General features: G+C 55.7%; 68 protein-coding genes and 3 tRNA genes (2 of these 71 only partly in view). 14 read left to right on the top strand and 57 right to left on the bottom strand.

All coding sequences use genetic code 11. The features are described 5' to 3' along the window. The 3 genes in view from ACLD9W_RS00320 to ACLD9W_RS00330 are tightly spaced (at most 15 nt apart) and all read right to left on the bottom strand, a layout consistent with a single transcriptional unit that may run on beyond the window. Positions 1–1,642, bottom strand: partial view of a hypothetical protein gene (locus ACLD9W_RS00320; RefSeq protein ID WP_410840152.1) — the beginning only. Its footprint begins 1,913 nt before the window's first position; 1,642 of the gene's 3,555 nt are visible here — the first part of the coding sequence; it begins with the start codon at positions 1,640–1,642; its stop codon lies off the left edge, out of view. 3 nt (positions 1,643–1,645) lie between these two features. Continuing rightward, the gene (locus tag ACLD9W_RS00325; RefSeq protein WP_410840153.1) at positions 1,646–2,047 is read right to left on the bottom strand and encodes a hypothetical protein; all 402 of its coding nucleotides are present in this window, start codon (positions 2,045–2,047) and stop codon (positions 1,646–1,648) included. Between the two features lie 15 nt (positions 2,048–2,062). Further along, a complete protein-coding gene (locus ACLD9W_RS00330) occupies positions 2,063–5,776 on the bottom strand; it encodes a tape measure protein (protein WP_410840154.1) in 3,714 nt (1,237 codons plus the stop codon). A gap of 91 nt (positions 5,777–5,867) precedes the next feature. Between ACLD9W_RS00330 and ACLD9W_RS00335 the strand changes: the two genes are divergently transcribed. Both ACLD9W_RS00335 and ACLD9W_RS00340 read left to right on the top strand, forming a co-directional pair. Then, positions 5,868–6,044, top strand: coding sequence for a hypothetical protein (locus tag ACLD9W_RS00335; protein WP_410840155.1), 177 nt, complete (start codon positions 5,868–5,870; stop codon positions 6,042–6,044). Positions 6,045–6,386: 342 nt separating this feature from the next. Further along, the gene (locus tag ACLD9W_RS00340) at positions 6,387–6,611 is read left to right on the top strand and encodes a hypothetical protein (protein ID WP_410840156.1); all 225 of its coding nucleotides are present in this window, start codon (positions 6,387–6,389) and stop codon (positions 6,609–6,611) included. Positions 6,612–6,640: 29 nt separating this feature from the next. Here the strand turns inward: ACLD9W_RS00340 and ACLD9W_RS00345 are convergent, their stop codons facing one another. The 44 genes from ACLD9W_RS00345 to ACLD9W_RS00560 all read right to left on the bottom strand — a co-directional run bounded on the left by ACLD9W_RS00345 (position 6,641) and on the right by ACLD9W_RS00560 (position 31,501). Further along, positions 6,641–7,393: a hypothetical protein gene (locus ACLD9W_RS00345; protein ID WP_410840157.1), complete on the bottom strand. Its 753-nt coding sequence runs from the start codon at positions 7,391–7,393 to the stop codon at positions 6,641–6,643. 3 nt (positions 7,394–7,396) lie between these two features. After that, positions 7,397–7,870, bottom strand: a complete 474-nt coding sequence (locus ACLD9W_RS00350; protein WP_410840158.1) for a hypothetical protein — start codon at positions 7,868–7,870, stop codon at positions 7,397–7,399. Beyond that, a complete protein-coding gene (locus ACLD9W_RS00355) occupies positions 7,867–8,316 on the bottom strand; it encodes a phage virion morphogenesis protein (protein WP_410840159.1) in 450 nt (149 codons plus the stop codon). Before ACLD9W_RS00355 ends, ACLD9W_RS00350 begins: the two co-directional genes overlap by 4 nt. After that, on the bottom strand, positions 8,294–8,695 hold the full coding sequence (locus ACLD9W_RS00360) for a phage protein Gp36 family protein (RefSeq protein ID WP_410840160.1): 402 nt from the start codon (positions 8,693–8,695) through the stop codon (positions 8,294–8,296). Before ACLD9W_RS00360 ends, ACLD9W_RS00355 begins: the two co-directional genes overlap by 23 nt. Positions 8,696–8,752: 57 nt before the next feature. Next, entirely contained in the window at positions 8,753–9,742 is a 990-nt protein-coding gene (locus tag ACLD9W_RS00365; protein WP_410840161.1) for a major capsid protein, read from the bottom strand. Between the two features lie 56 nt (positions 9,743–9,798). Next, on the bottom strand, positions 9,799–10,131 hold the full coding sequence (locus ACLD9W_RS00370) for an oxaloacetate decarboxylase alpha chain (RefSeq protein WP_410840162.1): 333 nt from the start codon (positions 10,129–10,131) through the stop codon (positions 9,799–9,801). After that, positions 10,124–11,053: a hypothetical protein gene (locus ACLD9W_RS00375; protein WP_410840163.1), complete on the bottom strand. Its 930-nt coding sequence runs from the start codon at positions 11,051–11,053 to the stop codon at positions 10,124–10,126. Before ACLD9W_RS00375 ends, ACLD9W_RS00370 begins: the two co-directional genes overlap by 8 nt. Positions 11,054–11,371: 318 nt before the next feature. After that, a complete protein-coding gene (locus ACLD9W_RS00380) occupies positions 11,372–11,632 on the bottom strand; it encodes a hypothetical protein (protein ID WP_410840164.1) in 261 nt (86 codons plus the stop codon). 3 nt (positions 11,633–11,635) lie between these two features. Further along, positions 11,636–13,381 (bottom strand): phage minor head protein, encoded by a 1,746-nt coding sequence (locus tag ACLD9W_RS00385; protein ID WP_410840165.1) that lies wholly within the window; start codon positions 13,379–13,381, stop codon positions 11,636–11,638. Continuing rightward, on the bottom strand, positions 13,371–14,813 hold the full coding sequence (locus tag ACLD9W_RS00390) for a DUF935 family protein (RefSeq protein ID WP_410840166.1): 1,443 nt from the start codon (positions 14,811–14,813) through the stop codon (positions 13,371–13,373). Before ACLD9W_RS00390 ends, ACLD9W_RS00385 begins: the two co-directional genes overlap by 11 nt. A gap of 9 nt (positions 14,814–14,822) precedes the next feature. Continuing rightward, positions 14,823–16,475 (bottom strand): phage terminase large subunit, encoded by a 1,653-nt coding sequence (gene terL, locus ACLD9W_RS00395; RefSeq protein WP_410840167.1) that lies wholly within the window; start codon positions 16,473–16,475, stop codon positions 14,823–14,825. Positions 16,476–16,477: 2 nt separating this feature from the next. Next, positions 16,478–16,981 carry a DUF1804 family protein gene (locus tag ACLD9W_RS00400; RefSeq protein WP_410840168.1) on the bottom strand — a complete coding sequence of 168 codons (504 nt, stop codon included), beginning with the start codon at positions 16,979–16,981 and terminating at the stop codon, positions 16,478–16,480. Between the two features lies 1 nt (position 16,982). Beyond that, positions 16,983–17,186 carry a hypothetical protein gene (locus tag ACLD9W_RS00405; protein WP_410840169.1) on the bottom strand — a complete coding sequence of 68 codons (204 nt, stop codon included), beginning with the start codon at positions 17,184–17,186 and terminating at the stop codon, positions 16,983–16,985. Between the two features lie 5 nt (positions 17,187–17,191). Next, positions 17,192–17,458, bottom strand: a complete 267-nt coding sequence (locus ACLD9W_RS00410; protein ID WP_410840170.1) for a hypothetical protein — start codon at positions 17,456–17,458, stop codon at positions 17,192–17,194. A gap of 1 nt (position 17,459) precedes the next feature. Further along, entirely contained in the window at positions 17,460–17,804 is a 345-nt protein-coding gene (locus ACLD9W_RS00415; RefSeq protein WP_410840171.1) for a hypothetical protein, read from the bottom strand. After that, a complete protein-coding gene (locus ACLD9W_RS00420) occupies positions 17,801–17,986 on the bottom strand; it encodes a hypothetical protein (RefSeq protein ID WP_410840172.1) in 186 nt (61 codons plus the stop codon). Before ACLD9W_RS00420 ends, ACLD9W_RS00415 begins: the two co-directional genes overlap by 4 nt. A 19-nt stretch (positions 17,987–18,005) precedes the next feature. Next, positions 18,006–18,386, bottom strand: coding sequence for a hypothetical protein (locus ACLD9W_RS00425; protein WP_410840173.1), 381 nt, complete (start codon positions 18,384–18,386; stop codon positions 18,006–18,008). Further along, positions 18,379–18,630, bottom strand: a complete 252-nt coding sequence (locus ACLD9W_RS00430) for a hypothetical protein (RefSeq protein WP_410840174.1) — start codon at positions 18,628–18,630, stop codon at positions 18,379–18,381. Before ACLD9W_RS00430 ends, ACLD9W_RS00425 begins: the two co-directional genes overlap by 8 nt. Then, positions 18,627–18,809, bottom strand: a complete 183-nt coding sequence (locus ACLD9W_RS00435; RefSeq protein WP_410840175.1) for a hypothetical protein — start codon at positions 18,807–18,809, stop codon at positions 18,627–18,629. The genes ACLD9W_RS00430 and ACLD9W_RS00435 overlap by 4 nt, the downstream gene beginning before the upstream one ends. Before the next feature lie 9 nt (positions 18,810–18,818). Then, entirely contained in the window at positions 18,819–19,322 is a 504-nt protein-coding gene (locus ACLD9W_RS00440; RefSeq protein WP_410840176.1) for a glycoside hydrolase family 108 protein, read from the bottom strand. 149 nt (positions 19,323–19,471) lie between these two features. Continuing rightward, positions 19,472–19,987: a Mor transcription activator family protein gene (locus ACLD9W_RS00445; RefSeq protein WP_410840177.1), complete on the bottom strand. Its 516-nt coding sequence runs from the start codon at positions 19,985–19,987 to the stop codon at positions 19,472–19,474. 1 nt (position 19,988) lies between these two features. Beyond that, on the bottom strand, positions 19,989–20,405 hold the full coding sequence (locus tag ACLD9W_RS00450) for a gp16 family protein (protein ID WP_410840178.1): 417 nt from the start codon (positions 20,403–20,405) through the stop codon (positions 19,989–19,991). A gap of 174 nt (positions 20,406–20,579) precedes the next feature. Continuing rightward, positions 20,580–20,762 (bottom strand): hypothetical protein, encoded by a 183-nt coding sequence (locus ACLD9W_RS00455; protein ID WP_410840179.1) that lies wholly within the window; start codon positions 20,760–20,762, stop codon positions 20,580–20,582. Between the two features lie 86 nt (positions 20,763–20,848). Further along, a complete protein-coding gene (locus ACLD9W_RS00460; RefSeq protein WP_410840180.1) occupies positions 20,849–21,061 on the bottom strand; it encodes a helix-turn-helix domain-containing protein in 213 nt (70 codons plus the stop codon). Further along, a complete protein-coding gene (locus ACLD9W_RS00465) occupies positions 21,058–21,396 on the bottom strand; it encodes a DUF1870 family protein (RefSeq protein ID WP_410840181.1) in 339 nt (112 codons plus the stop codon). Before ACLD9W_RS00465 ends, ACLD9W_RS00460 begins: the two co-directional genes overlap by 4 nt. A 29-nt stretch (positions 21,397–21,425) precedes the next feature. After that, on the bottom strand, positions 21,426–22,367 hold the full coding sequence (locus ACLD9W_RS00470) for a tyrosine-type recombinase/integrase (protein ID WP_410840182.1): 942 nt from the start codon (positions 22,365–22,367) through the stop codon (positions 21,426–21,428). A 55-nt stretch (positions 22,368–22,422) separates the two neighbouring features. Further along, complete coding sequence (locus ACLD9W_RS00475; protein WP_410840183.1) at positions 22,423–22,791, bottom strand: hypothetical protein; 369 nt, start codon at positions 22,789–22,791, stop codon at positions 22,423–22,425. 200 nt (positions 22,792–22,991) lie between these two features. After that, entirely contained in the window at positions 22,992–23,180 is a 189-nt protein-coding gene (locus ACLD9W_RS00480) for a hypothetical protein (protein WP_410840184.1), read from the bottom strand. A gap of 3 nt (positions 23,181–23,183) precedes the next feature. After that, a complete protein-coding gene (locus ACLD9W_RS00485; RefSeq protein WP_410840185.1) occupies positions 23,184–23,813 on the bottom strand; it encodes a Rha family transcriptional regulator in 630 nt (209 codons plus the stop codon). A gap of 277 nt (positions 23,814–24,090) precedes the next feature. Beyond that, on the bottom strand, positions 24,091–25,104 hold the full coding sequence (locus tag ACLD9W_RS00490) for a hypothetical protein (protein WP_410840186.1): 1,014 nt from the start codon (positions 25,102–25,104) through the stop codon (positions 24,091–24,093). Between the two features lie 104 nt (positions 25,105–25,208). Beyond that, positions 25,209–25,484: an HU family DNA-binding protein gene (locus ACLD9W_RS00495; protein WP_410840187.1), complete on the bottom strand. Its 276-nt coding sequence runs from the start codon at positions 25,482–25,484 to the stop codon at positions 25,209–25,211. A gap of 43 nt (positions 25,485–25,527) precedes the next feature. Beyond that, positions 25,528–25,737, bottom strand: coding sequence for a hypothetical protein (locus ACLD9W_RS00500; RefSeq protein WP_410840188.1), 210 nt, complete (start codon positions 25,735–25,737; stop codon positions 25,528–25,530). Further along, entirely contained in the window at positions 25,734–26,624 is an 891-nt protein-coding gene (locus ACLD9W_RS00505; RefSeq protein WP_410840189.1) for a recombination-associated protein RdgC, read from the bottom strand. The genes ACLD9W_RS00500 and ACLD9W_RS00505 overlap by 4 nt, the downstream gene beginning before the upstream one ends. Before the next feature lie 2 nt (positions 26,625–26,626). Further along, positions 26,627–26,929, bottom strand: a complete 303-nt coding sequence (locus ACLD9W_RS00510; protein ID WP_410840190.1) for a hypothetical protein — start codon at positions 26,927–26,929, stop codon at positions 26,627–26,629. An 81-nt stretch (positions 26,930–27,010) separates the two neighbouring features. Further along, a complete protein-coding gene (locus ACLD9W_RS00515) occupies positions 27,011–27,550 on the bottom strand; it encodes a host-nuclease inhibitor Gam family protein (RefSeq protein WP_410840191.1) in 540 nt (179 codons plus the stop codon). Between the two features lie 3 nt (positions 27,551–27,553). Then, on the bottom strand, positions 27,554–27,754 hold the full coding sequence (locus tag ACLD9W_RS00520; RefSeq protein ID WP_410840192.1) for a hypothetical protein: 201 nt from the start codon (positions 27,752–27,754) through the stop codon (positions 27,554–27,556). Beyond that, positions 27,744–28,586: a hypothetical protein gene (locus ACLD9W_RS00525; protein ID WP_410840193.1), complete on the bottom strand. Its 843-nt coding sequence runs from the start codon at positions 28,584–28,586 to the stop codon at positions 27,744–27,746. The genes ACLD9W_RS00520 and ACLD9W_RS00525 overlap by 11 nt, the downstream gene beginning before the upstream one ends. Next, positions 28,583–29,263 carry a DUF2786 domain-containing protein gene (locus tag ACLD9W_RS00530; protein ID WP_410840194.1) on the bottom strand — a complete coding sequence of 227 codons (681 nt, stop codon included), beginning with the start codon at positions 29,261–29,263 and terminating at the stop codon, positions 28,583–28,585. Before ACLD9W_RS00530 ends, ACLD9W_RS00525 begins: the two co-directional genes overlap by 4 nt. Continuing rightward, positions 29,256–29,381: a hypothetical protein gene (locus ACLD9W_RS00535; RefSeq protein ID WP_410840195.1), complete on the bottom strand. Its 126-nt coding sequence runs from the start codon at positions 29,379–29,381 to the stop codon at positions 29,256–29,258. Before ACLD9W_RS00535 ends, ACLD9W_RS00530 begins: the two co-directional genes overlap by 8 nt. Continuing rightward, entirely contained in the window at positions 29,374–29,571 is a 198-nt protein-coding gene (locus tag ACLD9W_RS00540; protein WP_410840196.1) for a hypothetical protein, read from the bottom strand. The genes ACLD9W_RS00535 and ACLD9W_RS00540 overlap by 8 nt, the downstream gene beginning before the upstream one ends. 38 nt (positions 29,572–29,609) lie before the next feature. After that, positions 29,610–29,858 (bottom strand): hypothetical protein, encoded by a 249-nt coding sequence (locus tag ACLD9W_RS00545; RefSeq protein WP_410840197.1) that lies wholly within the window; start codon positions 29,856–29,858, stop codon positions 29,610–29,612. Positions 29,859–29,919: 61 nt separating this feature from the next. Then, entirely contained in the window at positions 29,920–30,276 is a 357-nt protein-coding gene (locus ACLD9W_RS00550; protein ID WP_410840198.1) for an XRE family transcriptional regulator, read from the bottom strand. Next, positions 30,273–30,779 carry a hypothetical protein gene (locus ACLD9W_RS00555; RefSeq protein WP_410840199.1) on the bottom strand — a complete coding sequence of 169 codons (507 nt, stop codon included), beginning with the start codon at positions 30,777–30,779 and terminating at the stop codon, positions 30,273–30,275. Before ACLD9W_RS00555 ends, ACLD9W_RS00550 begins: the two co-directional genes overlap by 4 nt. Further along, positions 30,776–31,501, bottom strand: a complete 726-nt coding sequence (locus tag ACLD9W_RS00560; RefSeq protein ID WP_410840200.1) for an AAA family ATPase — start codon at positions 31,499–31,501, stop codon at positions 30,776–30,778. Before ACLD9W_RS00560 ends, ACLD9W_RS00555 begins: the two co-directional genes overlap by 4 nt. Positions 31,502–31,546: 45 nt before the next feature. On the opposite strand from ACLD9W_RS00560, the gene ACLD9W_RS00565 reads away from it, so the two are divergent. Next, positions 31,547–31,873: a hypothetical protein gene (locus ACLD9W_RS00565; protein WP_410840201.1), complete on the top strand. Its 327-nt coding sequence runs from the start codon at positions 31,547–31,549 to the stop codon at positions 31,871–31,873. A 166-nt stretch (positions 31,874–32,039) separates the two neighbouring features. Here ACLD9W_RS00565 and ACLD9W_RS00570 read toward each other — a convergent pair whose 3' ends face one another. Further along, positions 32,040–34,226, bottom strand: a complete 2,187-nt coding sequence (locus tag ACLD9W_RS00570) for a Mu transposase C-terminal domain-containing protein (protein WP_410840202.1) — start codon at positions 34,224–34,226, stop codon at positions 32,040–32,042. After that, positions 34,223–34,510, bottom strand: coding sequence for a helix-turn-helix domain-containing protein (locus tag ACLD9W_RS00575; RefSeq protein ID WP_410840203.1), 288 nt, complete (start codon positions 34,508–34,510; stop codon positions 34,223–34,225). The genes ACLD9W_RS00570 and ACLD9W_RS00575 overlap by 4 nt, the downstream gene beginning before the upstream one ends. Positions 34,511–34,942: 432 nt before the next feature. Here ACLD9W_RS00575 and ACLD9W_RS00580 point away from each other — a divergent pair, with 432 nt between their 5' ends. Beyond that, complete coding sequence (locus ACLD9W_RS00580; RefSeq protein ID WP_410840204.1) at positions 34,943–35,602, top strand: helix-turn-helix transcriptional regulator; 660 nt, start codon at positions 34,943–34,945, stop codon at positions 35,600–35,602. Between the two features lie 231 nt (positions 35,603–35,833). Here the strand turns inward: ACLD9W_RS00580 and ACLD9W_RS00585 are convergent, their stop codons facing one another. Further along, a complete protein-coding gene (locus ACLD9W_RS00585; RefSeq protein WP_410840205.1) occupies positions 35,834–36,130 on the bottom strand; it encodes a hypothetical protein in 297 nt (98 codons plus the stop codon). Between the two features lie 99 nt (positions 36,131–36,229). After that, a complete protein-coding gene (gene folD, locus ACLD9W_RS00590; protein WP_410840206.1) occupies positions 36,230–37,099 on the bottom strand; it encodes a bifunctional methylenetetrahydrofolate dehydrogenase/methenyltetrahydrofolate cyclohydrolase FolD in 870 nt (289 codons plus the stop codon). Between the two features lie 196 nt (positions 37,100–37,295). Here folD and ACLD9W_RS00595 point away from each other — a divergent pair. From ACLD9W_RS00595 to ACLD9W_RS00640, 10 genes are all read left to right on the top strand, one after another. Further along, positions 37,296–37,373: transfer RNA gene (locus ACLD9W_RS00595), tRNA-Pro, on the top strand. A 36-nt stretch (positions 37,374–37,409) separates the two neighbouring features. After that, a tRNA-Arg gene (locus tag ACLD9W_RS00600) sits at positions 37,410–37,486 on the top strand. 33 nt (positions 37,487–37,519) lie between these two features. Then, positions 37,520–37,595, top strand: a tRNA-His gene (locus ACLD9W_RS00605). A gap of 181 nt (positions 37,596–37,776) precedes the next feature. After that, positions 37,777–38,277, top strand: a complete 501-nt coding sequence (locus tag ACLD9W_RS00610) for an adenylyltransferase/cytidyltransferase family protein (RefSeq protein ID WP_410840207.1) — start codon at positions 37,777–37,779, stop codon at positions 38,275–38,277. Position 38,278: 1 nt separating this feature from the next. Next, the gene (locus ACLD9W_RS00615; protein WP_410840208.1) at positions 38,279–39,997 is read left to right on the top strand and encodes a bifunctional biotin--[acetyl-CoA-carboxylase] ligase/type III pantothenate kinase; all 1,719 of its coding nucleotides are present in this window, start codon (positions 38,279–38,281) and stop codon (positions 39,995–39,997) included. Then, on the top strand, positions 39,994–40,896 hold the full coding sequence (locus ACLD9W_RS00620; protein ID WP_410840209.1) for a hypothetical protein: 903 nt from the start codon (positions 39,994–39,996) through the stop codon (positions 40,894–40,896). Before ACLD9W_RS00615 ends, ACLD9W_RS00620 begins: the two co-directional genes overlap by 4 nt. 394 nt (positions 40,897–41,290) lie before the next feature. After that, positions 41,291–42,409 (top strand): trimeric porin PorB, encoded by a 1,119-nt coding sequence (gene porB, locus ACLD9W_RS00625; protein ID WP_410840210.1) that lies wholly within the window; start codon positions 41,291–41,293, stop codon positions 42,407–42,409. A 280-nt stretch (positions 42,410–42,689) separates the two neighbouring features. Further along, positions 42,690–45,476 (top strand): isoleucine--tRNA ligase, encoded by a 2,787-nt coding sequence (ileS, locus tag ACLD9W_RS00630; RefSeq protein ID WP_410840211.1) that lies wholly within the window; start codon positions 42,690–42,692, stop codon positions 45,474–45,476. Between the two features lie 243 nt (positions 45,477–45,719). Next, entirely contained in the window at positions 45,720–46,304 is a 585-nt protein-coding gene (locus ACLD9W_RS00635; RefSeq protein WP_410840212.1) for a DUF924 family protein, read from the top strand. 108 nt (positions 46,305–46,412) lie between these two features. Beyond that, positions 46,413–47,606, top strand: coding sequence for an aromatic amino acid transaminase (locus ACLD9W_RS00640; protein ID WP_410840213.1), 1,194 nt, complete (start codon positions 46,413–46,415; stop codon positions 47,604–47,606). Positions 47,607–47,680: 74 nt separating this feature from the next. Here ACLD9W_RS00640 and ACLD9W_RS00645 read toward each other — a convergent pair whose 3' ends face one another. The 6 genes from ACLD9W_RS00645 to ACLD9W_RS00670 all read right to left on the bottom strand — a co-directional run. Then, positions 47,681–48,331 (bottom strand): ABC transporter ATP-binding protein, encoded by a 651-nt coding sequence (locus tag ACLD9W_RS00645; RefSeq protein WP_410840214.1) that lies wholly within the window; start codon positions 48,329–48,331, stop codon positions 47,681–47,683. Further along, on the bottom strand, positions 48,328–49,125 hold the full coding sequence (locus tag ACLD9W_RS00650; RefSeq protein WP_410840215.1) for an ABC transporter permease: 798 nt from the start codon (positions 49,123–49,125) through the stop codon (positions 48,328–48,330). Before ACLD9W_RS00650 ends, ACLD9W_RS00645 begins: the two co-directional genes overlap by 4 nt. After that, positions 49,125–50,309, bottom strand: a complete 1,185-nt coding sequence (locus tag ACLD9W_RS00655) for a capsule biosynthesis protein (RefSeq protein WP_410840216.1) — start codon at positions 50,307–50,309, stop codon at positions 49,125–49,127. Before ACLD9W_RS00655 ends, ACLD9W_RS00650 begins: the two co-directional genes overlap by 1 nt. A 20-nt stretch (positions 50,310–50,329) precedes the next feature. Then, complete coding sequence (locus tag ACLD9W_RS00660) at positions 50,330–51,484, bottom strand: polysaccharide biosynthesis/export family protein (RefSeq protein ID WP_410840217.1); 1,155 nt, start codon at positions 51,482–51,484, stop codon at positions 50,330–50,332. Between the two features lie 156 nt (positions 51,485–51,640). Beyond that, positions 51,641–52,885 (bottom strand): accessory Sec system protein Asp2, encoded by a 1,245-nt coding sequence (locus ACLD9W_RS00665; RefSeq protein ID WP_410840218.1) that lies wholly within the window; start codon positions 52,883–52,885, stop codon positions 51,641–51,643. A gap of 12 nt (positions 52,886–52,897) precedes the next feature. Continuing rightward, positions 52,898–53,710, bottom strand: partial view of a CDP-glycerol:glycerophosphate glycerophosphotransferase gene (locus ACLD9W_RS00670; RefSeq protein WP_410840219.1) — the end only. The gene runs 1,881 nt beyond the window's last position; only the last 813 of its 2,694 coding nucleotides appear in the window; its start codon lies off the right edge, out of view; its stop codon occupies positions 52,898–52,900.

Raw genomic sequence — 53,710 nt, forward strand, 5'->3', positions numbered from 1 at the left:
CCGCGCCTTCTTTCGCTTTGCCGGTATAAGCCTGATAGGCAATCTGCACGGCGGCGGCGGTGAGGCCGTCTGAAACGGCGCAGCGGCCGCCGTAGTAGTCGACATAGCCCGTTGCCCCGCCTTTCAGACGGCCTGCTTCGTCGGTGGCGGTTTGGCCGTTCCATGTCAGGCGCAGCGTGCCGGGCTTGATGGTGTCCACACCTGCGGCAGGGATGACGGCACGGCCGCCGAGGGTTTTGACGACCGGCTCTTCGCCCGCGTCTTTGGCGTCGTAGGTCTGAAACGCGCTTTTGTCGCCCCATAAAAAGACGATGCGGCTGCCGACATCCGGCAGGGCGCTTAAAGACAGGACGGCCGAGCCGGTCGGCGATACCGTGCCGCAGGCTTCGCCTGCCGCGTCGCGCAGGATGTAGTCGCCCGCGTCTTTGAGGACGTACCACACGCCTTGCGCCATAAACGACACCGACAGGCTGCCGGGGGCGGGCGCGGGCTGCAGCAGCGGCGCCCACTGCGTGCCCTGGTTGCTGTCTTTGACTTCGACAAAGGCGGCGAAACGGGCGGCGTTTTGCAGCGAGCCGGGAACGGCGGATACGGTGAGGCCGAAGCTGTCGGGCAAGCCCTGAATCAGGCCGCGCCGGTAGTCGATTTGCACCGCTTCGCCGTTTTTGACGAGCTGGCCGCGCGCGTTGTCCGTCCAGCCGTCGATGTCGACCGTGCCGGGCAGTACGGGGCTGTCCAGCCAAATGTCGCCCGACACGGCCAAGGCCGTCTGAAACACGGTGCGGCGCGGCGCGGAGGGTATCCACGCCTCGGCGGAGACGGGATGCACGTCGGCTTCGGCGGTTTCGACGGTGGCGGTGGGGACGAGTTTTTCAAAAATGCCGTCCACTTTCGCCTCGGCGCTGCCTTTGGCCAGTTTTTCGGCAAGGGGGCGCACGCCGTAATAATTGGCCGAGTCGGCGACATGGGTTTCCAAAATCAGCGTGTCGGCATTGCCGTAGCCTTCGACGGGATAGTCGACGCCCTTGTAGTCGTCCGCCAGTGGGTTGGCCGTTTCCATTTTCAGCACGCGCCGCTGGATTTCTTTGGTTTGGCCGTTGGGCAAAACGATTTCAAAGGTGCGCACTTCGTCGGACAGGGCGGCGATGCGGAAATACTGCTGCCGCGTGCGTTTGCGGTCTTCCAGGCAATAGCGCTCGCCAACCTTCGGCAGCGGCGCTTCCGTGCGCTGGTAGGCCTGCACCAGGCGCGAACCGGCCAGATGCCGCCCCAAGAGGGTCATGCGGCTTTCGATGGTCGGCACACTGTAAGCCTCGATGCGCGGCAGGATGTCGGCGCGGGATTCGCCGTAGTGCTTGGCGCGGAAGGCAAGAAAGGAGACGTTGGCCGCCTCGGGCGGCTCGGAAATGATGACGTGTGCGCCGTACAGCGGCTCGGCGTCGCCGCGCAGCACGCCCGGATAGACCAGCCGCGCGCCGAAGTCGCCCAGCGTGCGGTCGGCGTCGGAGACGGGCGGGAACAGCTCGTTGTCGGCGCCGGTGAGCGGCCTGCCGACCATCAGGCCGCCGCCGTCGGGCGTGTCGGTGAGGCGTTGCGAGGGGTAGATTTGCAGGTCTTGCTGCGTCAGTTTGGTTTTGGCCATGTTTTACACCGTCATGAGGTTAATGGTTGCCAGATAGGGGGTGTCGTCGGTTTCGGGGGAGCAGAAGGCCACGGCTTCGGCCTTGGCAAACTGCTTTTCGTGCAGGCGGAATATCACGTCGAAGCTGCGGCCGTCGGGATGCGCCAGCGTCATCACCAGCTCCGGCACGTCGCCCCACTCGCGCAGGCGCAGCAAATCCGAGCGTCTGTGCCACGCCCAATCGCCCGCAAGGGTGACGGGGCGGCCGTTGAGCTTTGTCCCCTGCTGTATCACCAGCGCACCCGACAAAGTGCGCTGCGGCGCGGCCTGCGCCACCGCACTCCAGTCCATTTCGTCCTGCCATTGCAAGTCGGCAGGCAGGGCGAGGGTTTCGCCAGTGTCTTTTCGTTTCAGTTGCCAGGTCATGTTCAGACGGCCTCCTTATGTCATCCGCCGCAGTCCGGCGGCGAGCTGTTCCATCAGTCCCCGCACCGCCGCTTCGGCCACGTTCGCGTCGCGTTTTTCCAGCACGCGGTGCAAATCGGCCATCAATCCGTCGGTCACACCGGCGGGGATATCCACTTTCGGTTCGGATAAGGCTTCCCAATCGGGCTTTTGCACCGCGCGTTGTTTTTCCTGCTGCTCGGCTTCGCGCTTTTCGCGTTGGCGGCGGTAAATCTGCTCCTGCAATTCGGCCGATTTTTGGTATTCCGCCGCCGCGCCTGCGTCCGAGGCTTCGGCGGCTTTCTTTTTCCACGCGTCGATTTTGCGGCGGGCTTCCAACTCGTGCGCCGCCTCTTCGTTGCCGTTGAGCCCCGCCAGTTCGGCCTCCAAGGTCTCCCGCGCTTCCCGCGCTTCGTCCTGCATCTGCCGCAGCTTCTGCCGCGCTTCGTCGATTTGCGCGTGCAGTTTGGCCAGCGAAGTTTTGTCCAGTTTGCCCGTTGCCTCGGCGGCGGCCTGCGTGGCGCGGGTCAGAGCCTGTTGGCTGACCGTACCGTCGCGTGCCATCTGCGCCACGGTGTCGCCCGCCTCTTTGGCTTTGACGACGACGGCGGCAAATTGGTCTTTCACCGCCTGCAACTGTTTGCGGTATTCGACAAACTGCGCCACACCCATGCTTTCGGGCTTGTCGGCATTGAAACGGTCGATTTCGGCGTTCAGCGCAGCGTATTCTTCGCGCGTCAGCTTCACTGTGCCGTGCTGCGTGGAGAACACTTCGTGCAGGCGGGTGACGCGGCGCACTGCGCCGGAGGCGGCCTGTCCGACGCCCTGCATGGCTGCCGCCTGCTGCTGCGCCCCTTTTTGTGCCGCCTGCGCCGCACCTGCCGCCGCTTCGGCATGGCTGCGGGCGGCTGCGGCGGCTTCGTTGTGGGCGGTTTTCGCCGCTTCGCCCATTGTCGCGCTCTGCCTTGCCACTTCGGCGCTGCGCCGCTTCACTTCGGCAAGGGTTTGGTCGTATTGCGCGGCGGTGATCAGGCCGTCTGAAAACGCCTGTTTGGCCTGTGACGACAGGTTTTGCAGGGCGGCGGGGTCGGATGCGTCTTTGACGGCCTGCGCCAGCCGGTCGTAGGCGGTACGGGCGGCGGATGCGCCGTTTTCGGCGGCGTCGTTGAGGCGTTTGATTTGTTCGCGGGTCAGATCGGCGGTGCGGCCGCTTTTGGCCAACTGCTCGCGGAAGGCGGCAAACTCGGCTTTGCTTTGCAGTTTGCCCATCATCTGCTCGAAGCCGTTGCGTATCAGGCGGGCATCGTTGATACCCTGTTCGCGCGCGGTCTCGGAGGCCGTCTGAAAGTCGGCAAAAGCCTTCTTCGCCTTGGCACTGATGCCCTCGCTGACGGCATCGGTGTCGACGCCGATTTTTTCAAAGGCGGCGCGTACTTTCTGCGCCGCCGCTTCGGCCGCGCCGCCGATGCCGGCCACTTTGCCCGCCGTGTCGGTGGCGGCAATGCCTGCGTCGGCCAACGGTTGGCGGATTTTCGCCATTTCCTCGGTGGCCAAGCCCGCCGCCACGGCAGCTTTCTGCCATTCGCCCTCGGCTTTCAGGGCGGATTTGGCGGCGGCAGAGGCGGTTTTCTGCGCCGCGTCGGCTGCTTCCTGCGCCGCTTTCTGCTGCGCTTCGCCGACGGCCTGTGCGGCGGCTTCCTGCGCGCTTTTCGCCTGCTCTGCCGCTTTGACGGCTGCGTCGGCGGCGGTCTGATAGGCGGTGCGGGCTTCGGCCTCCAAACGCGCGAAACGCTGCTCCTCCGTTTCCATCGAGTGCTTGGCGGCGCGCACGGCGGCCGATTCGAACGAGAGGGCGCGTTGTTCCGCTTCGCCGAAGTGTTTTTCCGCCGAAGCCTTCATATCCGCCGCCGCCTGCTCGAAGTTGGCCGCCGTTTCGCCGAAGCTGATTTTGGCCAAGCCTTCCAACACAAGGGCAATGGCCGACTGCGCCGCACCGGCGAAGGCCTCGACGGCAATGCCGATGGCGGCGAAGCCGTCTTTGATGGCGCCCAACAGGATGTTGACGCCGTCCAGCCCCGCTTTGAGCACGTCGAAATCCTGCCCGCTGCCGCCGAGCAGGGTGTTGAGGGCGTTGCCTGCCTCGTTGATGTAGCCGATAACGGTTTCAATCAGGTGCGCCACTTCCGCCGCGCCGGTTTTGGCGGTATCGTAGGCGGCAACAAAGGCATCCGACAGGCTGCCCGTCAGTGCGCCGTCGAGGCCGTCTATTGCCGCTTCCAGCTTGTCCAAACCCGCACCGACGTCGGAAAGCACGGCGTTGTAGGCGTCGGAAATGCCGCCCGCCTCGCCGAATTTCAGCATCAGTTCGTCGAGGCGGTTTTTCAGGCGGTTGACCGACGCGGAGGCCGATTCCGTGCCGCCGAAGGCTTCTTCCATCGCCGCGCCGAACTTGGGCAGGAAGTCTTCGGCGGCAATGCCGTTTTCCACCATCTTTTCCAATTCGGCGGTGGTAACACCCATCGATTTGGCGGCAATGGCCATTGCGGGCGTGAGCCTCTCGCCCAACTGGCCGCGCAGCTCCTCCATACTGACCTTGCCCTTACCGGCAATCTGCGACAGTGCCAGCAGCACACCGTTGGTCTCTTCGGTCGACAGGTTCATCGATGCGGCGGCAGAGGCCACGCCCTTAAACACCTGCTGCGTGTCCGCCGTGGACATATTGATGTTCTTGGTGGCGGCGGCCAGTTGCGCGTAGCCGTTGGCGGCGGATTTGAGTTCCAAGCCCAGCTCGGCGGCCACGCCCTTCACCCATTCCATCTGCTGCGACGCCCCCTCCGCCCCGCCGAAGGCGTATTCCATGCGGCTGCGGATGGCGGCAAACTCCGTCGTCGTTTCCAAAATCCGCTGCAAACCCTCCTTGACCGCCCAAATGCCGCCGCCCACGCCCGCAGCGGCCAGCATGGTGCGCCCCATGCCGGAAATGGAGGATGAAATGGCGGTTTGTTTGGAAGGAATACCGTCCATCGTCTGACTGAGGCGGCGCAGTTCTCGCTCGTAGGCGGCGGTGGCGGCCTTTAATTCTTTTTTGGTCAAATTGCCGTTTTGTTTCAATTCGGCGTAGGCGCGGTTGATGCGCTGCAATTCGTTCCGTGCCTGCGCATCAACGTGCAGACCGAGCGTGATACGCGCGTCGGCCAACCGTTTGAGCCGCTGCGCCTCCTCGTTGAGTTCAGCCAGGTCTTTTCTCGCCTTTTCACTTTCCGCCGCCAGTCTGCGCTCTTCCTGTGCGAGGTTTTTGGCGGAAACGCCCGCCTCGGCCAAAGCCTTGCGGGTTTGGTGCGTCTGTTCGGCCAGCTCCGCCTTCTGCCGTTTCAGACGGCCTACTTCGGCGACGGCAGCCTTGAACTGTTTTTCCAAGTTTTTTGAGGGATTGGCCGCCATCGCCCGCGCCAAAGACGCGGTTTTTTCCTGCGCCTGCGCCAGCGCGTCGGCCACGTTTTTCGTTTCCGTTTTCAGGGTTTTGAACTGCCCGGCCAGCGCGGTTGCCTTATCCAGTTTGGCGAAGGTTTGCGACAATTCCTTGCCGCGCTCCGTCAGTTCCGACGTGTCGACGCCCGCTTCTTCGATGGTTTTGGCCAGCTTGGCAATCGTTTCCTCGCCCCTGACCTCCGCCGATATTTCAATCCCCGCCTTGATATTTGCCGCACTCATGCGAACCTCTGCAAAATCTGTTAAATTGGCGCGGATATTAAAAGCCCGTCGGCAGCCGAAGGCGCAGACGGGGTTCACTACGGAGGGTAAGATGGGATATGTTTTGTTTTTTCTGTTTGCCGCGTCTCTGCTGGCCAACCGGCGGACCATGCCGGCTGTGCCGCGCCGCAAACGGGAGTGGAGCGTCATGCAGCTGCTCCTGACCTCCGCCGCGGTGCTGTCGGCCGCACTCTTGGCGGCGGCGGTGCTGGCACATTGGCCGCGTTAAACACGTTTGAAAAAATACAAAAAGGCCGTCTGAATCATCGGTTTCAGACGGCCTTTGGCTTTGTTTTTTTTGCAAAATGCTTGACTTTTATTTTAGTTATAACTAAAATACACCCATTGAGATTAAGAACTTCCAAATAGAAATCCCGCTGCGGACACAGCGGGAAATCCGAAAAAGAAAGGAGGTGATGAAAATGGATAAGTTCTTAATCTTGTTGATTTTGTTACTGGTATCGTCAAATGCTTGGTAATAAAATCAGTTGATTAACCTAAACTGGGGCGGGGCTAAGGAGACCGCCCCTACTCCTAACTTTCAAACCATCTTAACCGAAAGGACAAAACCGTGTCAAACCCCTCCCCCGAAGCCAAAAAACGCTACGCCCAAACCGCCACCGCCATCAACAAAGCCAAGTTGAAAAGCGGCGAATACCGCCGTTTGAGCATTCAGGCCAAAGCTGCCGAAATGGACGTTATCGACGCGGCCATTGCCGAAGCGGGCGGCAGCCGCACCCAAGCCCTTTTGAAAATCTGCCGCGAGTGGATGGAGGGGCAAGGAAAGGCCGTCTGAAACATACAGACGGCCTTTCCGTTTATGCCTTACTTGTACACCTCAAAAGTATACGGCGCAGTGTTGCCGTCGGCCAGTACCGCCGTACCTTTGAAGGAGGCGGTGTTGAAGTCGTCTTTGAACCAGTCGAAGTCGCCGTCGGCGGCCAGTTTGGCGCAGGGGATGCGCAGGATGCCGTTTTCGCCGGTGACGGTGTTGGTGCCGTCGACGATGATTTCCCACTCCAGCTCGCTGACGGCGGCGGCGTCGATTTTGTAGCCGCCCGATGCGCGGGTTTTGTAGGACACTTTGAGCTTCACGCCGTCGGGCAGCGGGGCGTTGGCGGCGAGGGCAATCAGGCCGGGGGCGGCGGTGACGGTGTACTGTGCGGCGTCGACTGCGCTGTCGTTGTCGGCTTTTTTAACGGTGACGGTGGCGGGGTCGATGTTGCCGTGGGCCAGTTTGTAGCCCTGGCCGCGTTTGCCGATAACGATGATTTCGTCGGTCACGGTGACGGCGGCGGCGGGGATGATGGCGGCCGCACCCATCATGGCGGCGGCAAGGTTGTCTTTGTCGAAGGTGTCCAGTTCCAGCGAGATTTCTACCGGTTTGGGTGTTTTGATGATGTCGAGCGCCTGACCGTGCGTGTCTTTGCGGCGGCTGACGCGCTCTTTGGTGTCGGCGCTGTGCGAGGTTTTGAGGGCGGTGGTGTTGCCGAGGTCGTAAAAGCCGCTGTCTTTTTCGCGGCGGTTGCGCACTTGTACCGTACCGGCAAACTTGAAGCCGTGGTCTTCGGTTCTCATGGTTTATCTCCTGTTGAGGGTGGTAATGACGCTTGTTTCAAAGCGCAGGGGAAAAAAGGCGTAGCCTTCGTCGTAGGTAATCGGCAGGGCGGCACGGGCGGAAAAGGGGGTGGCGGTGAGGCTTTTGCCGTCGCCGTTTTTCGGCACGAAACCCTGTAAGGCGCGGATGATGGCGGTGAGGGTTTCGCCGACGCCGTCTTGTCCGTACTGCATTTTGTTGGGGGTGTACTGCCGCTTGGCGAGGATGACGCTGAAACTCAGCTTTAAGGCGAGGTTGGCGGCGTTGCCTGCGGTTTCGCCGGGGGTGAAGCCGTCAAAAACGAGGTATACCGCGCCGTCGTCGGGGCGGATTTTGCGGTCGGCGGCGAGGGCTTCGAGGTCGGGGGCTTCCAGCACCCGTTTCACGCCGGGGACGCCCGCAAGCCGTTCCAGCAGGGCGGGATAACAGGCAAGGATGTTGTCGGTATAAGGAGTCATGTTTTGCTCCATGTTTTTTCCAGCCAGTCGGTGAGCGATTGACGGATGTCTTGGCGGTCTTGCCTGGACAGGCCGAAGATGGGGCGGGCGGCCATATGGCGGGTGCCGGTTTGGTGGTACTGCGCGTAAAGCTGCGGCGTGCCGGCCACGGCCATGCGTTCGTTGGCAAAGCTGGTGAGGCTGGCTTTTAAGTCGCCACGGTCAACCAGTATGCTGCCGCGCGTTTTGCCGTTCCTGCCGGTTTTGGCGCGAACAGTGGCGGGTTTCAAACCTGCCCACAAGCTGCCGTCGGGGGCGGTTTTGGTGTTAAAACGCTTGCGGGTGCTGTTTTCCAGCAGGTCGGCAATGCGCGTCATCGGGCGGGTGAGGTCGCCGTTTAAGGCGCGGTAGAGCGCGTTGAGGTGTTCCTGCACTTCGGGCAGTTCAGAATCGACGGTTAAGCGCATCAAAGTCCTCCGCTTGGTTGGGGATGACGCCATAAGGTGATGCGGCGGCGCGGGCGGCCGCTTCGGGTTCGTCGCCGCCGAGCATCTTCGGGTTGCGGACTAAGGTTTGAAACCACGCCACGGCGGCTTTGTAGCGCTTGTCGACAATATCGATATCTCTGTCCTGATGCAGGTAGTAGCGGGCGATGTCGCAGATTTTGAGGACGAGGACGCGCGGCACGGGGGAAAAAGGCCGTCTGAAACCGGCAGCGGCCAGATAGCCTGCGGCTTCGGCCTGTGCGTCTTCGATGGCGCGGGAAAGGGTGTCTTCGCTGCCGTCGGTGAGCGAATCGATTTCCTCCGCGCCGAAGCGTTGTTCCATGTCTTGGCGGGTAATCACAGGTTTTCTCCATAAGGCCGTCTGAAAGCCGTTGTGCGCTTTCAGACGGCCTTTGCCTTACTTCATCGCCAGTGTGCAGACCAGTTCGGGACGCATCACCAGCGGCAGGGGGTTGGACTGCATATGCAGGCTCCAGCCTTTGTCGTGGAGCAGCTTCTCGCGGCTGGCGTAGTACGGTAGGGCGATGGTGTTCACAGTCTGATTCATGTCGGCGGGGGCGAAGAACTCCATGTACAGGCGCGGCGAGAGAGGCAGCAGAACGGCTTTGCCCGCTTCGATGCCGGCGCGGTTTTTGCCGAAGTCGCCGTCGTACTGGATGAATTTGATGCCGTTGTGCTCGAACTCCACGCGGTTGATGTCGGCTTCGCGGTACAGCGCGCCGTCGCGGTAGCGTTCGTACCAGTGCTGCACTTTCGGATGGTATTTCAAGGCCATCATAAATTCGGGCGAGCACAGGGCAACGTAGCCGGACACCGCCGCGCCTTTGAGCAGTTTGCGTTGGGCGGTGACGGTTTCGTCGATGACGCGGCCGACTTCAGTGGCGGCGTTGGCAAGGTCAAACTCGTAGGTTTTGCGGCTCAGGCCGAAGGCTTTGTAGATGTCGACGATTTCCGTGCCGTCGGCATCCAGCACTTTGCCCAAGAGGGCGCCCAGCTGCATATGCTCGCGCGTCATTTCCAACGACAGTTTGCCGTCGGCCAGTTTTTCTTCCACCTTCTGCGCCACGGTTTCGGCCTGTGTGCCGCCGAAGGCGCGGACGTTCTGCACATCGTCGGCGCGGACGACGTCGTTGACCGACAGGTGCGGGATTTTGAAGTTGTAGGCGCTGCGGGTTTTGTCGGCAATGCCGCCGCCTTCCGTGCCGCGCGGGGTGGTGTTGATGAGTTTCAGCGTGCCGTCCTGCACTTCGACGTCGACATGGGTGGTGGTCAGACAGCGTTGTTGGAAGATGGAAAGGTCACGAACTTGCGTGGGCGTGACGGGTAGGTGGTTTATCTCTTCGGTGAGGGCGCGGACGCCGAATCTGCTTTCAGAGGATAAGGGCATGGTTTTTCCTTTGTGTGTTTTGGGGTGAGGCCGCCTGAAAGCAGACGGCCTGCCGTTTAGGCTGTCGGCGTGCCCTGATAGACGATGCCGTAGGGGTCGCCGTCTTTTTTCAGGCCTTCAAGGTTGCCGCCGGTGGAGGCTGCGGCGTTGACGTCGGACTCTTTGACAAGAGACAGGTCAATCACGCAGTTGTGCGGCTGCACCAGCACTTTGCCGTCGGCCTCGTCGGTGAGTGCCAAGAGCTTCTTGCCGTCGCGCAGCGGGGCGTCGACAAAGGTGCCTGCCTTCGTGCCTTTGGGTGCGGTAACGGCAACGCGGGTCAACGGCGTGGCCTCGTACTTCAAAAACGCGCCGGTCACGGGGCGCAGGGTTTCGACCAGATTAGACATAGTGTGCTCCTTTGTTTAAAGAACTTGTGCCGGTGGCGGCCGACAGCTTCGCGCCGCCTTCTTCGGCTGCTTTGCCGCCTTCGCTGTCGGACAGCAGCGCGGCGGGGACGGGGGCTTTTTCCTGCGGTTTGGGTGCGATATCGGCAATCACGGCGTCCAGTGAGGCGGGGTCGGCGGCCAAGAGCACGGCATAGGTGGCGTCGGAGAGGCCGGAGAATTTGCCATCTTCGCCCTTTTTAAAGCCTGCGGCGGCCAGTTTCGCGTCCGTCTCGGCCTTCTGTTTGGACTGTTGCAGCTCGGCCTTTTCGGCTTCGAGGGCGGAAAGTTTCTTTTCCATCTCATCGAACTTGGCCTGGTCTTCGGGGGATAAAGACATGGTGTTTTCCTTTTCGGGTTGGGTTGGGGTGGCAAAGCCGCTCAATGCGGCGGCATGGGTCTGCGCGTCGACACCGACGGCGGTAAACGACACTTCGCGGATGGTGCAGCCGCGCATAATCATCATCGGGCCGGTAACGGTTTGGCCGTTTACCTGCACCGACGCACCGGCAGACAGCTCCTCGATGCGCTCTGCTTGGACGTAAGCCGACATTTCCCACGGAAAGCCCGCGTCCGATTCCTGCGCCACGGCCTGCCCGTGGGCGTTGTCCAGCAGCACGCCGTCGGCTTTGAGGCCGTCCGGAACAACGGACAGCGTGCACACGCCCGCCCGCTGCCCGCCGTCGTGTTCGATGAGGACGGCGGTTTTGTCTTTCAGGCGGATGCCGTCAAAGTCGACAACCATCTGATAGCTGCCGTAGCCGAAGGGGCGGCCGCTGTTGGCGATGCCGGAGAAGCGGCGCGGCGCGTCTCCGGCAAGCGGGGCAATCTGCCACTGCGCGCCTTCGGAGAGGCGCAAATCGAGGGTGGGGGTTTTCTTGTTCATGCCGCCATTATCGCGGCGGCCTTGTGCGCGGGCAGTGCGTCCCGCTTCACTACAAAGTGGGGCACGCCAACCGTGGTCATTATCTCCACGGTTGCGCAAACGCCGCCGCGCAAACGAAAAAAACGCCGTTTCGGCAAAATGCGCGAAAACGGCGTTTTAAAGGGGTTTGCTGCTTCGGGTATGGTAAGTTATAGGCGCGGGGGCGTTCGGCAATCCTGCGCGATTTTAAACGGGGTTTAAACGGGGTTTTGCAATGCGGGCGTCGGCAGGGATGTGAAAAACCCGCCGCAGGGGCGGGTTTGGGCGCTTGCGGAGGGATCAGTCCCGTCTGTACATAGCGGCCACTTTGTCCCACAGGGTGTTGTAAGTGCCGATATTGTATTTTTTGTACACCTCAATCTGCGCCGACGAGAAGCGGCTGGCTTTGTCTAGGCTGTCGGCAGTCCAGCTTTTGCCTGCGGCAGCCTCTGCATCCCTTGCCAGCATATCCTCTTCCGATACTCCGGCGATATCGAGTATTTCCTGCCAGTGTTTGCCCGCCTCTTCTTTGGTTAGGGCGTAATATCCTTTGTCTTCCATAATTCAGCCTATCGCGCTTAATTGCACTACGGCGGCATTTTGCGGCAATTCCGTTACCTCTTCAAGGGTTATTTCGGTTATTTCCCCCTTCTTCTCTTTTCTGATAACCCGATAAACCGTGTTGCGCGGCATCAGGATTTCCGACTCGTGGCCGTAGCGGGACAGGTTCTGGACATCTACGCCTGATTTCCCTGTAATGAAAATTCTAATGTCCATATCCTTGCCAAACGCCCCATTTTTCTTGGCGGCGCTGACAAAGTTGCTGTAACGCACGTAGCTTCCCGCCTCATGCGCCGCCATAAAGGCCTCGGCATTATGCAACTTGGCCGAATCTATCATGCGTATGGTATCACCGGCACGCTTGGGCGCTTTCTCCAAAAACCGATCCAAAGCGCGGACAAGTTGCAGCATGTAGGGGTTACGGATGGCGGACAGGTCGCCCTTGTTGAGAAACAGCTCCTTGTTGACATCGCTGCCGCCGACGGTGGTATAGGCGAAAGCGGCCAGCCGGTCGCCGAAGTCCGTATCGCCGTATTTCTTCATCAGCGTCGGCATCAATTCGTTCATTACGTCGAAGTCGGAGGGTGAGAAAACCTCGCCGCCCAATTCCGTCATGGCTTCGATTTTTCGTTTTTCATACTGCGCCGCCGTCATCTCCGACAGGGAAACGCCGCCTTTGCCGTATTCCAGCAGATAGTATCGCCCGTTCTGTTCCACCGCTTCCGCCGCACCGGCTTTGCCCGGCGGAATTTTGCCGATTTGCTCCCCGCGCCCTGCGTTGGCATAAACAAAACCCTGCGGGTCGGACAGGCCGCCTTTATTGGCGGCAAGCGTCAGGTTTGGCGACACGCCGATAAAGTTCGGGCGGATTATTTTGCTTTGCACATATGCATCCGTTTGTTTCGCTACGCGGTTGGCAAACGCCATGCCATGTTTGGCGGCGGCTAGTTCGCGCAATGCGCCTATCCGGTCGCCGTGGCTGTGGGCGAAGCTCGGGGTGATGTCGGCGGGGATGCGGACGACCTGCCCCGTGCGCGGGTTGGTCACTTCCACCGTTTTGATGTCGGGCGTGTCGTTCAGACGGCCTTTTTTGCTGTTTTCGATTTGCTCGGGCGTGAAGGCGTCGGGGTCGGCTTCGATGTCTTCGGCACGCTCGCGCAGGGCTTGTTTTTCGGTAAGCTGGACGACGCCGCACAGGCAGCCGTAGCCGTTGGGCGGGAATATCTGTTTCCACAATTCGTGCTCCACCGGCAGGATAAGGTTGTAATAGCGCTTGTGCGCCTCGCGCCGCTCGCCTGCCACGCTGGGCAGGTATTTGAGATAGGGCAGCTCTTCCTTGGCCGCCTGCACGCGCATCCACTGTCCGGCCGCATGGGCGGTTTGAAAATTGGTGTGAAAAATGGTGCGCAGGCGGCGGGTGCTGCCCAGCTGCACGGTTTTGGCCACGCCGTCCACGGGGTCGACCATGACCGATTCGCCCCACCAGCCGCGCGCCATCAGATAGGGTTTGAGCTGCTTTTGAAAGGTGTGCCAGCCTGTGCCGTTGGCAACCGCCGCTTCCACGGCCGCCTTGGTTTCGGCCAGTATATCGGCGTCCATCATCTTGGCCACGGTAAAGGCGACGGCGTGTTCGTACAGCCAGACGTCGTAGTGCGAGAAACCGGGCAGCAGCTTTTTGCTTTTGAGAAAATCGAGGGCGGCGCGGTCGATGAGGGTGTTGAAGCGGATTTGCACCCCTTTATTTTCCATGTTCCATCCCCTCGGCAAACGCGCGTACCGATTCGCCGACCAGTCTGTCGACCAGCAGCAAATCGCCCTCGGACAAGTCCATGCCGTTTAAGGCCGTCTGAAAGGCTTCGTAGCCGTCGGCTTCGGCCAGGGCGGCGAGGATGGCGGCGATTTTCGGCTGCATAACGGCGCGGTCGGCGGCTTCGGTGGGGGAGAGGCCGTCTGAATGCGTATCGGACAGGCGCACGGATAAAGCGGACAAAGCGCGGCTTTCAGACGGCCTTGCGGGCGTTTCGGCCAGTTCGTAATGCTCCGGCTCGAAGCCCAGCACTTTTTCGTAATAATCCCCGGTGAATCTGATATAGCCCATGTCGGCGTAGATTTTGTCGCGCTCCGCCCGTGCTTTGTCGACCTTGATTTCTTCGTCGAACTCAAACCACAGCCCGCCTTTGTGTTTTACCGGCACGCCCCACTGCTCGTTGACCATGACCAGCGCGTCCACGGCGTGCTGCACGGCCAGCGACAGCAGGGTCAGATAGGCTTCGATGCGGTCTTGCCGCGCGTTTTCTTCGGTTTGCTGCGCCGCCCTGCTGCCGCTGTTCAAATCGGCGGTTTTGACCTTGCCCAACAGCAGCTTTTGGATGCGGGCGTTGGCCAGCCGCTCGATTTCGGCAAAGGCGGTGCCGGTGGCGGGGTTGGTGAGCATCTCGATGCTGTCTTCGGTGTCGATGGTGGCCGCGCCGCCGTTGAGCAGGCTGTATACCGTGCCGACGTTGTCGCTGCCGCCGCCGTTGGTGTATTTGCCGATCAGATAGGGCTGGCCGTAGCGTTTGATAAATTGGTAGGCATACTGGATGCCCTGTTTGCGCAGGGCGACGGCGGGATACAGCCGCGCCACGGTCATCTCGCCTGCGGGATTCTTGGCCGTAGGGCGGTTGGCGAGAAACAGGTGCAATACGGTGGTATCAATGGTTTCTTCGCCGTTTTCGCCGTTGTATTTGAGCGTGCCGTCGCGCTGCGGCCGGTATTTTTCCAACTCGTCGCGCCGGTCGCGCAGCATGTCCAGCGTGATAAAGCCGTCTTCTTCGACCTTCCACACATAGCGGCCGACGGCATAGCCGTTGAGCCGCGCGGTCAGCACTATCTCGACAAACGCGCCCAAATGGCGGCGGATACAGCGGTAGATGCGGTCGGTCTGCGCGTCGTCCGTGCCGTCGCCATACAGCCGCCAGCCGCTGGCCATCATCGCCGTGCGCAGGTCTTCCTTGCAGCTTTCCACCTCGTCGTCGGAGGAAACGGCGGCAAACACCTGTTCGCGGCTCAAGCCCAAACGGTCGAGCAGTTCGTCACTGCTTTCCGATGAGCCGAAACTGTTCAGCGCGGCTGCGGTATCCGCTACCAGCGTTTTCAACTCTTGTTTTACGGCTTTGTCTTTCTTGTTTTTTTTCGACATGGGATGTCCTTAGAAACTGTCCGAAAAAGACGGATCGGGCAAATCGATTGCCCGCCGCACCTCCTGCGCGCGGCTGCCGCTGGTTGCCAGCATCCACAGCATATGCAGCGCGTCGGGGCCGTCGTCGTGGGTGGCATCGGGGAACTCCCGCAACTGTTCAATCAATACACGCTGTTCCGGCAACAGTTTGATAAATCCGTTGGCAAAATGCGGTTGGATACTTTCAATTCTCATCACTTTTTCTGCGCTCGGTTTGACTCCACGCGCAGGAACATGCGCCCCTTGTTTTGCCGCCTCTTTAATCAGTTCGTCTTTGAAAAATTCTTGAAACTGGACGGTCTCGATGACCCACAGCAAGCAGCCGTATTGCTTTTGCAGTCTGATGACGTCCTGAATAATCAGGCTCGGCACACGTTTCTTGATGGATGCCTCCACAACAAACAGCGTGCCGGTGGCGCGTTGGTAGCCGCCAACAAGAATGGCGGACGGATCAGTGCCTTTGCCCTGTTTGCCCAGTGAAGGATCAACCGCACCAAAATACACGACATCATGCGGCAGAGTGCGGTAATAACAGTTGTCCAAATAATCAGCAAAAATCGCATTTTCGGGATTGCCCGGCTGATTTTGATATTCACAGTTAAAAACATGGATACCGTCGCGGGCGCGGATTTTCATCAGGGCGAGCAGCGGTCGTTTGCTCCAGCTCACTTCGCTGCCTTCCAACATTGCCGCTTCGTTTGCTTCGTAAAACGCCTGAGCCGCCTTTTCGTTGGCGCGGTTTTCTTTCGGCGTGTTACGGTAGATGTTTTCCCATTCCGCCCACAAATCCATATTGACAGGCCACTTCATGATGGCGGAAAAGCGCACACTGCGCCAAAACGGATTTTTCAACACCCGAGCCAATACGCTGTCCAAACATAAAATCGTACCGACATACAAAATGTCGCACTTCGCACCCGCGCCGCCCAAAGGATTGATGACACTGCCTATCCACTTGGTCAGTTTGTCGCGCAGGCGGATGTTTTCGGTGTGTTTTTCATTTTCCAAATCGTCGAGATAGACCGCATCGGGGCGCACCTCGCCTTTTTTCGCGCCGCGGATGCCCTGTCCCGCGCCATAGGCTTTAAATTGGTTGTTTTGGCGGGTTCGGATTTCACCGATACGCCATACTTGCCCCTGCCCGCAGACTTCGGGAAAGTCCAACTGCAACGCGGGATTGTCGGTCAGTTCGGTTTTGATGGCTTCGACGATGGCGTCAGCTTGGTCTTCGGTGTCGGACACGATGACGGTATTGTGTTTGGCATTGCGCACTTCGCGCCAAAGGGAAAACGCCTGTACGGTCAGCGATGTTTTCGCTTCGCCGCGCGATGCCGCACAACCCTGCAAGACCGATTCCGGTTCTTTTTCGATTTCGGGCAGCTCTGTGTATGCCCATGTATGGAAAACAGATTCGCTGTCGTCGGGGAAATAATGCGGCAGATAAGTCTTGCAGAAAAAACGGAAAGCCTCGGGCGTACACTGCATCACTTTGGCGCGACGCTCGGCAATATCCGCAGGTGCGGCAGACAATCCGATATCCGCCGCATTGATGCGCCGGTTGATGTCTGCCCGGATTGCGGACATTCTGGCGCGCAGTTCGGATTGGCTCAATTTTCCCTGCATGATTAAAACTCTTTCTCGATGACGGTTTGAAAGCCTTGTAGTACCTCATCAAACGCAGCCAACATATCGGGATGCCGGTCGGCAATATAGGAAAACAGTTTTTCGATGACTTTAATGGCAACCGCAGATTCCTGTATTTCGGGCAATACCCGCTTGTTTGCCGCCACGGTCTTGGTAAACGCGTCGGACAGACTCGCCAACAGTTTGGCGCGCTCGGACGGCATCAGCTCCTCGACCGACGTGTCCTGCAACATCGTCATCGTCGATTGGTACTGCACCAAAAAACCCGCCAGCAGCGAGCGGCTCAAGTCTTCGATGCCGCCGCCCGCCAAGGTGTAGGCAGCACGCACTTTGTCCCAATCGTCGCCTTGCTCCTTGGCGGCACGTTTCCAGCTACGGGCGGTAGCTGTCGGGATTTCGCACATCGTCGCAGCGATTTCGAGCGTCTGCCCGTCGCTGACGTACAGTCTGCGCAGCTTTTCGCGGGTTTCTGCGGGGTGTGCCATGTCAGACTCCCAGTTTGGCGCGCAGCAGCTCCCAGAAGGTAGAGACGATGACGCCGCCGAGGCCGCCGTACACGGCCGCCGTGCGTTTCACGTCTTTGCGGATTTGCTGCAACTCCACGTCCATTTCGGCCTGGTTTTTCAACAGGTCGTCCTGCTTGGCTTCGATGCGCGCCAGTGCGGCGAGGATAGGGTCTTTGTTTTCCATAATGTTTAGCTCTTGTCTGCTTTGTGGTCGATTTTGTCGGCCAGTTTGTCGATCTTGTTTTCCAAGCGGTAGAGGGCGTCGGTGACGGTTTTGCGGTCGGCCTCGGCCTCTTTTTTCGTGGCGTAGGCCAGCTTGACGTCGTGCAGCTGTTCTTTGAGCCGCTCGGTGCGGGCTTCGGACTCTTTCAGACGGCCTGATATGCCGTTGACCCAAAACCAGCCGGCCGCCGTCGCCAGCCCCCACAGGGTTTTGAAGGCGAATTCAAAGTCCATTTCACGCCTCCTTGAACAGGATGCGGCAGGAGAAGCCCTGCGGCACAAGGCTGTGCACAGCCAGAACCGGCCGCGCATCGCAGACGGAAAACTCAACATCGAAGTACACAGACAACGCCTGTTTTACTGCCTGATAAAGGTCTTTAAACCCGCCGTCATCGGTTTCAATGTTAAAGGTCGTCCGAAAATCCCTGTCCATCTTCACAACATAGACCGCCTGCGCCGCATCCAGCACACGGGACACGCCCTCGATAAAGGAACGCTGCTCGCGGGCGCGGGATAAGCCCATTTCCAAATCGGCGGCCTTCACGGCGATGGCGCGGGCAACCAAATCCTGATAGTTCATCGCGCCGCCTCCGCTTTGAGGCCGTCTGAAACCCACTGCCGCCACGCGGCGTTCTGCGCTTCCAGCGTTTTCACATACGCGCCGAAGCGGGCGGCGTGCTTCAACAGGGCGGCGGGCGTACCCGCTGCGGGCGGCGCGGGGCGCACGGGCGTATCCATCAGCGCGGCGGGCACGGTCGGCATTACCGGCACTTCCACCGTTTCAATAACCGAGGGCGCGCTTGTAGAGGCGCAGGCTGTCAGCACCAAGGCCGTTAAAAGCACCGCCTTCTTTCTGTAAAACATCGGGGATTTCCTTTTCAACAGAGGCCGTCTGAACGTCGATTTTTCGGCGGGCATCGGCCAGTTCGGCATTGAGCCGTTCGGCGCGCGCCGCTTCTTTTTCACGTTCGGCCTGCACTTCTTTCACTCTGGCGATATAGGCCTGCGCCGAGGCGGCGGCCTGCTTGTGCCACTGGCCGACAATGCGCGTCTTTTCCGCTTCGCCTTCGAGGGCGGCGCGGCTGTAGCCTGCGTGATACGCGCCGACGACGGCCAGCAGGGCGGCAAAGGCCAAACCGCAGCGGACAGGCAGGCTATTCATCGCCCGCCTCCTTGTCGCGCACGATTTGCGCCACCTGCGGCACGGCGGCAATGCCGCGCTTAATCAGGGCATAGCCGCCGACCATCGCGCCGTATGCCCACCAAGCCCATTCGGGCGCGTCGGGCATCGCGGCAAATTTCCAAGTCATGACGCCTGCGGCCACGTTCGCCCACAACTTGGTGTGCGAGATTTGGCCGGTGGCGGGGTTGCTGATAAGGCCGGCAAGCCATTTGAGCAGTTTCATGACCGGCGCACCTTTCTGCGCCGTGCCGCGCGTTTGGCCGCCGCCACGCCGCTTTTGCCGCGTTTCAGGCTCGGATGTTGGCGCAGGGCGGCCACGCGCGGCGGCGAAATGCGGATGCTGTCGGGAAAACTGCGGTCAGCCAGCAGAGACAGGCATAGGGCTGTGAGTATCTTTTTCATCGCGCCTCCTCAATCCGCGTTGTCCGCGGCCGCGTGTTGCAGGTTTTGCGCCACGCGCCGCATCCAACCCTTGCCGAAGGTCGGGAAGGCGCTTAATTTGGTAAAGAAAACAATGCGCTCGGCGTTAAAGCGCAGCAGCAGATCGTTTTCCGGCATGCCGTTGACGGCGGCCAGGGTAATGTCGCCGATCACGCCGTCGTCGGCCACGCCTGCGGCGCGTTGCAGCATGCGGGCGGCGTTGCCGTAGCCGTGGTTGATGCAGGCGTCGAGAAACTGGAAGGCGACGGCCTCGGGCATCTCGGCGGCACGGTAGCGCTGCCAAAAGGCTTTGCGGTAAATCTCTACAGCCTGCGCGCGGGTCATATCACGCATTGCACCCGCGTAGCCGTTGGCGCGGGCGGTGCGCAGGGTGATGCCGTGGTTGGTTTCGCCGCCCGGGTCTTGCGGGTGATTAACGTAGCCACCCTCATGGGCGAGTACGCGGTCGATAAAAGCGGGTAATCTGTCTGCCATTTCAAACCTTTCAAAACTTTTTCAGTCAGGCCTGCATTTTCCCGCGCGGGGGCGGAACGGCTGCACGGCGGCGCTTCACTGCCTGCCGCCGCCCGGACGGCAGGCAAAAGAAAGCCCATGCAAAAGCATGGGCGGAAAGCTGTATGAAATTAAAAAAGCGCGGCTTGGACGGCGGTTTCGGGGGTTTTGTCCGGCTGTTTGAGGATGTACCAAATCCGCCGCTGTGTCAGGTTGTGCGCCAGTGCCAGCGAGCGGGTGGCCTGTTGTGCGGTGAGGCGGTATCTGTCCCGCCCCGTCAGTTCGTCGAACTGGCGGCGGATATAGCGGTCGCGCAGTTCCAATATTGCGCCTTCGCACTTCGGCAGCCAGAGGCTGCGCTGCGCGGCGTAGACGCGGCCGAGACGGGCAGCCACTTCGTCGCCCACCTCGTCGGCCAGCATGGCGTGCAGCAGCTTCCCCGCTTTGGTTTGGTTTTTGCCGATGGGAAAATGGGTGCCGCCGTAACGCTTGATAAGGGCAAAGGCCGCTTCCAAACCCGCCACCTGAATCATGCCCAGCACGCTTTCCGGCAACAGGTGGCGGATGTCGGCAAAATCCGCCTCCGTCATGGAAAAATCACGCGGCGGCAGGCAGGCGCCGCCGGTAAATCCGTATTCCTCCCGCATTTCAAGCCCCTTTCTGCTTGCGGTTGGCGGCAATCTGCAAAGCCGCTACCAGCCTGCGCAACTGGTCGTTGTCCAAATACTCCACCTTGTCGCGTTGAAACATCCGTTTGGCCATCGCATGGGCGTAGTTCCAGTGATAGCCGCCGTCGGCCAGCAGCGCTTCGATTTTATCCATCAGCGGCGCGGCGGCCGTGCGGCGCAGGTGCGGCTTGCCGTATTTGTCTTTGGCGGTGGTTCTCGGGGTAAAACCGAAGCGCACCATCTCGGCGAGTACGGCCTCCAGCTCCCCGGTATCCATCGCCGCGCAGGAGTTTTTACCCGTTACGCGCAGCAGCATGGCGCGGTAGGCCTCGTCGGCCATACCCAATTCCTTCTGGGCGATTTTGATTTTGGCGATCAGCGCGTTCCTGCTTTTCATACACACCCCCCGTTTTACTATATGTTGTAAAAATAATGCCTTATTATACAGTAAAAATACTATATGTAGTATTTTAAGCGTTTGTTCGGGAAATAAAAAAGGCCGTCTGAAACCCTTGTTTTTCGGGTTTCAGACGGCCTCTGTATCAAAAAAAGCCCCTTGCGGGGCTTCTGCTTATAACTTTCCAATCACAGTCAGGGCGGCAGCTACGGCGGTGACCAAGCCCGTTGCAATCATAATCGGATACCATCTTGCTTCGGCATTGATTTTGGCCGATTCGGCAATCAGCTTAGCAATTTCTGCATCCACTTTTCTCAATTGAGCCTGTTTCATTTCCGTATCCAAAAGTTTGTTCATTTCAAGTTCCTTTTAGGTTGTTCGGGCTTGCACCTTGCTTCCCGATGAGCTGCATTATACGCGATATTTTCGCGCAGTCAAGTGTTTTATTCCTCTTTTTTCAGGCTTTCCAACAGCTTTACCCATTTGCGGTGCGGCATGCCGCTGTGGTCTTTGCTGTGTACGTCGGCCTCCCAGTTTTGCACGGTGCGCAGGGCGGTATCCGTGCGTTTGCCCACCTCGGTTTGCGTCAGGCCGTGGATGCCGCGCAGGTGGCGCAGGTTGGCGGGCGTGTAGCCGGTTTCGGGGTAGTCTGTCATTCCTCTGCCTCCTGCACGGCGATGCCCATCGCGGCGGCTTCGGCGGCCACGGAGGACAACAGCCGCCGTTGCGGCAGGGTGTCGGCGGGCGGCATCTGCCAAACGGAGGGACGCTTATCGGCCAACTCGGAGACGATGCGCTGTCTCTCGTCAATCAGTGCGGCCAAATTGTCGGCCACTTCCTGCGGTATCGCCGCTTCGCCTTTTTCCCATCTGTTCCACGCCCGCTCGGACACGCCTTCGGGGCGGGTGGCGGTGCAGGCGACATTTTTCGCGGCCTCCAATACGGTTAAAAACAATAGGCGGCGGTACCGTTCGATTTGTTTGGCTTGCATGGTGTATCCCAAATTTTGCAGACAGGCCATTATATCAAGCCCCTGCCCGCCGCACGCCATTTGTCTACCTCATCGGCGTACCACGCCATCAGGCAGCGGCGCTCATCCATATAGGCGGCCTTGTTGTACACACCGCGCACGCCGGGGATGGTGTGCGACAGTTGCAGCTCAATGGCGTCCACAGACCACAGCCCGCTCTCATGGGCATGGGTGGAAAACACCTTACGCAGGCCGTGCAGGGTCATGCGGTCGCGCCATTTGGCCTGCGTAATAACTTGCAGCGGGCGGTGTCCGCCGATGCCGCCGAACAGCAACGGGCTGTCGATACCACACGCACGCCGCTCCGCCAGCCAATCTTGCAGCATGGCGCATACCTGCGGTGACAGCGGCACGGTGTGGGGCTTGCGGTTTTTCATGCGGGCAGCGGGGATAGTCCATTCGGCGGCGGAAAAATCCAACTCGTCCACGGCGGCATTGACCGCTTCGCCGCGCCTCACGGCGGTGTAGACAATCAGCCAAAACGCGGTTACGGCGGCTTTGTCCAATGTGACCCTGTTGTCCACCGCGCCCAAAAACGCAGGCATTTGTTTGGGTGCGATATGGTTAAATCCCTTGTACTGATAGGGCGTCAGCACAATACCCAAGCCGTCCGCAGGGTTGCTGTCGCACAGCCCTTTGGCCTTGGCGTAGCGGTATACACCGCTAATCACTTGGAGCAGGCGGCGCGACTGTGACGGGGCGGCCGCCTGAAAATCCAGCACGCAGTCAATAATCTGCTGCGGTTTTACCCTGTCTATCCGCAGGCTGCCGATGCGGGGATAAACCCACAAATCAAAGCGGGAGCGGGTGTATTTTTGGACGTGGGCGCAGCAGTTGGCTAAGGCAATGTCCAAATAATCGTTGGCAACCGCCCGAAAGGTCGGCTTGGAAAACCGCTGAAACAGCGAATACAGAGTTGATTTGATGCGCATCTGATGCTCCTTAAAGGAGAAGCGGGCTTGCCTGATGCTGCCCGCTGTCTGTTTTCTATTTTTCAATCTCTCCAAACGCTTCTTCAAGCGCTGCGATGTCCGCTCTTGCCTGGTATTCCAAGTCATAACCTCCGGCTTGGCGCAAGACTTCATAAACCGCATCCCAACCATGCTTTTCCGCATAGGTTTCGGCAATCCTGTCCTTGTGTTCGATACCTGCGATGCAGTCTTCCCACCAATCGAAATTTGCCTGACTGGTTTCATACACAAGGCCGAGTTCCTCATCGTCCACCGCCTTGAATTGGCAGCTTGTATCTTTTCCAAAACCGTCATGATTGCCGATTAAATCGGCTACCCAGTTGCATCCGTTTGCGTAGATTGCCAAGGTTTCGATTTCGCCTGTTTCGATAATTCGTACTTGCATTTCATATTCCTTTTTGGTTGTTCGGGCTTGCACCTTGCTTCCCGATGAGTTGTATTATACGCGATATTTTCGCGTAGTCAAATATTTTTTGCATTTTGTGAAAATAAAAAAAGGCCGTCTGAAACTCGAAAAATCAGGTTTCAGACGGCCTTTGCGCCGTTTGTCCAACTGTAACCATCGTGGTTACAGTTGGCCGGGCTTTATTTCGCAGCCTGCCAAACCGCGTTGCGCAGCAGTCCGCCTTTTTCAACGGCGGTCAGGGCGAGGGATTGGAAGCCGGTATGCAAATCTTCCAGCTGGTCTTCATAATCGGCCAGCAGCTCGAGGGTGAACAGGCAGAAATCGAGGGCGACCAGCTCTTTTGTGGTGAGGGTGACGGTGATATCCACGACTCAACCCTCCATCGGCAGGGACATCTGCAAAGCGGCAAACGCCTGTTTTTGGCGCAGGGCGGCCATGCCGAGGCGGCCGCGTTCGGCCAGAACTTCGGACGGCCTATAATCGCACAGCCCCAGCGCGGCGGCCTTTTTGAGGCGTTCGCGCACGGTCTGCGGCGAGATGCCCAGCAGGAGGGCGGCTTCGGTCTGCTTCAAACCCGCGTCGCGGTAGCGCAAGAGGTCGGCCATTTGGGGATTGTCGTCCAGATAGGCTTGGCGCAGGCGTTCGAGCGCGGCGGCATCGATGGCGGGCTGCGCTTCGCGGCGGCAGATTTCCGCTTCGAGGCGGTTGAAGGCTTCGATGTATTTTTCCTTCCACTGCGCCGCCTGCGCGCCGGTAAAGCCCATGCAGAGGAAGACAAAGCCGTCGCGGGTGATTTCGTAGAACGGATTAGGCTTTCCATTCTGTAAGGGGTTGTTTTTATAGCAAAGCGCAAAATTGCGCTCTGCAAAATCGGGAGAGCATTCAAGATTATGGATGGCTTTTAAAACATCTTTATGCTTTTTGCCGAAGTGGTTGGAAATAGCGAGGGAGGTGGTGATGAGACGGTTGCCGGAATGGCGCACCAAAGGTTGTGATGACATTGTGCAATCCTTTTTCAGAGGAAGTTTTGAAGAATGCCCATAAGGGCGGCTGGGTGCTGAAAACCGTTACACAAGCGGCGGAGTTATTTCCCTTTCGGGTGTTTTATTCCTCGCACACCCAGCCATAAGGCGGGGCAGACAACCGAGAACAGGCCGTCTGAAACCAACAGGCGTAAAAAATCCGCACTGTCGGGGCGTTAAATCCGTGTGTAAATCAAGGTGTTTTCAGCACCTGAAATTACTTTACGGCAAACGCGGAATCATTGCAACTGTTTTTTCACCGCCCGTTGCGGATGCCGCGCCAAATCCACCAGACAAGAAGCGGAAGCAGCAGCATGATGGCGAAAAATACGAATCTGAACCGGTCTGCGGTTGACAAGCTCTTAAAAACAGCGAGCAGTATCAATACCGAAAAACCGATGGCTATCTGTTTGATATACGGGAAAGCGAGTATTTTTCTTTTTATCCCTGCTGCTTTTTGTACTATGCCGACAGGCCGGCTTGTTGCAGGCTGTTTCTCCGGCTGCGCCGCATATGCGGCAGGATCGGCGAAAAAATCCGTTTTATATTTGATACTTCTATCCCAGTCGGCAGAGACCCAAGCCGAATCGCCCGGGAAAAACGGCGGCAGCGATTTCAGCCCGCCTTGGCCGTCTTCGGCGGTGTGGTAGCCGCCCATCATCAGGTAGGCCATTTCCCTGTCGTCTTCGCTTTGTTCGGAGATGCTGTATCTGAACACAAGACCGCTTGCAGCACTTTGTTTGGTTTGGCGGATGCTGCTTGCCCTCGCCAAAACGTCGCGGACAAGGGCTTCGCACTTCGCCCTGAATTCCGCCGCGCGGTAGGTTTCTCCACGCTCTTGCAGGGCGGCCTCCATATCCGCTTCAAAATCCTGCAAATCCGCTTCGGCGCAGACCTTTTCAATGATTTCCGCTTTGCGGGCGGGCAGTTTGGCTATGCCTTTCCGCTTTGCCAGCCTTTTGATTTCGGGAATGGTCAGCGTTTCTAAAAAATCTTTCAGGGTTTCCGGCTCTTGCGGTTTTTTGTCTAAAAACCAGTATGCGGACGGCTGGATGTCATATTTCTCACAGAAAGCAATGCATTTGTCAAAATCCACCCATTCAAAATCCCGTCCGTTCAGCAGCCGCGCCAGCTCTTTTGCGGCAGATGATGAATCTTCTATCTTGCACAGCAGCTGATGTATTGCGCCTGTTTTAAACAGAACGGGATTCAGGCTGTATTCGTCAATTAGCTCGTTTACAGCCTGCCTGCGGTAGTTATCATCATCCATTATCATCACCCTTTGTTAAAAAGGGTTAATGCTATTATAGAAACGAGGCAAACGGAAGCGGGCTTCGGGTGAGACCCGCTTGGATTTGCCGTTTCAGACGGCCGCTAGGCGTTGGCCGCGTCTTTCAGGGCTTTGGCCGCTTTAAACTTCACGGCCTTGTGCGCGGCTATGGTAACGGCCTCGCCCGTTTGCGGGTTACGCCCCTGCCGCTCGGGCTTGGCGACGGCTTCAAATGTGCCGAAGCCGGGGATGGCGACGGCCTCGCCGTCCCGCAGGGCGGCTTTGACGGCGCGGCAGACGGCTTCCAGGGCATTGGCCGCTTCGGCTTTGACCATACCGCCGTGCTTGGCGATTTGTTCGATCAGTTGGGGTTTGTTCATGGTTTATCTCCAAGGTTGAAGCGGCAGGCCGTGCCGCGCGGGTTTAAAACAGTTTGTGCAACACTTCCTGCGACGGTATCAGCAGCACCCCGGCCAAACAGGCAAACCACAGGCGGCGGATGTTTTTGCTGATACCCAAAGCAACGCCTTCCGTTTTCGCATATGCGATGATGATTAACAGGTTCAACATGAAAAACAGTATGTTGCACATAATGTCTACGTTATGTATCAATTCGATCAGCCAGTATTTCATCTCACTCCCTCCAATCCGCCCGCCAACTCCGCCAACTCGTCCAACACTTCGGTCAGGGCGGCGGCCATGAGGGTTTGCGTGGCGTAGGCAAGGGATGCGGCATCGTCGCCGACTTCGGCTTCCTGCGTCAGGACGTCAAGATAGTTGATGCGTTTGAGCGCGAAGTCGGCGGTCAGCGTGAAGTAGAGGCGGTCGCGCCACACTAAGCCCATTTCCCATACGTCGAGGCCGTTTTTGACGTGCCGAACGACATCTTCGCGGGTCAGGTCGCTGCGGTCGATTTTGACGCGCGGGGCGTTGTCCCCGCCGCCGATTAAGACCGCGCTGTCGCCCAGCTCGAAGCTGCCGCCCGCCTCTCCGGCCAGCAGCCATTTTGTCATCAGGCTGCGCGGGGATTCTTTGGTGCGCAGCAGCTCGGCATCCAAGCCGCCGAGGGCTTGGCGCAGATGAGTGAGCAGTTTTTCCGCTTTCGGGGCGGAGGCCGTATCAATCAGCAGCCAGTTTCCGGCAATCAGGCCGTTGGTGCGGCTGCTGCGGGTCAGGGTGCGGGGCAGCAGGTCGTCGATAATCTGCTGTTTCAACTCCTGCTTCTCTTTTCTGCCGACGGTGCGGGCTTCTTCGCGTTCGATTTTGTCGACCTGTTTCTGCACCTGTTCGCGGATAACAGCGGCAGGCAGCACTTTTTCTTCGCGTTTGAGGGCAAAGCCGAGGCAGCCGTCGGCGTCAAAGACAAGGCCGTCTGAAAAGGGCTGGGGAAGCGCGAAGCCCTCGTTAAACCAGTCCAAACCTGCGGGCGGCATATGCGGCGCGGTCATCAGGGCGGCTTCGAGCAGCGCGGCGGATGGAGGGGACGGCAGGCAAAATGCGGATAGTTGTTTGTACCACATGGCTATTTCTCCATCTCTTCGCTGTCGGAAAAGGTTTTCTCGCCCTCAATCCAACCCGCCTGATAGTCGATTTCGCCTTTTTTGACGATTTCGGCTTGGTGGCGGACTTCGTCCCAGTCCATGTTGTTTTCCGCCCAATCGGCGATTTCGTCGGGGGTTTCAAACAGGGCGGCGGTTTCGGCGCGGGTTTCTTGCGGGTCTTTGCCGATGCCGTCATAGCAGGCGTTGCGGTTGTCGGCGATGGTTTGGGTGGGGACGCGCCAGACGGATTGGTCGGGCATTCTCACAAACATGTATTTTTTCATGGTGTTTTTTCCTTGTTTAAAAGGGTTTTGAACGGGGGTTTGAAAGGGCGGCGGGGTGCCGCCCTTTGGGTTTCAGACGGCCTAGGCGGCTACCTCCTGATTGTGCGGCTCAATGACAAAAAACTCTTTGCCCTGCACGATTTTCAGGCCGGGCAGCGGGTTGGCCTCGAAGAATGCCGCTTCGTTTAAGACGGCTTCTTTGTTGACCTCGGTCTTGGTGCGCAGGAAGCGGCCGTATTTGCCCGCGTCGCCCTGCATCAGGGCGATGACTGCGTCCTGGCCTGTTACGCGGCAGCTGGGCGGGTTGTTGCGCCAGCGGATGATGCCGGTGGTGAGGTCGGCGAATTTGACCTTGCCGCCGTCGGTGAGGGTGTCGCGGTTGGCGTTCGCCCAGGCGTGGACGGCGGCTTCGAGGGCGGCGGCTTCTTCTTGCAGCGGGGCGACGGCGGCATCTGCCTCTTCCTGCATTGCGGCCACTTTGTCGTTCAGGTCGTGGGCGATGCGCTGGGCTTCGCGGCCGATGTCGCCGAGGCGGCGCACGGCTTCGACGGCTTCGTCGCGGGTTTGCACCGATACCGTCAGGGCGGGGGATTTGGTGCGGGATTTTTTAGCTGTTGCCATGTTTTAAGCTCCTTTTACATTAAGTTTTTGCTTGATTTCAGCGTAAATATCGGTTTCTGATTCGTTATTGCAGTTGCAAAAATCACGGAATACTTCCCAGTGATCGTAGCTGTCCAAAAAATCAAAAATCAGTTCTTTTTCAGCACTTGTCAGTTCTTCTGACATTCCGATGCCGCGGTTTTGATGAGGTTTTTCAGTTTCCATTGGTGTTTTCCTTAGGTTGGTTAAAAATCTGTTTTATCTTTGCCATCTCCTGCCTGCCTTTTTCCCTGTCGGGCGCAGGCTGCGGCAGGGACTGGCGGGGAATCAGGCGCGGCGGCAGGATTTGGAGCAGGTCGCGCACGTTCGGCCATTCGGACGTCTGCGCGGAAAGCTGCTTGAAGGCCGCCTGAAAACGGGCGGGATCGGTGTCTTCGTACCATGTTTCGCGGCTTTCAATCTGCTGCGCCCAGATTTCGGCGACGGCGGCCATGTCCTGCGCGGCGGGGCGGCCTTTGAGGTTGCCCGCCGCCAAAACGGCAAACCCTGCGGCAAGGTGGCGGCGCAGGCCGTCGTCTCCCGCCCACTGCGTCAGGGCGCCGATGCCTTGCCGTAGCTTGCTGTCGGCGGCAGGGGCGGCGGTTTGTCCGTCTGAAACAGGAGTAGAGGCAGGGGCCGCCGCGCCCTGCCATGCGGCGATGATTGCGTAGAGGTAGCCGTGCGATTTGAGCGGGGGAGTCAGATGGCCGGCGTTACGTGCGGAGACGCAGGCATTAAAACCGTATATCCATGCAGCGGTAGGGGCAGGATACGTTTTGCCGTTGCGGCTGATTTTGCCAGCCCGCATATTGGGCAGCAGTTCCTCCAAAAGCCGCGCCACGCGGCCGAAGCTGAGTTGGCTTTTGGCGGGGCGGAACAGGCCGATATAGCGCATGGCGGCGCGGCCGATTTCCGCATCCAAGCCCACAACCAGCTTTAAAAGCTGCGTCGCATCGTCGTTGCCGAGCAGGCTGTCTAGGCTGTGTACCGCGCCGCAGTTGGGGCAGCGCAGGTTCATGCCGCGCCTCCGATTTGCTTCACGCCGTCCGTGCCATTCATAGCATGGTGCAGCTGCGCTTCTTTGCCTTGTTCAGCACCGCGGAACCTGTCGTATCCTCCAGCCGCTTTTGCTGTGGATGAGGCTGACACCGTGCGTGCTTTGGCATCGGTCAGTTTTTTGCCTTCAAGGTAGCGTTCGACCAGTTCTGCTTCTTCTTTGCTTCCGGCAAAGAGGCGAACTTGCCGCCAAACGGTGTTTACCCATCCTTCGCAAAAACAGTCGGCCCGGTAGGTTTTGTTTTTGGCAATCCTGACCCGTTTCAGTTCGGTCGCCATGTACTCGCGCCTTGCTTTTCTGAGTTGGCGCAGCAGGACTTCGTAAGCGTAGGCGGCAAGCTCTTGTTTTCCCGCCACGCCGACGAACACCATCTCGCCGAGTGCCACATCAAGATATCTGTTGCAGTCAAAGGCTTTCGCGCAGACGGCTGTCAGATTCCAATGCCATTGCGGCAGCGTCATTGCCGCCTGTGCGCCAAATTCGCCCACATCCGACAATTTGATTTCCTCTGTTCCGATGCCGTACTGTTTCATCAACGCCTGCGCCTGCTTGAGCGCCTGCGCCGCTTCGTGCTCGTTGGCCGATTTGCTTAGAGCCAGGCACTTTTTGATTTTTTCTAATGCTTTTTGTTTATCCATGACACACTCCCTTTAAAAACGCTTCGACCATCAGGATGCCCAGGCCGCACCCGGCCGCTGCGGCCGTGCCGAACAGGGCGGTGAGTGCCAGCCAGATTTTCAACAGGTTTTTAAACATCGCTGCCGTCTCCGTTTTTAATGGCGTCGCGGCCGTATTTGGCTCTGATTTTGCCGACGGCGGCCTGTTTCGCCGCCTCGCGTCCCTTTTCGCGCAGCATTTGGTAATAAGCTTTGCTGCGCGGCGCTTTGCTGCCGTATACCTGCCCCCATGCGTAGGGGTCTTGGTTGCGTTTGTTCCAATTGCTCATTGTGTTTCTGCCTTTCTGCCGTTTTCAGACGGCCTGATTCAAAATCTGTATCCCATTGCCGCCAGCTCTTCGTCGGTCGGCTCGTAAGGCATCGGCGGGTCTATGCCGAGGCTCATTGCGTCTTCTTTGACGGGTGCGGCCAACCCGGGCGGGGCAGGGATGTCCTGCCGCATAACGCGGACTGTCTGCGCTTTGGCCGGTTGCAGGCCGCAGGAGGGGGCGGCGGATACGGCCAAAGCAATCAGCGCCCCGCCTATCCAATGCCTCAGTCTGATTTCGCTGTTCATCTTAAAATCCTTTAAAAACATATGTTTATCTAAAACGATAGGCAAAAAAATTATTGACGTATCAAGGGCTTGTCTTTTTTTTCGGCCGTTTCGGGCAGCTTTGGCAGGCGCGCCACTGCTGCATTTTGATGGGGTTGTGGGTCGGCGGCGGCTCGTCGGCGATGCTGCGGCAGATGGTGGCGGATACCTGCCCGCCGCTGTGCGGGCAGCGGTAGGACGACAGTTTTTTTTCCACGGCCGCGGCCACGTTGTCGGTTTTGCCGGGATAAGTGCCGCGCAATATCATGCTTAAAGACGTTTTGCTGTAGCCGATTGCCGCGCCGACATCGCGCAGGTTGCTGCGTTCCACTTCCGCTTTCAGCACCGCAAACCAGTTTTCGGCCATATAGGGCTGTTTTGTGACGGGCTTTCTGGTCATGCCGCCCTCCCTCTAAACACCGTTTTGCCGGTGTTGGGGTCGTATACCGTGCCGTCTTCGCCAACGTGCGGCGGCAGTGGGCCGGTATTGGCGGCCAGCGCCAGTCTTTGCCCGCCCGCGCTGCGCAGATAACCCGCCCTGCTTAAAAAGCGGACATAGCGGGTAACGGCCGCCCTGCCTGTCGGGTGCGTGATCGCAACATGGGCGTGCAGCTCGTCGCGGGTGAAGGTGTGTAGGATTTTCATGGTGCGCCATATCACCGAGGCCGTGCTTTCGCCGATTTCGCTGCCGTCTTGGCGCAGGCGCGGGGCTTCGGCGCGTTTTTCCACGATGCGGTAATACTTTTGCACGTCGGCGCGTACGCTGCCGTTTTGCTCCCACTGGCGGAAGTAGTGGTAGGCCGTCTTAAACGGGATGCCGCATGCTGCCGCCGCTTCGCGTATCGTGCAGACGCCGCTGCCGCATAAAAACCGCCACAGTTTTTCCCTTGCCTGCCCCCTCATGGCCGCCTCCGTGCCGGGGCTTCGCCCGAGTAGAAGTCAAAACCTTTCGCTTCTTTGAGGGTGGACAGGGTGATTTCGTCGCAGCCCTGCGTGTCGGCCAGTTCGGCCAGATTAACCAGGTTGACCGCCACGCGGCGAACCGAGCCGTGCGACACGGCCAGCAGCTTGTCGATCACCTCGTCGGCGATGCTGACCGTGGGCGCGTATACCTGCGCCAACGCCTGCGCGTCGGCCTTGCTCACCGGCTGCGCCGGTATCCACGCCAAAACACGGCCGTGGAAGCGTTCGTAACGCTTGAGCTTGTTGGGCATCAGCTCTTCGCCGACCAGCAGGACGGGCGACTGGCTGCCTTCGTAGATATCGCGCACCAGTTCGACCATGCCGCTGCGGGTCACCAGATAGTCGGCCTCGTCGATAATCAGCGGGCGTTGCGAAGCGGCCAGTCGGGCGCAGATGTTGTCCAAACATTCGGCCGTGTTGCGGCCTTTTTCCACACCCAACTCGACACACACCTTTTCCATAAAGGTTTTTCGCGTCCATGCGCTGCGAAGCTGGACGTAATAGGCGCGCGTTTGGTTGGCGACGGCCACCGTGGCGGTGGTTTTGCCGTAGCCCGAGGGGCCGTAAAGCACGCCAAGCCCGGGCAGGCCGTCCTGACGGTTGACAAGCTGCGCCATCGCCGCATTGGCCAGCGCAATATTGGTGATTTTGGCTATTTTCATTTAAAATCTGCTCCGTTAAATCAGCTTACTCCGTTAAAGCAAGCCTTGTTTGACACCGTGCGCGGCGGCTACCGCGCACATTTTTTTTTGTGCTTTGACCTGAAAGGCCGTCTGAAAATGAAAGAAGAAGAACTGTTGTACCGCCTTGCGGACTTGGAAACGAAAATTATCGATCAAGACCAGCAACTTGAAGGATTGATGCGTATTATCGCCCGCCTGATTTGCCGCGATATTGAATCGGGCAGGCTGGAAAGGTCGGATTTTTCATCCTTACTTAACCAACTGGACGACACGATTCCCGAAGGCCACGGCGGACGCGGCACAACCGAATATATTTACGACCTCGTCATCGGCGAGTTAAAACATCGATAATCTGCTGCCTCCGTACCTTTACCCGCTCCCGCATCCGTTCCTGTCGGTGCCGCTCTATTTCTGCCAGCTCTTCTTTGGGCAGATAGGGTTTCGTGTCCGGCATCCGGATGCTTTCTCTTCGATTTTGCTCTTTCACTGCTTCACTCCTTTAAAAAGTTCAAAAAAATCATCCTGCTTTCTCTTCAAAAACACCACTAAACCCGCGAAACTCCGCGCTGTTCGGGTAACGGCGGACGAAACGCTGCGCCGCTTCGGGCAAATTCGGCTCGTCCTTTATCTGCCAGTAGAGGGCGTAGCGTTCGGCCTTGTCGCTCGGCACTTTCCACCCTTTATCTTCTGCCGCCGCCTGTGATACGGGCGGCGTTTCCGCTTGTTCGGGCAAGATTTCCGCTTCGAGCAATTCGCCGAACTGCGGCAGGCTGTTCAAATCCAACACCATGCCGCCGATGGACACGCTTTCCTGATGTTCCAAGGCAGGCGTGCGCTTTTCGGCAAGGATGTTGGCGCGGCGGGTATCGCTGCGCTTGAGGGCGGCATCGTTGCGCCTGTCCTGCGCCTGCTCGATGTAGCTCTGCGGCATATAGGCCGTGGCGTTGCCTTCCCATTCGGCCTTACAAATCAGACGGCCTTCATCGTCATATATCCACACCCACCTTGCGTCCTGCACGTCGTAGCCGACCCGCAGGCGTTCGCCGTGGAACTCTTCCAGCTCGGCGGCAAAATAGGTGTTGTTTAACAAGGAGATTTTGCCGCGCGACACGGTGCGCATTTCCTGCGGGCGGAACAGCAGGCCTTCGTCTTCGGGCGCGACTTTCGGCGGTTGGCCGAAATGCGCCGTTTTTACTGCCCAAAACTCATTCGGCGTCATATGGCGTTTTTTGCCGTCGGCGTCGTAAATCTGCGGCAGGGCGCGGTGGGGCATATCGTTGTATTCGGCAATCACGGCTTCGATGTACTGCTTGAAGCCGTCCCATGTCGGAATCGGCGCGTTGATGATGCCGCCCTGCAGCCTGATTTCGCCGCGCGTCCAATGGAACATGGCTTTGCGCGCCTCCGCGTCCATATCCTTGCCGACATAGGTCGGAAGGCGTTTGGCGGCGCGGGTGAATATATTATGGCTGCGCTCGGATGCGCCTTTGGCCTGCGAGTTGTAGGCGCGGGCATGGTGGATGGTCATCCCCAGCCGCCCCATCAGCCCCGTGGCCTCGTCGGTCATCATCGCGTTTTTGAAACCGCTGCCGTTGTCGACATACCACACCGCGCCGATGGCGCTGCGGCTGGCATGGCTTAGGGCTTCCAACACCGTCAGCGCGCTTTCCGCCAGCCCCACGCTCCAGCCCATGCAGCGGCGCGTCCCAACGTCTACCACCGTAGTGATTTCGGGGCGGAACGGCCTGCCGCTTAACGGATTCAGCACCTCTGCGTCGAAGGTGTGGCCGTCGGCGGTGTACACGTCGGCGGGTTTGAGATGCCAGAACTTGCGCGTCTTATGCGGCTTGATGTTCTTAATCTCCCGATCGCCCATGCGGCCGATTTCGCGGGTTACGTTGCCGATTTTTTCCAAGGCGCGGTAGACCTGATGGATGCTCGGCGGGGATACGTCGGGCATTTTCCGCGCCAGCTCGGGCAGAAACAGCCGGTAGGCATCCGCCGCGCTGGGCTTGGACGGGCGGCTGTAATACTGCATAAACAGCGGCAGCCACGGCGGCATCTTCATATCCGGTACACGCAGCTGCGGTATCAGGGCGTTTCGTTCGCGCTGCGCAAACCAGCGTTCTACTGTGCGCTGGCTTGGCAGACCGTCCGAACCGCCGCGTTTGTCGCAGGCAAGGCGGAACATATTGGCCAGCCGCGGCTGCTCTTCCGTTTTCGCCTGCACCAGCAAAGAGGTAATCACGGCTTCTTTACCCATCCCCGTATCCGCCATCAGCTTTTCCACTTCCCGCAACACCGCCATCCGCGCCGCTTCGCAGTTGCGCTGCGCCTCGGTGGCGGTGCTCGATAACCAAGATGCGGCAGCGGCGGAAAGGCCGTCTGAAACTGCCGGAACAGCCGCAGCCGGAGAGGCAGGCAGGTCGGATACCGTGACAGGCAGCGGCATGGCGGCAGGGGCGGCCGCTATCTCCACCCCCGTATCTGCCAGCGCCCGATTGAGCTTCACGGCTTGGATTTTTTTCAGGATTTCAGGGGGCGGGGCGTAGAGTTTTTTGACGCCCTGACCTCCTTGTTTATCGGATGATGTTTTCCAAATCCATTTTTCACGATCGGCTTTATAAGTTAGCCCGCGAACCGTTCTTGGAAGATTTTCCAAGTTCATTTCCAGAAGCTCGGAAATTGAAAAATAATTTTTCATGCCGCTTCTTCCTTAATATATAAGTGCGCCCAGCGGGGACGTATCCGTCGACCGTCCACTGTCCATCGTTGCGGCCAAAGCTTGTGCAGCGGGATATTCAAAAAGTCAGAAATTGCTTTTTCCCCCGCCAAACTTGGCTTTTTCAAAGCTTTCATAACGGTTGTAGGGTCTAACCCATAATCAACCGCCAATTCTGTCAAAGACTTACCGCGCATTTTTATTTCCGCATATATCAATTCAGGATGCATACCTTTCCTTTCTAAAAAAAAAACGAAACCACTCAATCGGCCGTCCGACTGTTTCAGACGGCCTGTTCAATAGTCTCCATTTCTGCGGGACAAATACCCGCTTTTTGGCTTTTCCAAGTTGTTAAAGAGCAAGCGTTCAAATTCAGGTAGAATGTTTAAAGTTCCGTTTCCTGATGTGTGGACATTATAGAACTTAGAAATTTTTTCGCAACATGAATTTCCAAGATATTTCCATGTTTCGCTGTAATAGATTGTTATTTAAAGACAATTAATTTCTAAGTTTATTTCTATGATTGGAGGTTTAACTTGGAAATGAATAGTTTGAAATTCAGCATTGCTGAAATATATGATTTTGTTGGTAATTTTAAATTGAGAAGCCTTCCCGCAACGAAGCGGGCAATTCAATACAAAGTAGAACGTGAAAGCTGGCCGTTTCAAGAAGCCGAAACGCAAGGAGGCAAAGGAGGCGTGAAGAGAATCTACACACTTCCGAACTATGTTATTGAGGAATTAAAAGAAAAAGGCGTGCTCGATGTACTGCTGCAAGAAAAGGCCGCCCGCAGCGGGAAGCCTGAGGCAAAGCCTATGTATAATGAGAGGGCAGACAGCCGGGAAAACGCGCGCCTGCCCGCCGTGCCGTTGTCTATGCGGCAGATGATTGAAGAGTATCCGGAATGGTCGGCGCGGCAGAGTACCGCCGGCATCGTGCCCGTGCGCTACCACACAAGCGTGTTCGCCAGCGCAGGGTCGGGCAGCATCGTGTGGGACGTGGAAACCGAAGCCATGTGGTTCAGAGCCTCGTTCTTCGACCATCTGGGCGTCCGCCCGGCAAACTGTTTCTGCACGCGAATCAAAGGCGACAGCATGTTCCCCACCATCATCGACCGCGGAACGGTGCTCTGGCAGGCCTGCGCCGAGTTTGTCAACGAAGGCATCTATCTGTTCAGACAGGATAACGAGCTGAAAGTAAAACGCCTGCAAAAAATCGCCCCCTCTGTTTTCCGTATCATCAGCGACAACCCCAACAAAGGGCTGTATCCCACCTTCGACTTAGACTTATCCCATTCCGAAGACCATTACTTCGAAATATACGGCCGCTACCTGTGGGACTGCGGTATCAGCAATTGACGGCTTTCTGACAGTTCCGTGACAAAAAAAGCGCGAATCTGCTAAAAAATAGGCAGTTTTTTCGCGCTTTTTTGCAATTCCAATTTTCGGCCTGTTTTCGGCCATTTTTTTGTTTTCCTTAAATTTTTCTTCGTTTTTTGTTCTTGCTACTCTGTGACAAAACTAACACCTCCCCACAAAAACCGCTTTCGGAGACGTCATTTCCGCACAGGCGGGAACGGCTTAAAGCAGTCAGGCCGTTTCAATGGTGCAGACGCCGATTTCGCGCCCGCCGTCCATAAAGGGGAAGGCGAAACCCGCTTGCAGCAGGTGGTGCGGCGCGGTTTCGACGAGGAAGAACACGCGGTCGGCGATAAATGATTGGGCGTTCTGCTCGTATGGCGTGTGCCCTTCGTCAAACTCAAACACCACGCTCCACGCGTCTTTGCTGTCGGACGGGCGAAGCTGGGTGTAGAGGCGGGAAACATAGGGCTGCGGGCGGGTTGGGTCGTGCCAGCGGATACGGCAGCGCGGGAGGGCGGTTGGCATTTTCAGACGGCCTCTTTCATCGTTTTTTTGGCAAACAAAGTGTTCGGTTTGACGATGTGATTGCCCTGATTTAGATGGTTTCATCGGCTGTTCCCCGAATCAGGCCGCGGTTCCGTTGCAATCGTGCAGCTCGGCGGCCTGCAAGGTGTTTTCCAGCAGGGAGGCGATGGTCATCGGGCCGACGCCGCCGGGAACGGGGGTAATCATCGCCGCTCGTTCGGCTGCGGCGGCAAATTCCACGTCGCCGCACAGCGAGCCGTCGTCCAAGCGGTTGATGCCCACGTCGATCACTACCGCGCCGGGTTTGATCCACGCGCCTTTGACGAAGTTCGGTATGCCCACGCCGGCCACGACGATGTCGGCCTGCGCCACTTCGGCGGCGAGGTTTTGCGTTTTGCTGTGGCAGACGGTGACCGTGGCGCGGGCGAGCAGCAGTTCCAAAAGCTGCGGGCGGCCGACGATGTTGGACGCGCCGACGACCACGGCTTTTTTGCCTTCGGGCTTGATGCCGTAGTGTTCCAGCAGCGTCATGACGCCTTTGGGCGTGCAGGGGCGCAGCAGCGGCATTTTCACCGCCAGCCGCCCGACGTTGTAGGGATGGAAGCCGTCGACGTCTTTGTGCGGCGCGATGCGTTCGAGCACGGCCTGGCTGTCGATTTGCGGCGGCAGCGGCAGCTGGACGAGGATGCCGTCCACGGCTTCGTCAGCATTGAGTTTGTCTACCAGGTTTAAAAGTTCGTCCTCTGCGGTATCGGCGGGCAGCTCGTAAGAAAGCGACTCGAAACCGACTTTGGCGCAGGCGGTTTTTTTGTTGCGTACATACACTTGGCTGGCGGGGTCGGAACCGACCAGAACCACAGCCAGACAGGGCGCACGCAGCCCTTTGCGTTTGCGTTCGCCAACCTTCTCCGCCAATGCGGACAGGCGTTGCTGCGATACGGCTTTGCCGTCGATAAGTTGTGCGGACATCGGGAAACCTTTCGTTTGTGCGGATGGAAAAGCGCGCATTATGTCATGTCCCGCAGTGCTTTTCACGCGCGGAAAAGGCCGTCTGAAAGAAAATAAATGCGTTGCGGAAATAAGGGTTAAACAGGCTGTCTGAAAAAATACGCCGCCTTTTGCTTGACGCTTTTTCAGACGGCCTGTATAGTGCGCGTCTTCTCGTCGGGGCGTAGCGCAGCCCGGTTAGCGCATCTGCTTTGGGAGCAGAGGGTCGTGAGTTCGAATCCCACCGCCCCGACCAGATTCCCGACAGAAAACAAAGCCCGAAAAAGTTGATGCGCCCGTAGCTCAACCGGATAGAGCACCCGCCTTCTAAGCGGGCGGTTACAGGTTCGATTCCTGTCGGGTGCGCCAAAACGGCAGATTTTGAAATTAAAGTTTTTTGTGGTGGCTGTAGCTCAGTTGGTAGAGCCCCGGATTGTGATTCCGGTTGTCGTGGGTTCGAGCCCCATCAGCCACCCCAGCATACAAACCCGTTTCTGTAAGTAAAGAAACGGGTTTTCTGTTTCCCGCTGTTTCGGGTGCAAAGGCCGTCTGAAAACAGTTGCCGCAGCTGCGCACGCAGGGCGGGCAAAGGCTGCTTCCGTTGCCGTTATCCCATGCTTTCGGTATGATTTGCGCTTTTCTTCCGCCCGAGCAAAAACATGGAAACTTGGCCTCTGCCCGCGTTTGAACAAAAAATCTGCCCGCCCGAAGAATTGGCGGTGCGGATAGCCGAACTGCCGCGCCCGCTGGTGTTCACCAACGGCTGTTTTGACATCCTGCACAGAGGGCATGTCACTTATTTGGCGCAGGCGCGCGCAACCGGCGCAGCGATGGTGCTGGCCTTGAATACCGATGCTTCGGTGCGGCGGCAGGGCAAGGGTGGCGACCGCCCGATTAATGGGCTGGCCAACCGCGCGGCCGTTGCGGCGGCTTTGGCCGATGTCGATTTGGTGACCTGGTTTGACGAGGATACACCTGCCGAGCTGATCGAACTGATCAAACCCGACATATTGGTCAAAGGCGGCGACTGGCCGGTGGAAAAAATCGTCGGTGCGGGAGAAACGCTGGCGCGCGGCGGCAAAGTGTTTTCCATTCCCTTCCTGCACCAAACATCCACCACGCAGACGCTGGCGAAAATCCGCCAAACGGAGCAAAAATAAAATGCAGGAGGCGCATTGGCGGCTGTTGGCCGCGCTTTCAGACGGCCTGCCGCAACATGTCTCCCAACTGGCGCGGCAAGTCGGCGAGAAGCCGCAGCAGCTCAACGGCCTGTGGCTGAAAATGCCCGGCCATATCCGCGGCCTGCTGCGCCAGCACGACGGCTATTGGCGCCTTATCCGACCGCTGGCGGTTTTTTCTGCGCAGAGCCTTGCCGCCGCCGCGCCCGGGTTTTCCGTCGAACTGCTGCACAGCCATCCGTCGAGCAACGATGTCATACTTGCGCAGGCCAAACAGAATATCGCCTCCGTCCACCGCCGCCTCTGTCTGGTGCACGAACAAACGCACGGGCGCGGCAGGCAGGGGCGCAACTGGCACAGCCGCATCGGCGAATGCCTGACATTCAGCTTCGGTTGGGTGTTCGATATGCCGCAGGCGCAGCTGGGCGCCTTGTCCTTGGTGGTGGGGCTGGCCTGCCGCAACGCACTTGCCAAGCTGAATGTCGCCGCGCAGGTTAAATGGCCGAACGATTTGGTGGCGGGAGACGGCAAGCTCGGCGGCATTCTGATTGAAACCGTCCGCGCCGAAGGCAAAACGGCTGCCGTTATCGGCATCGGTTTGAATTTCGTCCTGCCCAAAGAGGTGGAGCACGCCGCCTCGGTTCAGGCCGTCTGTAAAACCGCGCCGCCTGCCGCAGACACATTGTTGCAAGCACTAACAAAAGAGCTGGCCGATGTGCTGCCGTGTTTTGCCGAACACGGCTTTGCCCCCTTTCTTGCCAACTATTCGCAAGCCAACCGCGACCACGGGCAATACGTCCGCCTGCTGCTCGACGGACAGGCGCTGGAAGAGGGCATCGTGGCAGGGGTGACCGAACAGGGGGCGCTGCGCCTGCAAACGGCAGAGGGCGAAAAACAGATTGTCTGCGGTGAAATCAGCCTGCGCCGCCATCCCGTACGTTTGGAAAACGCTCCGCGCCGTTATTTGTTGCTCGACGGCGGCAACAGCCGTCTGAAATGGGCGTGGCTGGAAAACGGCAGGCTCGGCGCCGTATCAAACGCGCCCTACCGCGATTTGAACCCGCTGGGCGACGCTTGGCGGCAGGAAGGCAGCGGAGATGCCGTTATCGTCGGCAGCGCCGTATGCGGTGCGGAAAAGAAAAAACTGGTGGAAGCGCAGCTGGGCAGGCCGGTAAGCTGGCTGTCCTCAATGGCGCAGGCGCTCGGCATCCGCAACCACTACCGCAATCCTGCGGAACACGGTGTCGACCGCTGGTTCAACACCCTCGGCAGCCGTATGTTCAGCACCAATGCCTGCGTGGTTGTCAGCTGCGGAACAGCCGTTACCATCGACGCCCTCACCGACGACAACCACTATCTCGGCGGCAGCATCATGCCCGGTTTCCATCTGATGAAAGAAGCGATGGCACAGAAAACCGCCAACCTCAACCGCCCCATCGGCCGCGCATATCCCTTTCCCACCACCACCCCCAACGCGCTGGCGGGCGGCATGATGGATGCCGTATGCGGCGCCATCATATTGATGCACGGCCGTTTGAAAGAAAAAGTGGGGCGGGAAAAACCTGTCGACATCGTTATCACGGGAGGCGGAGCGGCCAGAGTGGCGCAAGCCATGCCGCAGGCCTTCGCCTCGGAAAACAATATCAAAGTCGTGGACAACCTCGTTATCTACGGACTGTCAAGCTGGGTAGGACAAGAATGAAATGGCTGTTTTTTGCGCTCGTTGCGCTTAACCTCATCGTATTCGGCGGCACAACACTCCATAAAATCGCCGCTGAACAGGAAGCCGAAATGATCGCGCGGCGTAAAGCGGCGGGCGAGAAACTGGCGCAGACCTCGGCTTCGCTGGCCGAGCCTATGGTCAAACCAAAAGGCGGCATAAGGCCGTCTGAAAGCCCCGCATCCGCTCCCGCTTCGGGCGACTGGCTGCACGACAACGGCGGCGCACAAGACGTATTCATCGAACCCACCGATACGGAAGAAGACGTTGCCAAACGCATTTCCGAGCGCGAAAGATGGCAGGAAGAAAACAAACGCCGCCTTGCTAGGGAAGAAGCCGATCGCCGTAACCGGCAAAACAGAGGGTTTGCCGACAGCGGCGGTTCATACGGCGGCGAACAGTCCGCACCGTCGGCGGCAGGCGGCAGACAATGCACGGCCACAGCCAACGTCACCATGCCCGAAGACGATTACCACCGCATCAAAGGCCTGCTGGCAAAATGGCCGCACGCTGCCAACCGGACCGTCGAACGCCGCGAAGCGCCGAAAAGCAAAACCACCTATGCCGTGTGGACGCCGATACAGATTGACGCAGGCAGCCAAATGCAGGCATTGCAGGAAAAAGGCTTTAATACCGTTCTGATGGAAGGTGGAATCAGCGTCGGCATCCGCGCCGACCGTGCGCAGGCGCAGGCGCTGCTGTCCCGTTTGCAGGGCGCGGGTTTCAGCGGGCAGCTGCGTGAAATCAATTCCGCAGGCTCGGGCGGGCAGAGCGTGGCAAAAATGCAGGTGACGTTTATGACCGTCAACGATGCCGATGCAAAAGCCATCCAAAACATCGTCGGCAGCTATGGCAGACTAAGCCGCAACAAATGCCGCTGACCGTGCCGCCTTGAGCGAAAGGCCGTCTGAAATACCCAGCCTTTATAAAATAAAGGACGTGGTTTCAGACGGCCTTTTGAACGGAGTTTTCTGACTGCCTGCGGTTAAAGCGTACCAAGGCAACAAATCGGCAAAACGCCTACGGTTGAGCCGACTGAAAGCTGATAAACAGATAACAAAATGAAATTTCAGCAATAAATTAAAATCTGTTGGATAAATCCCACACTTTTTTGCCGCATCCGTCTGACAAAAGGGCAATAAAGTTTGTTTTTTTACAGCGGAGCATTTATATTAGCAGTCATGTAATCACCCGATTCGGGTGGTCGACGCAACAGCTTAATCGGAGTCATCCGGTTCTGCCTGATTTTCTTAAACATAGAAAAGGAATACAGCAATGAAAAAAACTCTGATTGCTCTGTCTTTGGCCGCTTTGTCTTCTGCTGCAATGGCAGACGTGACTTTGTACGGTACTATCAAAGCCGGTGTTGAGACTGCACGTGTAAAACAAACTACTAAGGGTCAAACAACATCCAAAGGTCATACTAAAACCCAGATTCAAGACTTCGGTTCCCGTATCGGCTTCAAAGGTCATGAAAACTTGGGTAACGGCCTGAATGCAATTTGGAAAGTTGAATCTAAAACTTCCGTAGCAGGCAATAATGCAGGCTGGGGTAACCGCCAAGCTTACATCGGTTTGGAAACTACTGCCGGTACTATCCGCGCCGGTAAAATCCCGACTCAACTGGACGATATGGACAAAGTTGATGCATGGGAATACTCCAACAATGCTTTGGGTTTGGGTATGTTGACCCGTACCGGTCAGAAAATTGTTTCCGTCCGTTACGACAGCCCCGTATTTGCAGGTTTCAGTGCAAACGTACAGTTCAGTCCGCGTGACAATGCTGTAAATACTGTTCGCGGTGTTCGTAACCCGACTTCCGGTCGTGATGATAATGCAAAAGACAATGCAGCTTACTATGCTGGTTTGAACTATGAAAATGCTGGTTTCTTTGCTCAGTATGGTTTCGGTTACAAAAAATCTGCTTATGTAACTGCTAATGGTAAAAGCAAATCCGGCCAGGCTCACCGTGTTGAAGCTGGCTACGATGCCAATAATCTGTTTGTCGGTGCTGCTTACCAATATACCAACGGCTGGGATAGCCTAAAGAGCTATAAAGCTGCATTGGCAAGCAATGAAAAGTACGATGCTAATGAAGCTAGTTCCGATAAAACTGTTGGTTTGAAAACTCATGAAGTTGCCGTAACTGGTGCATACACTATGGGTAACGTTACTCCGCGCGTTTCCTATGCTCACGGCTTCAAAGCTAAAGGCAAAGGTCTCTCTAAAGATGACAAAGCACATACTCAGTACAACCAAGTTGTTTTAGGTGCTGACTACGACTTCTCCAAACGCACTACTGCTTTCGCACAAGCTGGTTGGTTGCGTGCTGGTAAAAAAGACAACAAAACCGAAACAACTGCTGGTTTGGTTGGACTGCGTCACAAGTTCTAATCTGATGATTGGATGAAATTGAAGAGCCTGCGAAAGCAGGCTCTTTTATTGTCAAGGCTGTCTGAAAGCATGTGACCTCAGTAAATCGATTTTCAGACGGCCTGCCCATATATATACGGCAGCTACCTTACCACAGACGGATAAAGAATAAAAAGTGGCCGTTTCCTGACCTTATAATCGCCTTCTGTTTCCGCTACAATGCGAACATTCTTTTTCAGACGGCCTTTTAACCATAAAAGGCCGTGTCCTAATCCGACTCAATACAAAACCGGAATAAAACATGACCGATTACCGCAAAACCGTTAATTTATTGGATACGCCGTTTCCCATGCGCGGCGATTTGGCCAAGCGCGAACCCGCATGGCTGAAAAGTTGGTACGAACAGAAGCGCTATCAGAAGCTGCGCCAAATTAGCGCAGGCCGTCCTAAATTTATTCTTCACGACGGCCCTCCTTATGCCAACGGCGATATTCATATCGGTCATGCCGTCAATAAAATCTTGAAAGACATTATTTTGCGCAGCAAAACGCTGGCTGGGTTTGATGCTCCTTATGTGCCGGGTTGGGACTGTCACGGTCTGCCGATTGAAGTGATGGTGGAAAAACTGCACGGGCGCGATATGCCCAAAGCCAAGTTTCGCGAGCTTTGCCGCTCTTATGCAGCCGAACAGATCGCACGCCAGAAAAAGGACTTTATCCGTTTGGGTGTGCTTGGCGATTGGGATAATCCTTATCTGACTATGGATTACCAAACAGAAGCCGATACAGTGCGCACTTTGGGCGAAATCTACAAAGCAGGTTATCTCTATCGTGGCGCAAAGCCCGTCCAATTCTGCTTGGATTGCGGCTCGTCGCTGGCCGAGGCCGAGGTCGAATACAAAGACAAAATTTCCCCGGCCATCGATGTGGCGTATTTGTTCAAAGACAATGCGGCACTGGCGGCTGCTTTCGGCTTGGACCAAATCGAGGGTGAAACCTTTGCCGTGATTTGGACAACCACTCCGTGGACGCTTCCTGCCAGCCAGGCTGTTTCCGCAGGCGTCGATATTGTTTACCAACTGATTGATACGCCGAAAGGTAAAATCGTTTTGGCCAAAGACTTGGCACAAGAAGCTTTGGTGCGCTACGGTTTTTCAGACGGCCTCACAGTGCTGGCCGAAACCACGGGCGGGAAGCTCGAAAACCTGCATCTGAACCATCCGTTTTTAGAACGGGATATCCTGATGCTCAATGGTGACCATGTCACCACCGAGGCCGGTACCGGTTTGGTACATACCGCGCCCGCCCACGGCTTGGAAGACTATTTTGTCTGCCTCAAATACGGCATCGAAATGATTAATCCCATCAATGCCCAAGGGCGCTATATCGCGGGTACGCCGCGTGTGGAAGGCATGAGCGTATGGGAAGCCAACCCTGTGATTGTCGAATGGTTGCAGGAAAACGGCCGCCTGCTTGCCGACAGCAAAATCGAACACAGCTACGCCCACTGCTGGCGGCACAAAACCCCGCTGATCTACCGTGCTACCGGACAATGGTTTATCGGCATGGACAAAAACGGAGCAGACGGCAAAACCCTGCGCAACAAGGCATTGCAGGCGGTGGACGACACCGAGTTTTTTCCTGCTTGGGGCAGGGCGCGTTTGCAGGCCATGATTGAAGGCCGCCCCGATTGGGTGGTTTCCCGCCAGCGTTTTTGGGGTACGCCGATGACGTTCTTTGTGCACAAAGAAACGGGCGAACTGCATCCCGATTCTGCCGCGTTGCTCGAAGCTGTTGCTAAGCGCATCGAAGAAAAAGGCATCGAAGCATGGTTTGCCTTGGAAAAAAGCGAGCTGCTCAGTCCGGAAGACTGCGAGCAGTATGAAAAACTGGCCGACACCATGGATGTATGGTTTGATTCGGGTTCCACTCATTATTCTGTTTTGAAGCAGCGCGAAGAGCTGGCTTGGCCTGCCGATCTGTATCTCGAAGGCAGCGACCAGCACCGGGGTTGGTTCCAGTCTTCCATGCTGACAGGCTGCGCAACCTTGGGGCGGGCACCTTACAAGCAGCTTTTGACCCACGGTTTCGTTGTCGATCAAAACGGCAGAAAAATGTCGAAATCCTTGGGCAACGTCGTTGCGCCGCAAGAAGTGTATAACGAATTTGGTGCCGATATTCTGCGCCTGTGGGCTGCAGCCACCGATTACAGCGGCGAGCTGGCGATTTCCAAAGAAATCCTGAAACGGGTGACCGAAAGCTACCGCCGCCTGCGCAATACCCTGCGTTTTCTGTTGGCCAATCTGAGCGACTTCAACCCGATTGAAGATGCCGTGCCGCAGGCCGATATGGTGGAAATCGACCGCTATGCGCTGGTGCTGGCGCGCAAATTGCAGGAAAAACTGGCCGGCGATTACTATCCGCGCTATGCCTTCCACTTTGCCGTGCAAGACATCGTAGCTTTCTGTTCGGAAGATTTGGGCGCATTCTACCTCGATATTCTGAAAGACCGCCTCTATACGACCAAAGCGGGCAGCCATGCCCGCCGCAGCGCGCAAACCGCGCTTTACCATATCACCCGCAGCCTTGTTCTGCTGATTTCACCGATTTTGTGTTTCACGGCCGAAGAGGCGTGGGACATCATCGGCGGCGGCGAGGAAGACAGCGTGCTGTTCCACACTTGGCACGATTTCCCGCAAATGCCCGTCGCCAGCGAAGCAGAGTTGGTGAAAAAATGGCAGGCAGTCCGCGAAGCACGCAATGCGGTTACTGCCGCCATCGAGCCGCTGCGCGTCGACAAATCGGTAGGCTCTTCCTTGCAGGTTGAAGTGTCGCTGACCGCACCGGAGAAATTGGCCGCCGCGCTTGAAGCTTTAGGCGAAGAATTGCGTTTTGCCCTGCTGGTTTCTCGTACCGACGTTCAAACGGGCGCAGAGCTGGCTGTGGACGTTCGCGTGAGCGGCGGAGAGAAATGCGAACGCTGCTGGCACTATACTGCTGATGTTGGAACGGTTGCCGGACATGAAACCATCTGCGCCCGCTGCGCCGACAATATCGACGGACAAGGCGAAGCGCGCCGCTATGTCTGACGGTTTGGCAGTATTCTGATACACGGAGGCCGTCTGAAAGCCCGAAAGGGTTTCAGACGGCCTTTAAGTTTGTAAGTAAAGGCATAAAAACCATCATATTGTGCAAAAAATATGCGTTAGTCAAAAAAAACGACCGTTTGTTTTTAAAAATAACCGATAAAACCAAAAGTAATAGTTGTTATGGCGGCTGTAATACAATCGTCCCCTTTTCTACGCAACCACTCACTTTCGAAGGAAGCATAAATGCAGCTGATGTATATGACTCCGCAGGAAATTCTGGATTTCTGGTTTGATAAAGATACGCGCCGCCATTGGTTTACGGAAAGCCAGTATCTGGATTTGAAAATCCGGACGACCTACGAGCGGATTTTCCGTGATGCTGTGAACTGCGAATTATCCGATTGGCGCGATACCATTCAGGGACGTTTGGCCGAAATCATTATTTTGGATCAGTTTTCCCGCGCTATCTTTCGCGGCAAACCCCATGCTTATACGCAGGATCGCATGGCGCTACTGTTGGCGCAGGAAGCGGTCCGCCATCAGTCTTTTCCGTTTATGGAAGCGCGTCAGCGCCAATTCATCCTGATGCCTTTTCTGCATAGTGAAAACCGCAATATCCATACCACTGCAATGGGGCTGTTCCAACGTTTCGGCACGCGCAAAAGCGTATTGTTGGAACAGCAGCGCAAATCGGTTATCGACCGTTTCGGCCGCTACCCGCACCGCAATAAGATATTGAAACGGCAGACTACGCCGGAAGAAGCCGCGTTCCTCAAACTCTATCCGAGCGGCTTCGAACCGAGTGAAGACGATGACGACGACGAATAAACAATAATATCGGCTGTATAGAGGCCGTCTGAAAAGCCTGATGCTTTCAGACGGCCTCTCTACGTGTACAATTTCCGTTTCATTCCAACCGTTTTTAGGAGAAACACCATGTTCCGACACATCGAATTTTATCCCGGCGATCCGATTTTGAGTTTGGTGGAAACCTTTAATGCCGACCGGCGCGAGGGAAAGGTTAATCTAGGCATCGGTATCTATTTTGACGGAGAAGGCCGTCTGCCCGTGCTGCCTTCAGTGCGTTCGGCCGAAGTGGAGCGGGCGGCGGAGGCTCATCCGCGCTCTTATTTGCCGATGGAAGGTTTGGCGCAATACCGCAACGCAGTGCAAAAACTGGTTTTCGGGACGGAAAACCCGCTGTTGCGCGAGGGCAGGGTGGTGACGGTTCAGACTTTGGGCGGTTCTGGCGCGCTGAAAATAGGCGCGGATTTCTTGCACCGCTGGTTTCCTGGTGCGAAAGTCTATGTCAGCGATCCGACATGGGAGAACCATAAAAGCATTTTCTCGGGGGCAGGATTCGAAGTCGGCGCTTATCCGTATTACAACGCGGCCGACGGCAGCCTGCGCTTTGACGATATGCTGGCTTTTTTTGCCACATTGCCCGCCCGCAGTGTGTTGGTGTTGCATCCGTGCTGCCATAACCCGACCGGTGTCGATTTGAGCCGCAGCCAATGGGACGAATTGCTGGAAGTGCTTGCGGAACGTAGCCTGATTCCGTTTATGGACATGGCTTATCAGGGATTCGGTAATGATTTCGACAATGATGCCTATGCCGTGCGCCGTGCGGCACAAATCGGATTGCCCTTGTTTGTTGCTAATTCGTTTTCCAAAAATCTGTCGCTTTATGGCGAGCGCATCGGCGGACTGAGTGTGGTTTGCCCGAGTGAGGGAGAAGCGGCTTTGGTGTTCGGCCAACTTAAAGCCTGCGTGCGCCGTATTTATTCCAGCCCGCCAGCACATGGCGCGTTTGTGGCTGCTGCGGTGTTGGATACGCCGCAGCGGATGGCGCAGTGGCAGGACGAAGTGGCGCAGATGCGCGGCAGAATCCGCACGATGCGGCAGTGTCTGCATGCTTTGCTGCAAGAGCGGCGGCCGCAGGGAAATTTCGATTATTTGTTGAAGCAGCGCGGGATGTTCGGTTATACGGGATTTTCTGCGGAGCAGGTTTTGCGGCTGCGTGAAGAATTTGCCGTTTATCTGGTGGATTCGGGGCGGATGTGTGTGGCAGGGCTTAATGAGAAAAATGTCTCGCGCGTTGCCGATGCGTTTGCCGCCGTGTCAGAGTAGCGTTAGAAGGCAAAAGGCCGTCTGAAAACCTTATTGTGCGTTTTCAGACGGCCTTTTAATGTGTGAAAGGTATTTTAATTCATTGAGTTGTAATAAGCGTAGGCTTTATCCATGTTCTCAAAGCGGTGCATATGGCCGCTTTCAAGCACCATGGCGTTGTCACAATATTGCCTGATGGCATTGTCGCTGTGGGAGACAAGGATAATCGAACGGTCTTTGCGTTTTTCAAACAGCTCGTGTTTGCATTTGTTGGTGAAACGCGAGTCGCCGACGGCGATGACTTCGTCGATCAGGTAGCAGTCGAATTCCACGGCCAAAGACAGGGCGAAAGCCAAACGCGCTTTCATACCCGAGGAGTAGCGTTTGACGGGCTCGTAAAGATAGCGGCCGAGTTCCGAAAATTCTTCCGTAAACTGTTTGACATAGTCGATATCGACATCATAGATGCGGCAGATGAAGCGCAGGTTGTCCATCCCCGTCAGGCTGCCCTGAAAGGCACCTGAAAAAGCCAGCGGCCAAGAAATGCTCATCGTGCGTCGGATTTCTCCTTCGGTTGGCGGTTCTGCGCCGCTAATCAGGCGGATAAGCGTGGATTTTCCGGCTCCGTTGCGCCCGAGAATGCCGATTTTTTCACCTTTTTGCAGTGAAAAATTGATGTCGTTTAAAACGGTACGTTTGCCTTGGCGGGTTTGGTATTGTTTGTAAACGTGTTCTACCGAGATCATTGCGGTTCCACCCCTTTGCTGAATTGGGCAACCATGGCTAGGCCGAGGAGCAGCAAGACTAGGTCGCATAAGATGATAAACCACGGGTTTTCATAGGTGACCGAATTGCCGCCGAAATAACCTGCGCGGAACATTTCCGTGCCGTGCACCATCGGAATCATCAGTACATAATGTTGTATTTGCTGGGGCAGGTTATGTACAAAAAAGAATGCGCCCGAAATCGGCATCATCACAAAGCTGAGACTGTTCCACACTTTGCTGAACGGCTCGAAGCGAAACGCAACCGAGCAGATGACCAAGCCCAAGCCGATGGCAAATACGGACATTAGCAGCCAGGCCAGCAGCATGTAAAAAATATCGGCGGGCGGCTCTATCCATTGCACGGCAATCAATACGCCCATAATCAGGATTTGGGCGATGGTTGCGCCCGCAATTTCCAAAAACATCCGGGCTAGAATGGTGTCCAATACGCGGACATTGCGGTGGTAGAGCAGGCTGGCATTGGCGCTGATCGAACCGATGGCGCGGCCGGAAGCATTGCGCCACATCATCATCATCGGATAACCGGTAATGACGAATGCGATGATGTTCAAGGCAGAAACATTGCTTGCCCTGAAGAATTTCCACATCAGAACAATAACCAATGTGAACAGCAGAGGTTCGACAAACAGCCATAAGAAACCGATATTGTTGCGTCCGTAGCGCGTGATGATTTCGCGCATCAGAAGGGCGCCGATTACCCGTTTTTGAATCGCCAAGGATTCGCGAAACGAAGTTTTATGCAGCTCTTTCATCAGTTTTTATGCTCGCGTATGCTGGCCGACAGCAGGCTGGCGATGCCATAGATAATCAAGCCGATAATGAAAGTGGCAACGATGTTGTACAGCCGGGCGGGCTTTTGCGCCAGATCGGGTTTGCTGGGTTGGGAAATGACTTCAAGATAAAGCTGCTGCCGGTCGGCTTCCGCTTTAGCGTTTTCCAATGAAGTAATGGCTGCTGCCAATTGTTTTTCAGCCAGCTCGTTTTCCAGATAGATGCGCTGGTATTCCGACGCCTGACTGCTTAAAGAATGGTCTCCTCCTCCCGAAATGGCACGCAGCTGCCGGGCAATTTCTTGGCGCAGGCTTTTTTCCCGGGCGGTCAGACCGGAAATTTGCGGGTTTTCCGGGGTAATTGCTTTAACCTGATCCAGCTGGGTTTGGATGACAATCAGCTCGTCTTGCAATTTTGATACCAAACCGAGTTGCACATCAGATTGCGCTTTTAAATCGAAGATACCGTTTTTAATTCTGAATCTGGTCAGTTGCGATGAAGCCTCTTTCACCTGTTTTTCTGCAGATGCTACGACTTCTTCCGCATAACGGATGGTGTCTTTTCTAGCGCGTTCGTTCAGTTGATTAATGAGTGCTTCCCCCTGTTTGAGCAAAGCTTCATTGATTTTCTTTGACTCTTCGGCATCAAACGAGGTGACATTCAGGTTTGAGATCCCCGAAACCGAATCAAAATGAATGCCGATTTTCTCTCTGTAATACTGATAAAACGCCTCGTTTTCTCCTGTTAATCCAAACGCATTGTAGCGGCTGAAGATATCTCCTTTTGTTTCGTAGAATTGACGCACCGGCATTTTTTTCATTAGTGCATCGAGCGATGAGCGCGATTGCATATATTCCTGCACGGTATAGATGTCGTCTTGCGAACGTGAGAATCCCGAATTTTGCAGAATCGCCCCCAAACCGCTTAATGAAGCCTGATTTTTAGGCGAGCGTACAACGAAACTGGATTGGGAGATAAATTGTTCCGAAGCAATCAATCCGAAATATATCACCGAGCAGATGGTGGGTACGGCTACGGTTACCAAAAAAAGCGGACTGATTTTTTTCAGAATGTTTTTTTGCTTCTTTTTTTTGGGAGAAACCGGCTTCTCTGCCGATGTCGGTTTCTCCTCAGAGGTAGAAGGATTGGCAATTTGATCAGACATAATCTAAAAAGCTTTCGTGGTTACTTGGTCAGATTATTGATGCTGTTTGCACCGCTAACCACAGGAGAAAAGACAAACGACAGGAATTTTTGAACTTCTGCCAAAGGTGCGTTAGAGACATAAACCACATCTTTGTTTTTTATAGGAAAACGCTGCATCCAAAACAGAGAGTTGGCATCGGCCAGATTCAAACGGTAAACGACAGGAATTTCCGCCGTATGACCGTAACCTTGAGCAATCCATTTGGGCTGCTTTTCAGACGGCAATTCGGACAGGGGAGCATAACGGAAAACAAACACACCGCGCGCGTCGGCACGTCCGTCCTGCAAACCACCCATACGGCCTACAGCTTCGGCTAACGACAAACCTTTCACGGAAAAACCGATTTGCTGGGTTCGCCCGACAGCGCCCATCGATGTGAAACTGCTGGGGTTGGTAATCATAGTGACAATGTCACCGCGGCGAAGCAGGATGTTTTGTCTTGGATCGGCTACCAAATCCTCTAACGCAACTGTTTTGACCTGATTGCCCCGCGTCAGCTGAACATTGGTGTCTTGCACATTGGCAGTCGATCCGCCAACGGCCGCTACTGCATCTAACACCCGTTCTCCTGCCGTAGTCAGAGGCATGCGGACGCTGTTGCCAGCACGGATAACGGAAACGGTTGCAGCATTGTTCTGTACTATTCGGACGATAACTTGCGGCTGGTTCGCCATTTTTTTCAGACGGCCTCTAATAGCATCCTGCACCTGTGCCGGTGTTTTTCCGACAACCGAAACATCGCCGATAAAGGGAACAGAAACCATCCCCTTGCTACTCACCATCTGATCAGGCAATTTGGCCTGCTGCGCATTACCCGAGCCTACTGAAGATAGGGAGCCCCCGAATAATAAGGCAGGGGGAGCTTCCCAAATGGTAATGTCCAGTGTGTCGCCGGTATGGATAATGCCTCCTGATGCTACGCCACTATTAAACTGAGTGAAAGACTGACCGTTTTGGTTTTGATAGAGAGATTGAGCAATGGTGTTGTCCACGTCTATTAATTCAACGGAGGGCATCAAAACTTTATTGTTTTGGTATCTGAGCGCGGCAATCTTGCTGGTTTTCGGACCAGAGGAAGGAATAAAGGAGCAAGCAGAAAGCGTTAAAAGAAGTAGATATGCTATTTTTTTCATATTCTTTTGAAGGCTGTAGCCTTAGAAAAATATATAACTCACTTAATATGCTATATAAATATAAATAGCAAAATCAAGAAGAAGCTTAGTTAAAAATATGGAATAATAAAATAATACTATTAAATATAGTTTATAGTTACAGTATTCTTTCAATTTTTAGGATACAGTTAAATGAAGTATATTATTTTCAATACCTAGCTGATAGCGTCCAATAACATCAGATTCGACTATATTTCGTTTATCTTCTAGATTTCTAGTTATAGTGATGCCATTTGCCAATTTTATTTCTAATGAAATTTGATATTTTCCTTTTGCTATATTGGAGATATCAATACCATTATACTGATATGTAGTAAACCATGCTTTATCATAAATAACTAGGGATTTTCCATCGAAAAATTCTTTAGTTAGATTAGGGCGGTGTGCTTTTGCAAGATTAAATTGTAAATAAGATTTATTATTTTTTAAGTGGAGTAGATAATCGACTTCTGAATATTCTGCGATATTATATCCACGTAATAAAGCAACTCCTTCAATAAATAGTCGATTATCAGCAATTTTTGCCATACGCATATCAATTACAGGTTCTCCACTAGGAGTATGATTAGCGAAAAGGGGTTTACTGAAAAACTCGACTTTCCCTTGATTATATCTAGGAATAGCATTATTGGCTAATGCATAATATATACTTAACAGCAAAGCAACATGATGTCCTGTTACTTGATTATGCCCACGGACAAAAAGTGAATATGTTTTTAGTAAGTTGAAATTACTATATTTTAAAAAATCATTAAGAAAAGGAGCAATTTCAGTAGGATACTGAATATCAGTTTCAGAAGTTAGCAGATAAATATTGCGATCTAATTTTGTGTCTGACCGAAGTAGTTTAATAATTAGATTATTTAAATATTGTATATTTACGCTAGTATATGACTTACCCATCATATGTTCAGCCACATGCTTCCAGTCATTATCAATATAGTTTCCAATATAGATTTGTGGTACAGTACAGATAATGTTTCTAATACCCAGTTTTAACCCATAGTAAAGTGCGGCACTCCCTCCTTTGGAAAACCCAGTAACTGTAACTTGATCTTTCTCCATTCCCAGTTCTTTCATTTTAATATGGATAAATTCTATTACAGCATCTTCTATTTTGAAATCCATATTAATACACAGGTAGTAAGTGTACATTTCTTCAAAATCATCCCCAATCCAAAAAATGTCACAAGGACAATCTTGTAAAGCATTAGTAAAATCATAATTTCCAGGATTATGATTTAAAAATCCTGAAAATACAAAAATAGTATGATGAAAATCATATTTTGATGGTTTATGATAATATTTAATTGTTACGCCGTTAGATGCTTTGTAACTCTGCTCGATTTTATTTATGCTCATTTCTATATTATCTCAATGGTCTAGAATAGGGAGTTGTAAATATAATTCTTTTACTCTATTTGTAAGTTTTCTACTTGTTGCTGATTCAATATCTTCCAGTATGTATTTTTTATTTATTTCTATACTAGGTTTGAAGCAGTTAAGAATTTCTTTGTATATTCGTTCACAATTTTTTCCATCCCTATAAACAAATGTGTTTTCAATTATTTCCCTATATTTTTTAGGAAATCGTCCCTGCTGGTTCAATATCATTGATATATTTCTAAGCAGTTCTGTTTCATTATATGCGATCATTCCAAAACCGTGATCTTCATATCTAAAATATCCTTCCTTTGAAGTATGATTATTTTTAAATTCTTCAATATCAAACTGATAATAAAGTGTACCCTTGTTCAGGAAGGCCATATCAAAGGTAATTGATGAGTAATCTGTAATTAAAAATGCTGCTTCTGCCAAAGCATCCTGAATAGAGAATCCTTGTTTTTCCTGGGGAAGGTTAATATATCCAGGCAGATTAAATAAGTGAAGATATTCTGATATATTTGGATGGGGTATAAAACTTATTGTATATTTATATTTATTTGCAATATCTTTAAGTTTTTTGCTATGTAAGAGACTGTACCAGTGTTTAAAGTATAGAGTACCTTCAAAATCATTATTAAATTCTCTATTCGTACTACCCTCTTTAAAATTCCCAACTATATTATTACGCCAGGTAGGCATAATTAGTATATTTTTAGTTTTCTTTTTAGTTTTCTTTTGTTTTTTTAATAAATAGTCATGTCTTGCTAAACCTGTAAGTTTTACTTCGTAAGTATATTTGTA

This window comes from Neisseria sp. WLZKY-1 (assembly GCF_046546535.1).
GTDB lineage: Bacteria > Pseudomonadota > Gammaproteobacteria > Burkholderiales > Neisseriaceae > Neisseria.

Coding starts and splice junctions, on each gene's coding strand:
- porB (WP_410840210.1), top strand. CDS start 41,291: ATGAAAAAAACTCTGATTGCTCTGTCTTTGGCCGCTTTGTCTTCTGCT.
- ACLD9W_RS00430 (WP_410840174.1), bottom strand. CDS start 18,630: ATGAAACTGCTCAAATGGCTTGCCGGCCTTATCAGCAACCCCGCCACC.
- ACLD9W_RS00485 (WP_410840185.1), bottom strand. CDS start 23,813: ATGTCATCACAACCTTTGGTGCGCCATTCCGGCAACCGTCTCATCACC.
- ACLD9W_RS00420 (WP_410840172.1), bottom strand. CDS start 17,986: ATGCCGACCGTGCCCGCCGCGCTGATGGATACGCCCGTGCGCCCCGCG.
- ACLD9W_RS00545 (WP_410840197.1), bottom strand. CDS start 29,858: ATGAACAGCGAAATCAGACTGAGGCATTGGATAGGCGGGGCGCTGATT.
- ACLD9W_RS00555 (WP_410840199.1), bottom strand. CDS start 30,779: ATGAGGGGGCAGGCAAGGGAAAAACTGTGGCGGTTTTTATGCGGCAGC.
- ACLD9W_RS00535 (WP_410840195.1), bottom strand. CDS start 29,381: ATGTTTAAAAACCTGTTGAAAATCTGGCTGGCACTCACCGCCCTGTTC.
- ACLD9W_RS00530 (WP_410840194.1), bottom strand. CDS start 29,263: ATGGATAAACAAAAAGCATTAGAAAAAATCAAAAAGTGCCTGGCTCTA.
- ACLD9W_RS00620 (WP_410840209.1), top strand. CDS start 39,994: ATGAAATGGCTGTTTTTTGCGCTCGTTGCGCTTAACCTCATCGTATTC.
- ACLD9W_RS00570 (WP_410840202.1), bottom strand. CDS start 34,226: ATGAAAAATTATTTTTCAATTTCCGAGCTTCTGGAAATGAACTTGGAA.
- ACLD9W_RS00515 (WP_410840191.1), bottom strand. CDS start 27,550: ATGGCAACAGCTAAAAAATCCCGCACCAAATCCCCCGCCCTGACGGTA.
- ACLD9W_RS00645 (WP_410840214.1), bottom strand. CDS start 48,331: ATGATCTCGGTAGAACACGTTTACAAACAATACCAAACCCGCCAAGGC.
- ACLD9W_RS00660 (WP_410840217.1), bottom strand. CDS start 51,484: ATGAAAAAAATAGCATATCTACTTCTTTTAACGCTTTCTGCTTGCTCC.
- ACLD9W_RS00550 (WP_410840198.1), bottom strand. CDS start 30,276: ATGACCAGAAAGCCCGTCACAAAACAGCCCTATATGGCCGAAAACTGG.
- ACLD9W_RS00350 (WP_410840158.1), bottom strand. CDS start 7,870: ATGACTCCTTATACCGACAACATCCTTGCCTGTTATCCCGCCCTGCTG.
- ACLD9W_RS00400 (WP_410840168.1), bottom strand. CDS start 16,981: ATGGCACACCCCGCAGAAACCCGCGAAAAGCTGCGCAGACTGTACGTC.
- ACLD9W_RS00585 (WP_410840205.1), bottom strand. CDS start 36,130: ATGCCAACCGCCCTCCCGCGCTGCCGTATCCGCTGGCACGACCCAACC.
- ACLD9W_RS00450 (WP_410840178.1), bottom strand. CDS start 20,405: ATGAAAAGCAGGAACGCGCTGATCGCCAAAATCAAAATCGCCCAGAAG.
- ACLD9W_RS00325 (WP_410840153.1), bottom strand. CDS start 2,047: ATGACCTGGCAACTGAAACGAAAAGACACTGGCGAAACCCTCGCCCTG.
- ACLD9W_RS00560 (WP_410840200.1), bottom strand. CDS start 31,501: ATGAAAATAGCCAAAATCACCAATATTGCGCTGGCCAATGCGGCGATG.
- ACLD9W_RS00390 (WP_410840166.1), bottom strand. CDS start 14,813: ATGTCGAAAAAAAACAAGAAAGACAAAGCCGTAAAACAAGAGTTGAAA.
- ACLD9W_RS00415 (WP_410840171.1), bottom strand. CDS start 17,804: ATGAACTATCAGGATTTGGTTGCCCGCGCCATCGCCGTGAAGGCCGCC.
- ACLD9W_RS00650 (WP_410840215.1), bottom strand. CDS start 49,125: ATGAAAGAGCTGCATAAAACTTCGTTTCGCGAATCCTTGGCGATTCAA.
- ACLD9W_RS00445 (WP_410840177.1), bottom strand. CDS start 19,987: ATGCGGGAGGAATACGGATTTACCGGCGGCGCCTGCCTGCCGCCGCGT.
- ACLD9W_RS00385 (WP_410840165.1), bottom strand. CDS start 13,381: ATGGAAAATAAAGGGGTGCAAATCCGCTTCAACACCCTCATCGACCGC.
- ACLD9W_RS00370 (WP_410840162.1), bottom strand. CDS start 10,131: ATGTCTAATCTGGTCGAAACCCTGCGCCCCGTGACCGGCGCGTTTTTG.
- ACLD9W_RS00465 (WP_410840181.1), bottom strand. CDS start 21,396: ATGCAAGCCAAACAAATCGAACGGTACCGCCGCCTATTGTTTTTAACC.
- ACLD9W_RS00345 (WP_410840157.1), bottom strand. CDS start 7,393: ATGAGAACCGAAGACCACGGCTTCAAGTTTGCCGGTACGGTACAAGTG.
- ACLD9W_RS00460 (WP_410840180.1), bottom strand. CDS start 21,061: ATGACAGACTACCCCGAAACCGGCTACACGCCCGCCAACCTGCGCCAC.
- ACLD9W_RS00655 (WP_410840216.1), bottom strand. CDS start 50,309: ATGTCTGATCAAATTGCCAATCCTTCTACCTCTGAGGAGAAACCGACA.
- ACLD9W_RS00640 (WP_410840213.1), top strand. CDS start 46,413: ATGTTCCGACACATCGAATTTTATCCCGGCGATCCGATTTTGAGTTTG.
- ACLD9W_RS00455 (WP_410840179.1), bottom strand. CDS start 20,762: ATGAACAAACTTTTGGATACGGAAATGAAACAGGCTCAATTGAGAAAA.
- ACLD9W_RS00365 (WP_410840161.1), bottom strand. CDS start 9,742: ATGCCCTTATCCTCTGAAAGCAGATTCGGCGTCCGCGCCCTCACCGAA.
- ACLD9W_RS00525 (WP_410840193.1), bottom strand. CDS start 28,586: ATGAACCTGCGCTGCCCCAACTGCGGCGCGGTACACAGCCTAGACAGC.
- ACLD9W_RS00440 (WP_410840176.1), bottom strand. CDS start 19,322: ATGGCAGACAGATTACCCGCTTTTATCGACCGCGTACTCGCCCATGAG.
- ACLD9W_RS00510 (WP_410840190.1), bottom strand. CDS start 26,929: ATGAAAAAATACATGTTTGTGAGAATGCCCGACCAATCCGTCTGGCGC.
- ACLD9W_RS00500 (WP_410840188.1), bottom strand. CDS start 25,737: ATGAAATACTGGCTGATCGAATTGATACATAACGTAGACATTATGTGC.
- ACLD9W_RS00405 (WP_410840169.1), bottom strand. CDS start 17,186: ATGGAAAACAAAGACCCTATCCTCGCCGCACTGGCGCGCATCGAAGCC.
- ACLD9W_RS00520 (WP_410840192.1), bottom strand. CDS start 27,754: ATGGAAACTGAAAAACCTCATCAAAACCGCGGCATCGGAATGTCAGAA.
- ACLD9W_RS00475 (WP_410840183.1), bottom strand. CDS start 22,791: ATGCAAGTACGAATTATCGAAACAGGCGAAATCGAAACCTTGGCAATC.
- ACLD9W_RS00615 (WP_410840208.1), top strand. CDS start 38,279: ATGCAGGAGGCGCATTGGCGGCTGTTGGCCGCGCTTTCAGACGGCCTG.
- ACLD9W_RS00380 (WP_410840164.1), bottom strand. CDS start 11,632: ATGGAAGACAAAGGATATTACGCCCTAACCAAAGAAGAGGCGGGCAAA.
- ACLD9W_RS00505 (WP_410840189.1), bottom strand. CDS start 26,624: ATGTGGTACAAACAACTATCCGCATTTTGCCTGCCGTCCCCTCCATCC.
- ACLD9W_RS00665 (WP_410840218.1), bottom strand. CDS start 52,885: ATGAGCATAAATAAAATCGAGCAGAGTTACAAAGCATCTAACGGCGTA.
- ACLD9W_RS00410 (WP_410840170.1), bottom strand. CDS start 17,458: ATGGACTTTGAATTCGCCTTCAAAACCCTGTGGGGGCTGGCGACGGCG.
- ACLD9W_RS00375 (WP_410840163.1), bottom strand. CDS start 11,053: ATGAACAAGAAAACCCCCACCCTCGATTTGCGCCTCTCCGAAGGCGCG.
- folD (WP_410840206.1), bottom strand. CDS start 37,099: ATGTCCGCACAACTTATCGACGGCAAAGCCGTATCGCAGCAACGCCTG.
- ACLD9W_RS00490 (WP_410840186.1), bottom strand. CDS start 25,104: ATGGATGATGATAACTACCGCAGGCAGGCTGTAAACGAGCTAATTGAC.
- ACLD9W_RS00330 (WP_410840154.1), bottom strand. CDS start 5,776: ATGAGTGCGGCAAATATCAAGGCGGGGATTGAAATATCGGCGGAGGTC.
- ACLD9W_RS00335 (WP_410840155.1), top strand. CDS start 5,868: ATGGGATATGTTTTGTTTTTTCTGTTTGCCGCGTCTCTGCTGGCCAAC.
- ACLD9W_RS00425 (WP_410840173.1), bottom strand. CDS start 18,386: ATGAATAGCCTGCCTGTCCGCTGCGGTTTGGCCTTTGCCGCCCTGCTG.
- ACLD9W_RS00635 (WP_410840212.1), top strand. CDS start 45,720: ATGCAGCTGATGTATATGACTCCGCAGGAAATTCTGGATTTCTGGTTT.
- ACLD9W_RS00470 (WP_410840182.1), bottom strand. CDS start 22,367: ATGCGCATCAAATCAACTCTGTATTCGCTGTTTCAGCGGTTTTCCAAG.
- ACLD9W_RS00610 (WP_410840207.1), top strand. CDS start 37,777: ATGGAAACTTGGCCTCTGCCCGCGTTTGAACAAAAAATCTGCCCGCCC.
- ACLD9W_RS00540 (WP_410840196.1), bottom strand. CDS start 29,571: ATGAGCAATTGGAACAAACGCAACCAAGACCCCTACGCATGGGGGCAG.
- terL (WP_410840167.1), bottom strand. CDS start 16,475: ATGCAGGGAAAATTGAGCCAATCCGAACTGCGCGCCAGAATGTCCGCA.
- ACLD9W_RS00495 (WP_410840187.1), bottom strand. CDS start 25,484: ATGAACAAACCCCAACTGATCGAACAAATCGCCAAGCACGGCGGTATG.
- ACLD9W_RS00435 (WP_410840175.1), bottom strand. CDS start 18,809: ATGAAAAAGATACTCACAGCCCTATGCCTGTCTCTGCTGGCTGACCGC.
- ACLD9W_RS00355 (WP_410840159.1), bottom strand. CDS start 8,316: ATGCGCTTAACCGTCGATTCTGAACTGCCCGAAGTGCAGGAACACCTC.
- ileS (WP_410840211.1), top strand. CDS start 42,690: ATGACCGATTACCGCAAAACCGTTAATTTATTGGATACGCCGTTTCCC.